A 57,671-nucleotide genomic window follows, 5' to 3' on the forward strand; every position below is an offset into this window, starting at 1 on the left:
AAAACGCCAGCATCAAACAAATCCTCGTCCATCATGTCCGAAACATCTTCCATAAATAATTCGTCAATAATTTCAATTACTTCTGCTTTTACATCCATTTTAGTTTCCTCGTTTACATTTTATTTTTTAAACCAAAGGTCATTCAAAAATCCTGAAAAGATCAAGAATGAGAACATGACAACATGGAAGGTGATAACAACCCCCAGCGCTTGGGTCCACTTGTTGTCAGGCAGGGCCGGTAGTCCCTTACTTTTACGCTCTTTATTGATGGTCTTTTTCTTACGGAGCCAAGCATCATTGACCACCAAGCCCAGACCGTGGAAGAGACCATAGGCGATATAGTACCAGGTCACACCATGCCAGAAGCCCATGACCAACATATTGATTATATAGGCCACACTGGAAGTCGTATTGCGGTTTTTAAAGACCTTGTTGCGCATGAGCACCATGACCAAGCGCATAAAGACAAAGTCACGGAACCAGAAAGACAGGCTCATGTGCCAGCGATTCCAGAATTCTTTCAAATCGCGTGAAACAAAAGGCTTGTCAAAGTTGATAGGACTCTTGATGCCCATAAGATTGGAAATGGCCACCGCAAACATCGAATAACCGGCAAAGTCAAAGAAGAGATCCAGACCAAAGACATACATGACGCCTAGCGTTCCCAGATTGAAGAAACCGCCAGTATAGAGGGCATAGGTCTTGACGTGCCCTAAAATCATGTGGCCAAAGATATGGGCCAGGACAAACTTATAGAGAAAGCCCAGCATGATATACTTGACCGACTGCTCCAGCATATCCAGAAGCTCATCGCGCTCTGGTATTTGGAGATAATTTTCATTGAAACGCTTGAAACGGTCAATAGGACCACTAGAAAAAGTAGGCATAAAGAGCATAAAGCGGAGGAATTCCCAGAGACTGAAATCAGTCAGCACACCATCCCTCAGCTCAATAATCATACCAACTGAGCGGAAGGTCAAATAGGAAATTCCCAGAAAGCCAAAGAGTGATTGATGGCCACTGATAGCTGGTTCGACCTTAACCCAGAATAGGGGCAGGATCACCAATGCTGTATGCAAATAAAATATCCACTTGCTATCCCGCTTTTTGCGGTAGAATTTATAAGAATAAACCCAAATCGTCTGCCAGACGACATAAAAGAGCAGGGCATAAAGCTGCGCCAGACTAGGACCCGTCAGCATCAAGACAATAAAGGCCAAGCTGACTAAGGCTTCGTAGACCGGGAAGCGTTTTTTAAAGAAAAGGCCGATAAAGATGGGCAAAACAGCCAAGATAAGATAAAGGAAATACTGTGGGTCTCCGTAAGGCTCCAGATGAGGAAGCTGTTTCAAGAAATCCATCATGACTTGTTGACCTCACTAATCAGCCCCTTGATATCAATCTTGCCGTTTGGTGTTAGGGGCAGAGATTCCCGATAGAGGAACTTAGACGGCATCATATAGGACATCATGATATCCTGTAAATCCTCTTTGATAGCCTTGGTAATATCGATTTCGCGGTCAAATTGCTCTGCAACACCGTCCTTCAAAATAACGTAGGCCAATAAGTTTTGAACCTTGTGGTCCTTATTGTAGCGTGGTACTGCTACTGCCGCCTCGATATACTTGGATTTGTTGAGGTTTTGAGATACGTCCTCTAGCTCGATGCGATAGCCATTAAACTTAATCTGGAAGTCCATACGACCGCCGTAGAGTAGGAGACCTTCATCAGTCATCTTACCCACATCACCTGTATGATAGGCCGGTAGCCCTTCAAATTCAAAGAAGGCTTCAGCTGTCTTTTCAGGATTGTTGAGGTAGCCCTTGGATACGGCTGGTCCGCAGACAATGATTTCACCCTGCTGACCATTCGGCAACTTTTGCCCATTTTCATCAATGACAAAGGTTGGTGAATCTTCCTTGGTATAGCCGATTGGCAAGCGCTTGAGGGTAGCTAACATCTCATCTGTGATAGCAACTGCAGACAGAGCTACCGTTGCCTCAGTCGGACCATAGGCATTGATAATACGAGCCTCAGGGAAACGCTCCCGCAATTTCTGAGCTGTCTTGACCGTCAACTCCTCCCCATCAAAGTAAAAATGCGTAATGCCTGGCATCTTTTGGCTATTAAAATCTTCCGAAAGCATGGCCATATCCGCAAAGGACGGTGTAGAAGTCCAGATTGCTACAGGCAGGCTGAGAATCGCTTCAAATAGCTGCTTAAAGTCCTGAGTCAGACTAGAAGGCAAGGCATAGAGAGTGCCTCCCAGCGCCAAAGTCGGTGCCCAGTACATAACTGACAAGTCGAAAGAATAAGGTGGTTGCGCCAGCATTTGCGGACGGCTCGGTGTCGCAAATTCTTTGTCTGTAATCATCCAGTTGGTAAAGCTGAGCAGGTTATCATGAGAGATTTGCACACCTTTAGGTTTGCCAGTCGTACCAGAAGTAAAGATAATGTAGTAATTGTCATCACCCTTGACTGGATGACTCATCTCATAAGCAGTCTTCTCTGCGTAAGCCGCTCGAACCTCTGCTAGACTGAGAATGCTTACATCTGTATCAGCCAGCGGAAAATCCGCAATGGCAATAATCAAGCTTGGTTCAGCTACTTCCAAAATAGCAGTCACACGCTCCAAAGCTGAATGACTATCAATAGGAATATAAGCATGACCAGCCTTGGTCAAGGCCACAAAAGTAGCCAGCATTTCATACTCCTGACCACCGTAAACAACCACTGGTGACTTGGGAGCCAGCCCCAAGCTATCAATCTTAGCTGCCAGTGCATCGGAATCGGCCTTTAGATCCCCGTAAGTATGAACTTGTCCGAGGACATTGTAGACAGGGAAATCTGGCTGCGTCTGAGCAAAGTGCTCAATCGCTTCAATCATATCTGTAATTGCTGTATTTGACATGTGTATAGTACTCTCTTACATTAAAATTCATTGTAGATAAAGCCACCTTGACCTTGACCAAGATAACTAAAGAAATAGAGCAGGGCTACGAAAATCACAAAGTATAGCAATGTCTGCCCTACAAACTTATAAATCGTCTTATATTTCGTCATTTCATTCACTCTTATCTTTTTTAGATAGACATAGATTATTTTACCATTTTATAGAGAAAGATTTCAATATAAAAGCTATCAATTGTGTAAAGTTCTTGTAAGGAAATAAAGAGAAAAAGAGTTACTTCCCTTATTTTTCAAGGATGAAATCCTTTTCAAATTCTATCAGTAAAATTCCTATATATTACTTGACTTTTTGTTCGAAAGGGATTATCCTATATGTAGAAAGTTTATATATAATATTTTTATATATAGGAGGTAGTCTATGTATTTCCCCACATCTTCTACCCTGATAGAATTTCTGATTTTAGCGATTTTAGATAAAGAAGATTCCTATGGCTACGAGATTAGCCAGACCATCAAGCTCATTGCCGATATCAAGGAGTCCACGCTTTATCCTATCCTGAAAAAATTGGAAAAGAGTCAGTATTTAGAGACTTACTGTCAGGAATATCAAGGTCGAAAACGAAAATATTATTCTCTGACCCCAACAGGTCAGAAACAACTGGTCAGCCTCAAAAATGAATGGGAGCTTTATACCAGCATGATTAAGGGCATTATCGAAGGGAGTGTTCGCCATGACAAGAACTGAATATCTAGCCCAGCTAGAAAAATATTTAAAAAAGTTGCCAGCAAAAGACTATCAAGAAGCCATGGACTACTTCACCGAGTACTTTGACGAGGTCGGTCCAGAGGGAGAGGCAGCAGCTATAGCTGAACTGGGCAATCCTAAGGAAGCGGCTCACGAGATTATCATCAATCTTCTGGACAAGAAAATAGAAGAAGATAGCCAAGAAGCTAGCTCCGTCAAAAATAGTAAGCAGATCGTCCAGATTGCTATTCTGTCCATCTTGGCGGCTCCACTAGCAATTCCTCTATTAATTTTGGCTTTGACTTTGATTTTCACTTTCTTCCTCCTCGTCAGTGTCCTTGCTTTTGTCATGGCCGTCTTTACCTTTGCTATGCTTCTCCTAGGGGCTAGTCTGATTTGGGACAGCCTGACTCTCGGCATGGCTACTTCGATTCCTGCTTTTGCTCTCAGTTTGGGGATGAGCTTCTTAGCCTTGGGGATGGCTGGACTCTTTTATCTCAGCATTGGTCCTATCCTTCGCTTTATCAAACTGAGTTTTGTCAAACTCGCCCAAACCTTGGCTCGGAAAGGAGACCGTCATGTCTAAAGTAAGAAAAACCGTGTTCAGCATTGCGATTGTTGCCTGTCTGCTGGGACTAGGCCTCATACTGGCAGGACTAGCAAGTGGTGGTCTGCAGGATCTGGTGAGGAGCTCAGCCACTAGCACCAAAATGGCCAAGCAAGAAGAAACCTATGACAATATCCATTCCCTAGATCTAGAGCTCAACAATCGCTCGGTCATAATTGGAGAATCGCCCGATGATAAGGTTCACTTGACCTATTATCAAGGAGACGGCAAGACATCCGAAAAAATCAGTAGCAAGGCTGAAAACGGTAGTTTATACATTAAGGAATCCAGCTTTTTTATCAACATTAACAGCGGTCTGCGCTCTTTACTGGGTTTGATAAATGGAGATTTGGAAAGGACTCAACAAATCACTCTAAGCCTACCTAAGGGAAGGAACTTGGAGCAGGTCAAGGCCAGTTTAGCTAATGGCAGCCTATCAATCAATGACCTGACAATCAAAAAATTAAAAGCCGATCTCAGCAATGGCTCTATCGAACTCAGTCAGAGCCAAATTAAGAGCGGCAGCATTGAAAGTGCTAACGGCAGCATCGAGCTAGTTCAAACCAGCCTGACCGATACTCAAATCAGTCTCTTCAACGGTAGTATTACTGGTGATAAACTAACCCTCAAGGGCAATATCAACATGTCCAACAGCAATGGCTCCATCGATCTCCATCTCACCGAAGAGACCTACAAAGCCATCTCACTGGACCTGCAAACAGATCTAGGTGACATTGAAGTGCCCAAGGACATGCAGACCAGCCACGACCAAGATAACTTTATAGGTGATCGGGTCATTCATACCAATGAACAAGCTCAAGCCAAGCTGACCGCCCGCACCAGCACCGGCAGCATTGCGATTCGCCATTGAAATAGAACGGAGCCTGATTGGTTCCGTTTTTTATGGTCAAAATGGTAAAATTAGATAGAGAGGGGTTTCGAATGACAAATTATAAATGGATATTTTTTGATATTGGTTCTACTTTAATCAATGAAGAGAAAGCTTATCAAGATAGGATTGAACAAGCAATTGCAGGAACAAATATCACTCATGATGCATTTTATCAGCGGATGCTACTCTCATTTAAAGAGGGGAAAAAGGGAGATTTAATAGCATTACAAGAGTTTGGCCTAGAACGTCCGAAATGGAACTCTGAACTAGAAACACTTTACCCAGATACAAAAACGGTCTTAGAAATACTACATAATCGCTATAAAATAGGTATTATTGCTAATCAACTATCCGGCTTAGAGGAGCGATTAGAAAAGTTTGCTATCAGACAATGGATTGATCTGATTATCTCATCAGCTGACTGTGGATTTTCCAAACCTAGTTCTAAAATTTTTCAACTAGCCCTTCAACAAGCTTCATGTTCTGCTTCATCTGCTATTATGCTTGGTGACAGACTTGATAATGATATTGCGCCAGCTAAGACATTAGGCATGAAAACTATTTGGATCAAACAAGGATTTAGTGCATATAGTCCAATCCAAGCACCGTCAGAAGAACCTGATTTTACTGTAAATTCCTTATCGGACTTGCTAAAAATTCTCTAACCCCACCTTTACTTCCTATAGCCTTTATGTTATGATACTCTATAAAATTTATCACAAGGAGGTTTCTATGAAAAAACTCACACCTGGCATGCACATTCGGGTCGTCAGTCCCTCGTCGTCCATCGAACACATCGGTGGCTTTGAGGCCAATCTAGCCGCCAAGGAGCGCTTGGAAAAGTTAGGATTTACCGTGTCTTTTTCGGAGCATTATCTGGAAAATGATATGCTAGACTCTGCCTCCATCGAAAGCCGGGTGGCAGACATTCATGCTGCCTTTTCGGATGACTCCGTTGATGCCATTCTGGCCACCATCGGAGGTTTCAACTGCAATGAGCTCCTGCCCTATCTGGACTTTGAGTTGATTGCTAGAAACCCTAAGATTTTCTGCGGCTACTCGGATACTACTGCCTTGCTCAACGCTATTTATAGCAAGACCGGCATGAAAACTTATATGGGACCGTCTTACTCTAGCTTTAAGATGGATGCTCTGCAGGACTACCAGACCGAGAGCTGGCTCAAGGCCGTCAGCCAGACTTCTTATGAATTGACTCCTAGTGAAAAATGGGGCGACAATGCTTGGTATCTACCCGATGCCCCACTGACCTTCCATAAGACAGAGTGGAAAGTCCACAACCATGGGCAAGCCCAAGCCACTGCTATCGGCGGTAATCTCTCCACCTTCTCACTTCTGCGTGGAACACCTTATGCGCCAACAGATGAAAACTATGTCCTCTTTGTTGAAGAGGCCGAGGAAGATGATTATGTGGAGTTTGACCGCAATCTAGCTGCCCTCCTTCAGGCCTATCCTAACCCGCAGGCCCTTCTCATCGGCCGCTTTCCAAAAGAATGTCAGATGACAGAGGAACTGCTCCTTTATATCTTGGATAAACATCCTATTCTAAAGACAATTCCTGTCCTCTATGACTTGGACTTTGCTCATACTCAGCCACTCTTTACCATTACCATCGGTGCTCAAGTGACGGTGGATACAGAGAAGATGTCTATCAGAATTGATGAATAAACATGAAACGACCTCCAAACAAAAGGTCGTTTTTGATATCTAAAAGTCATGAATCATCTCTAAACAGCGCTCCAAATCCACATCCCGCTCCAGATGCTCAACTGTCCAAGGAATAAGGATGTCTGGTTCAATCCCCTTGTCTGTCATACCCTGTCCCTTATCAAGTGCTAGAGCGCGTGAAGTTGGAAAGTTCAAACTATAGTCACCATAATCTACCTGACAGCAGTTAGAATAATCTAGTATTCCAAGAGTCGGGCGCCCCAGAACCGTCACCTTAGGAAAACATTTCATCATCTGGACAAAATTGTCTCCCGACGAAGCACAGTAGACATCTGCCAAGACAAAAATCTTCTCAGGATGGCTTCCTCCTTTCACATTAGGAAACATTTCCCTGTCCTCGCCTCCAAATTTAACATAGCCTTTGCCCCGATTGGCCTGCAGGTCTTGCATGATTATCTCCAACAAATCCTTCGTCTCCTGATTAATCCCTTCCTGCTGCACGTAGGCTTCAAAATCTTTCAAACGCAGGTCAACATTCCGCTCTGTGTAGAGAATTTCCATCCCTTCATCAGTCCAGCCCAAGTCAGAATAGACTTGCCCCTCAGAAAGAGCATAGTGGAGCAGGGGAAAATACAGCGAGTCCATCCCGCCAGTATTTTGACGGACATCAATCACCAGACAAGCAGCCCTCTTGATAGTATCTTGTGCTTCCTGATAGAGTTTGTTGATGGCTTTCTCGTTCCTAAAGTCATCCAAACGGAGATAAATAACGCCCTTTTCTAACTCTTTCCATTCAAATCGACTCTCTATGGGATTCTGGCTAGGCTCAACTGAAAGGATTTGCTCTGCTCCTGCTCGCAAAACAGTTACTTGCCTAGCTTTTGAAATCAACTCGCTCCACTCACGGTAGTTTCGCTCGGGCGTTGAACTGGTAAAATACGCTCGGTGCATCCTATAAAACTCTTCTATATGCTGTCCATCCAGTTTCACAATTTGATCGCCCGCCTGCAAATTCGTGTCTGCATTAGCCTGCTCAACATAAAGTCCTTGGATTGTTGAACGTAGAACAAATCCTTTTGGTTTAGCATATTTCTCCCGAAAAGCTACGTGGCCGATAACTCCGAAGCTAGCTAGATAAATCTGAACCTGATAAAGAAAATCCTTTTCACTCATATCGTCTGAAATACATTCGCGAAAACCAGTCGGATCCGCACCGGCAATATCCTTTTTAGTTGCCGAATCTTGGGTCATAATCGAAACAACATCTTCAAAAATAGCCGTTTTTCTCATCGTATTGCTCCTCGTCATTATTGAGACTAGTATATCATTTTTGTACATTTTATGCCGATTTAAACAAAAAAATCTAAGCACAATCTCTGCTTAGATTTTTTCTAATCAATGTCCACCAAAACCACCTTGTCCGCCTGGGGCACCGCCGCCACCAGCGCCAGGGCCATCTGCTGTGATTTCGGTTCGGGTTTGCCCATTAACCGTGATGGTCCCGCCCGTATAAGTAGCCTTACCATCAAAGTCAAAGGCAGATACAGTGGACGTGATAGCTAGGTTTCCGCCTGTCATGATGATATCGCCGTTGGAGTCAAGGGCGTCTGTATCGCCTTGGCCGACCTCAACCTTGATGTCACCACCAGTAATCTTGATGAAAATCTCAGCCCCAGTCGCTGTACTAGCCGCATTGATTCCATCATCCGTCGCATAAAGGTCAAGTGTACCGCCGTTAATCGTGACATTTGTTCCCTCTAAAGCTTCGACACTGGACTTGACTGTGATAGTACCACCGTCGATCACCGCTGCATTGCTGGCATGAAGACCGTCATCACCAGCATTAATCATAATGGTCCCAGACTGGATATATAGATTTCCGAGCGAAGTGTCCTCGTCATTATCTGCGTGGATGGCATCCTCCGTCGCGGTAATATCCAGACTAGCCTCCTTGATGTTGATGGCATCATTGGCTGACAAACCATTCTTGTAACCTTTAATCGTATAAGTCCCGCCTGTGATGCGCAGGTCATCATTAGACTCGACTGCGTTACCATATTTTCCTTCGATGGTCAGACTGCCTGAGCCGTTAAAGGTCAAGTCGTCCTTACTGTAAATGGCCGCATCGTAGTCAGTATTGGTGTGATTGGCTGAGTCAGAAATGCTATTCTTGCTGCCCTCAGCTAGGGTAATGAAGGTTTTATCCGCATTTTCTACCACAATCGCTGCATCCGTCCCTGTCATGGTCACACCATTTAAGACAATCTGCACCTTGTCTTGATCGCCAGCCTTGACAACAATCTGCACATTTTCACTGCTGCCAGAGAGGACATAGGTTCCAGCTGCCGTAATGGTCACTGTGGAGCCAGAAACGCTCGCTCCGTCACCAGATGTCTTGGCTGTAGATCCGCTCAAGCTAATCTTGGTCGCTGTCGACTCATCATAAGAAGCATCCTGATCACGATCCGTGAAATAGCTAGATGTGTCTGTCTTTGTCGTACTGGTAGCCGTTTGAGTGGTCGTGGCACTAGCACTCGCACTAGTGCTGGACTGGCTGGTCAAACTACAAGCCCCCAAGGTGACACTCATTAGCGCTAGGGGCACCATTAGTTTTATTTTCTGAAATATTTTTTTCTTGCCTGTTTTCATGATTGACCTCTTTCCTAGTTATAATTCATTTTCTTTCGTGATATAGCGGCTGATGGCAATCTCTAGATTTCCATTGCGCGTGCGCAGGGCATCGATGAGTTCTTTTTCGGTCATTCGACCATTCAGCTGAATGATGTATTTAATCTTGAACAAACTTCCCATATCAGAGGTTTTAACATTGGCCAGTTCAACATGATTGGCAGCTTTGTTGAAAATATCATCAAAAATGCTTTCATAATCCAGACTTTCTGGTATGACGATAGTCAGCTGGCGCATGGAATGCTTCATCTGCCCGAAATTGACCACCTCAAGCAGCAGCATAGCGAGCGACATGATAAGGGTAAAGACGGTCGCAAAGACCAGATAGCCCATTCCGATGGCAATCCCGATTGTCATGACTAGGAAAATGAACACCAGCTCCTTGGCCCCTCCTGGCGCGGAACGGAAACGAATCAAGCTGAAGGCCCCCATGACGGCAACCCCTGCTCCCAGGCTTCCATTGACCAAGAAGATTACAATTGCAATCAAGGTCGGCAAAAGCGCCAAACTCATCACAAAGGATTTGCTGTAAACTGTCTTAAACTGGTAAACCTTGGCAATGACTAAGCCCAAAAGCAAAGACACTCCGATAGCCAGCATCATCATGGCTGGATCTACGGCCGTATCGGTAAAAATATCATAAAATAAGTGACTAAGCATGATTTACAACTCCTTTATAGTCTGTCGTTTTCTTGTAAGCAACCCCGTATTTGGAAAAAGAGCTTGGGAAAACTTGATGGCGATCCAAAATCTCACTCAGCCAGAGCGGATAGGCTCCTGGCACCTTGACTTCCATAATCACATGATGATCCGGCAGAAGATTTTCCCCGTAATGACCATGCAAAAGGCTTAAATCATAGTTGCGGTAGGTCAAATCGTGGTCAATGGTAATCCGAACATTGGGATCCTCCATCCCCTTCATAGAATAACGATTGTAGTAGATATACATCATGGGCTGCAAGCCACCGTAGCGCTGACCCAGCCAGTCGATTTCCTCACGAATCTGACAATCCTCAATCTTACTGTGATCGCCCTCCAAGTAAGCCTCTGCAGCGACTAGATCTGTCGAAATGCGGCGTTTGTAGACAATCTTGCGCACTTTCTTCTTGATTTCCAAAAAGACTTGACTGTCTTCTTTCGGATGTTCATCGTAAGTCCGCACGCGCAATTTTTCTTTAAAATAAGGCTTTTCCAAGGACTCACGAATCATTTGATAGGTCGGGGTGTCGTAGTAAAGATTATGGATGGTCGAGTAAGCATGCTCATCCTCCACCAGATGACTTTCAAACTCGGTCAATAAATCGGCCAAGGTTTCTTTGGAAATAATGTATTTGGTTTCAAATCGTTGAAATTTATCTTTAAATGTTTTTTTAGCCATGGATTCTCCCCCTGTCTTTCTTGTAACTAGAGCCATTTTACGGATGAAAACTTAAAGCAAGGCTAAAGAAAACTTAAAGAAAACAAAATATTCACATTTTCATAGCGAATAACATAGACTTGTGGAGAAAATCTACACAGCAAAATTCTCTACTGTTTCACGTGAAACAAACAACTTGGTTCTGTTCACAAAACCAAGTTGTTCCTTTCGAAGAGAAAATAGTCTGCGCTCTTCTCTATCTTAAATAATTTCTTTCTTATCAGGACGATAGGCCATTGTGCCTAATACCATGAAAAGCAGTAAAGTTGCGGACAGGAAGGCTAGTTGGCCACCAATTTGACCATTCATCGAGATTGTTTCCCGCAGTCCTGACACCGCATAGCTCATCGGCAAAATTGGATTGAGCACTTGGAAGATTTCCGCCGTTAGGGGCAGCGGATAAGTACCAGCGCTAGAAGCCAGTTGCAGGAGCAAGAGGATCAAGGATACAAAGGCCCCGACCTTACCATCCCAAGTGACCAGAGTCGTCACAACCGCCATAAAGGCCATGCTGGCTAAAACAGTCAAGGCAAGCGTCATCCATTCGTAGTTGGCCTCAAGACCAATCAAATGAACCGCTCCATAAACCAAGATACCTGCCAAAACAGAAATCAAGCCATTGACTTCCAGACGAGCCCTGAGCCAAGCTTTGCGAGAAGCTGGAACTTGACCAGAAGGAAGCGTGCCAAAAATAACATTGGTCGAAATAGCCGCCACAAAAAGAGCAACAGAAATCATGTAGGGAGCCATACCAACACCATTTTTACCAACCTGATCTTTATCTGTCTTTTTTAGCTCGACAGGGCCAGCCAAGGCAGCTGCATTGTCCTCTGTCACTGAAAGATCAGACAATTGACCCTTGGCATCTGTCAAGCCTGTATTTAGAGTCTGGGCACCGACTGACAAGTCTCCCAGCCCACTGTTCAAGGTCAGACCACCAGCCGCTAACTGCTGAGAACCATCTGCCATTTTAGTGGCACCTGTAGATAATGTTTGCATACCTGCGACCAAAGTAGATGATTTATCATTTAATTGAGAGAGGCCTGAGCTGATTTGACCGATTCCTGAAGTCACTTGGTCATTATGGCTCGCTAGATTAGCTGCTCCTTGAGAAAGCTGATTGACCCCTGTAGTATAAGCCGCTACTCCCTGAGCTACTTGAGAAAGGCCACCTGTATAAGCCGTAATGCCCTGAGAAAGGGTCGCTGAACCAGTACTGGCAGAGGATAAAGCTTCATTTACCTGACCTAGGCCACCGTAGAGACCACTAATCATAGCTGAAGCACCTGGCAGGACTTGGTTGGCCGCTGCCGACAGCTGACTTGCCTGACCACTGGCCGTTTGCAGTCCTTGCAGATTCGTTTGGATAGCTTGGACTTCCTGTACAATAGTTGCCGCTGCACTACTGTTAGAATCAGTACCACCTGCTAGAGCTGATTTTAGTTCTTCTTGCTCATCGGCAGAAAGTTTTTGGTAAGCAGCTGTTCCTTCCAAAGCTGCCATGGCTGCTGCCCGATCACTTTGCGCACTACTTGCCAAAGACTGCGCGTTGGTCGCAATCGTTGTGAGAGAAGCCGCAATTGTTTCCGTTGGCAAGCTCGTTCCTGATGTGGCATTCTGAATAGCTGTATTGAGCTGATCTAGACCTGCCGTCAACTGAGCAACCTTTTCTTGGTTAGTCGTAACACTGCTATTAACGGATGATTGCAGTTCTGCCAAACCGCTGTTTAGTCGCTCCACACCAGCGACTAATTTCTGTGAATTGCCCGTTAGTTGGTTGGTTCCATTCAATAATGTTTGTGACTGAGCGGTTAATTGACTGGCACCAGCTGAAAGCTGCCCAACTCCATCTGTATATTCCGTCATCTTGCTAGTAAAAGTTGGCAAGCCGGCATTGATCTGAGCCACTCCATTTGTATATGCTACCAGACCAGTTGACAGCGCTGTAGCTCCATCTGAGAAAGTGAGGCTGGACTGAGCTAGACTTTCCAAGTTAGTAGAGAGCTTTTGGCTGCCGTTTGCTAATTCCTGACTGCCTTCGGCCAATTTAGCTGTCCCATCTGCAGCTGTTCCAAGTCCACCTTTTAGCTTATCCATACTCGCAAAAAGGCTTGTCACATAGCTGTTCGTGATATTTTGACTGACCGATTGCTTCATCGAAGTCATGGCAGAATCGCTCATTTTGCTGGCGATAAAACTATGACCACTGGATGTTTGGTAGTGGATCGTAACTTGCTTGGGCTGATTGCTCAAGATACTAGCCGCATTGGCTGATAGATCCTTAGGAAGAGTCACCACCATGTAATAGTCGCCCTTTTCCAGTCCCTTCTCTGCCTGACTCTCATCCACAAAATGAAAATCCAGCGCTTCATTTTTCTTCATATCTTGAACCATATCTGAACCAATGGACAAGTCTTTTCCATACAAGCTCGCCTTCTGGTCCTGATTGACCACCGCTACTGGCAAATCAGAAAGTTTGCCATACGGATCCCACATAGAGCTCAAAAAAATCACATTATACAAGGCTGGAATCAAGGCAACTCCCAGCATGACTACAATAATCTTCGGTTTTTTGAAGATGGCTTTCCATTCTTTGAACATCTCTTCTCCTTTTTTATACACATTGTCTAAAAATTTGATATAATAGATTATACACAATAAAAAAATTAAGGCAAGCAGAAAATTCTATTTTTGAACACCTTGTCTAATTTTGTATAATTCAATAACAAAGGAAAGATTGAAATGACGGAAAGTAATAAACGTAAAAAAACCAAGGCCATCATTGAAAAGGCTATGGTTGACTTATTACATCAAGAATCTTTTGACCACATTACGACAGTCGAATTGGCCCGAGCTGCTGGTATCAGTCGCAGTAGCTTTTATACCCACTACAAGGATAAATATGATATGATTGAGCGCTATCAACAAGGCCTCTTTCATCAACTAGAATACATCTTTGAACACAATCGTGAGGATGTAGCAGTCGCTATCACAGAGGTCTTTCAGTTTTTGACCCAAGAGCCTCTTCTGGCTGCCCTCTTGACGGAAAATGGCACCAGGGAAATCCAAAATTTCCTACGCCATAAGCTCCAATCCTTACTTTCCCAAATCCTACAGGAACGGTTTCGCAATAAAGCTTTCAATCAAATCGAAAAGGAATACGGCATCGTTTACCTCGTCAATGCCTTCTTTGGCGTCTACCAGATGTGGATCGCCCGAGGTAGTAAGGAAAGCCCAGAACAAATGGCTAATCTTCTTTTAAAGATGCTATAAAACTCAACAACTAATAAAGGCTGGGACAAGATATCCCAGCCTCTTTTTGTTAGTCGAATAAAAAAGAAGCCGAAATCGGCTTCTGAATAAATTTCCAATAGAAATTAAAGCATTTTGTTGTAGAATTCAACGACAAGTGCTTCGTTGATTTCTGGGTTGATTTCATCGCGTTCTGGCAAGCGAGTCAATGAACCTTCCAATTTTTCAGCGTCGAATGATACGAATGCTGGACGTCCAAGAGTTGCTTCAACAGCTTCAAGGATTGCAGGAACTTTCAATGATTTTTCGCGAACTGAGATCACTTGACCTGGAGTTACGCGGTATGATGGGATATCAACGCGTTTGCCGTCAACAAGGATGTGACCGTGGTTTACGAATTGACGAGCTTGACGACGAGTAGTCGCAAGACCAAGACGGTAAACAACGTTATCCAAACGGCGTTCCAAAAGAAGCATGAAGTTGAAACCAAGGATTCCGCCTTTGATTTTTGTAGCTTGTACGAACAAGTTACGGAATTGTTTTTCACCTACACCGTAAGTGAAACGAAGTTTTTGTTTTTCAGCCAATTGCAAACCGTATTCTGACAATTTAGAACGGTTGTTTGGTCCGTGTTGTCCTGGTACGTAGTTACGACGTGCCAATTCTTTACCTGTACCTGTAAGTGAAAGGCCAAGGCGACGAGCTTGTTTCCAAGATGGTCCTGTATAACGTGACATATGTATGTCCTCCTGATATAAATAATATTTCGGTGGAAATAGTCACTTAGAAAGCCCTGATTCGTGCAGATGCCCTTCGCCTAAACAGCCAAGGTTACTTGTCATAAGACACCTGTTGACGAGCTTCATGCTTTCCTGCTGCTATTTCACACAAAGGCTATTGTACCATGAATAAAGTCAAAAGTAAAGACTGTTCTACAAAAAATCAAGCCTAGAGGCTTGATTAAAGTCATTTTTAGAAAACAAGGCAGCTTACAGCCCCAAAAGCTTCAAAATCTCCTGCTTGTATCGTAGCTTCTGTAGTTCTTTATCCTCACTGTCTGACCAAGTCAGTTGGAGATCTGCTATGATTTGTCCAGGCCGATTTTTCAGAATATAGATACGGTCGCTGAGAGCCAGAGCTTCCTCAATGCTATGAGTAATGAGAAGAGTCGTCAGACCCAGCCTGAGATGAATATCCAGATACCAAGCATGCAGCTCCATCTTGGTCAGCTCATCCAAGGCACTAAAGGCCTCGTCCAGAAGAAATAGCTTGTGACCGAACATATAGGTCCGCAGCAGAGCCACGCGCTGCCGCATCCCCCCGCTCAGCTCATGTGGATACTTGTCTACCACATCAAAGAGGCTGAACTCCTTCAAAATCTGACTTGCCTGCTCCGTCGCTTCCTTTTTGGATACCTTTCGGATTAAGAGGGGCAAGATGACATTGCCCAGCACCGTCTTGTGCTCCAGCAGCAAGTCCTTCTGCAGCATATAACTCACCCGGCCCTTGGGATTTTCCTGCCCATCTAGGACAATCCTGCCCGACTGGACTTCCAAAATCCCAGCAATCAGATTAAAGAGGGTCGATTTCCCGACTCCACTAGGGCCCAAGATTGCCACTACTTGTCCAGCTTCTACCTCTAGGCTGATATCTTTCAAAATCTGCTGCTCATCATAAGCATAGCTTACATTTTCAAGTTTAATTTCTGTCATTATTTTATATAATCGTTGCTAAATCCCTTGTCACTCAAGTCATTGTTCACGATGCCATTGTCCTTGGTCCATTTGTAAAAGGCATTCCAGCGGCTAGCCTCAAACTGACCCCACTTGTCCTTATCTGATGCATATTGCTCGGACAAATATTTTTGGGAAGCCAAGACAAAATCACGCTTGCTTTTCAGCTCCGGAGCATGCTTGATTAAAATATCTGCCGCTTCTTCAGGGTGCTCCATGGCATATTGATAGCCCTTCTTGATGGCTTGAAGAACCTTTTTCGCATCTTCTGGATTCTTCTTCAGATAGTCATTATTGGCAATGATGACTGGAGAATAATAGTCAAACTCCTTGACATAGTCCTTCATATAAAAGAAATTTGTATCCATGCCCTGAGTCTGAGCCATGATGCCATCCCAGCCATGATAAATCCAGGCCGCATCAAACAAGCCATTTTCAATCGGCGTAATAGAGTTAGAATCGTTGTTAGGAACCTTTTCTACCTCATCAAACTGGCCGCCTTGACTTTCTACCAAGGTTTTGAGCATGCCCAGCTCCACCGGATCATTCCAGGTGCCGTATTTCTTGCCAGCCAGATCCTTAGGCCCTGTAATCCCTGCAGACTTCTTTGAAATAATGCCCGAAGTATTATGCTCTACAATAGCCGCGACAGCTGTGATTTCTGCGCCCTTATCCAGTTTTTTAGCCATGGAGTCCTGGAAATAGATACCAAAAGGTGCCTTGCCGTTGATAATCAAATCTGAACTGCTATCTTCAGGCGGTAACTTGATATCCACATCCACGCCCGCTTCCTTGAAATAGCCCTTTTCTTGAGCCACATAGAGGCCGGTATGGTTGGTGTTAGGTGACCAGTCTAGGATAAAATCAATCTTTTTATCCTTACTAGCAGACTCTGAGCCTGACTTGCTGCAAGCCGCTAAGCCGAAGATAGACACGGCAGCCAAACCTGCCAACAACATTTTATAAGTTTTTTTCATTATAATCCTCTTTTCTTTTTTGGAAAATAGCTGAGCTTAGCTCTTATTTCCATTTAATGACATATTTTTCACTGACAGCCACCAGCTTCATCCCCAGAAGGCTGATAACCGAAACCAATATGATAATAGCAAACATAGTATCGTACTGGAAAAGTTTCTTGGACTGAATCATATAAACACCCAAGCCTTCGAAACCACCCAGCCATTCAGAAACTACGGTCGTGATAAAGGCGTAGGAAACACTGACGCGCAAGCCCGCATAGAAATAAGGCAAACTAGCTGGAATCTTAAAATGCCAGAGAATCTGCCAGCGATTGGCCTGCATAAGCTCAAAGAGCGTCAGAGTATCCCTATCACAATGCCGAAAACCATCCAGAATACTGACGATAATCGGAAAAGTAGTCGTCAAAATAATCAGCACAATTTTAGGCAAAATCCCATAACCCAGCCAGAGAACCAAGATTGGCGCCAAAGCAATGGTCGGAATCGTCTGCACCACGACCATCATGGGGTAGATCAGATCATTGAGCCAGCTCATGCTGTCCATGAGTACAGCTAGTATACAGGCCAAGATGACACCCAAGGCTAACCCCAGCAAGGCTACTTTTAAGGTGGCCCAGCTATGACTTGCTAGAAATCCGGCATCTCTGATAAAGGCCTGACCGATTTCCAGAGGTGTCGGCAGGATAAACTTGGGCAAGAGCTTGAGACAGCCCATGACCTGCCAGATGACAAGGATTCCCAGCATACCCAAAAGGCTAATCTGCTGCCGCAGGATATTTTTCAAGTTTTTCATCAATACTTAAAATCTTTCCATAGTTTATTTTCACATTAGCAAAAACATTGTCTGCCTGAGTGCCTGCAAGCTCAATCGCCTGCTGCAGAATAGGAAATAAAGTCTCCCATTCCCCTTCTAGAACGGTCTCAAAAGGCGTCACGACCATCTTCACTGGCTGTTTTTGCAAAAACTCAATTACTTCATCTATGACTGCCAAACGATTCACATCATGTGACAAAGGAAGAATTTGTAAAGCAATACTGGCTCTCATCTCTTCACCTCCTTACTTTCATGCTTCATCTGAGAATAATGTATACAGATAGGATTAAAATTCACAAGAAAATAACTTGGTTTTTAAACAAAAAGACAGCGAGCTCCCTTTATAAACACCTTGCTTTCCATACAAAAACACCTTTTCCAATATGGAAAAGGTGTTGCATGCATCAGTAAACTAAAGATTGGTGAATAATTCACCATTTTAGCAAAACCACAAGGTCTTTACAAATACAATTCCCTACGCTGGCATTACCCAGATCAGGTGCGGTCGAAGCTTACACTTCCTCTCAGACTGTACACAGACTCCCATATATAGGATTATGATAACGCAATCATCAGCAAATGTCAAGATTGGAGCTTGGACTCACTACTTTTCAACTACAAGTGAATCAAACGATCATCAATCAGGCAAACTCTCCTTTCGCAGCCAACAAAGACTCCATAGCCCTGATATTCTCTGACTCACTTGTGGATAAGATGGTTTCAAAACCCAGTTCAGCTGCCGTATCCAAGTTAGCTTGAATGTCATCAATAAAGACTGACTCTGTCGGATCAAGACTATACTTTTTTAGTAGCTTTTGATAAATCTCTAGCTCTGGCTTGACAACCCCGACTTCTGAGGAGAGGATATAGCCTGACAACAGTGGAAAGATGGGCAGCAAACCAGCTTTTTCAATACGGTAAAAAATCTCGCAAGTAGTTGACAGGATGTAAATGCGATAACCTTGATTAGCCCATAGTCGAATCTTTTCCTGTAAACCACTGTAAACCTCTACAACCTCATACCAATTGTAGAAGATATTCTGAACAGCAGGATGGTAGGAGTCATCCAGCTGAGCTAGCACTTCGTCACAGGCTTCTTTCAAGCTCAACTCTCCCTTGTCTGTTTGATGCCAGACACCCGAATCAAAAATAGCCTGTCTAAGAATCTGTCGACGCTCTTTCTCAGGTTCGAAAGTGGTCAAAATTTTCTCAGAATTCCATTCAATCAAGACATTTCCTAAGTCAAAAACTAAATTTCTTATCATTTCTTTCACCAGCCCTTTCTCTATATGTAGGAGCTTTCGTAAGTTCTAGCTCATGCTATTGCAAATCCGCTATTTCGGATGGTCTTTACCATCCTTGGTATAGCATATTTAGGTTAAGAAAAATCCCAGAAATGAACTGTTCCTCAAAGTCTGGGTTTACCCAACTCTAGGAAGCAATACAAAGTTCTGGAATCACCTATTATTCTTAGTCAAAATAGCGAATTAAATTTTTCTCTGTCAAAATATCTGAGTAAGTATAGGACTCCACATAGGTGTTGGCAATTTCACCCGGCTGTCCCCCTTCATTTTCATACTCAACGATAAAGAGAGAAGGATAAACTTCAATCAAACGACCTTGTTTACTTTTTTGGCGCTTACGGCCATTTTCCAAGGTCATCTCCACCATCTGCCCCTCGTGAGCCTTGATGTCCTCCTTGATTTTCTTCATTTTTGCTACATCTGTAAATGCATCACTCATACTATACATCCTCTCTTTTAGAAATACTTGAAAATTTATTATATTCTTTTTGGAAAATTAGCTCAACCGTACCACGCGCTCCGCTCCGGTTTTTCTCAATAATGACTTCGACCTTGTTATTAGGAATGCCTTCCTCTTCCTCACCGGCCCGTTCATAATAGTCATCCCGGTAAAGAAAGGCTACGATATCCGCATCCTGCTCGATAGACCCAGACTCCCGAATATCTGATAGTACTGGACGTTTGTCCTGCCGTTGCTCCACGCCACGCGAGAGCTGACTCAGCGCAATGACAGGCACCTTGAGCTCCTTCGCTAAAATCTTAAGCTGGCGGGAAATTTCTGAAACTTCCTGTTGACGGTTTTCGCGACCCGTTCCTGTAATCAATTGCAGGTAGTCAATCAAAATCAGGCCAAGATTGCCCGTCTCTTGAGATAGCTTACGAGCTCGCGAACGAATCTCCGTAATCCGAATCCCTGGTGTGTCATCAATATAGATACTAGCATTGGCCAGATTCGCTGTCGCAATGGTATATTTCTGCCACTCTTCATCTGTCAGTTGCCCCGTACGGATAGAGTGAGAATTAATCACTCCCTCTGAGGCCAGCATCCGATCCACAAGACTCTCTGCCCCCATTTCTAGGGAGAAGATAGCCACTGTCTTATCCAGCTTGGTCCCGATATTCTGGGCGATATTGAGGGCAAAGGCCGTCTTTCCGACCGCAGGACGAGCAGCTAGGATGATTAACTCTTCTTCGTGCAAACCAGTCGTCATCTTATCCAGCTCACGGTAACCCGTCGCAATCCCTGTAATATCAGTGGTTTGCTGAGAACGGGCTTCTAGATTAGCAAAGTTAAGATTTAGAATATCTTGAATATTTTTAAACCCACTGCGGCTGGCCGTTTCACTGACATCAATCAGAGCCTTTTCTGCTCCTGCAATGATTTCCTCTGATGGTCTCTCACCGTCATAGGCTTGGTTGATGGATTCTGTCAAGCGTGAAATCAGGCGGCGTAAGATTGCTTTTTCAGAAACGATCTTGGCATAGTACTCTGCATTGGCAGAAGTCGGCACAGAATTAACGACCTCCACCAGATAGCTCAAACCACCAATATTCTGCAAGTCTCCTTGGCTATCCAAAATATTGCGAACGGTGGTCGCATCGATAGCATCCCCACGATCCGCCAAGTCAATCATGGCCTTAAAAATCAGCCGATGGGCATATTTAAAGAAATCCCCAGGCTCAATATATTCACGGACAAAGACCAGTTTGCTCTCATCGATGAAAATGGCCCCTAGTACAGACTGTTCTGCTAAAATATCTTGAGGCTGAGCTCGCAACTCATCAATCTCTGCCATAGGTGAATCCTTCCTTTAATTCTTTTTACCCTTCCGTAACCCGCAGGCGAATCACACTTGTCACATCTTGGTAAATCTTTACAGGAACATCAATCAAACCAATCGAACGAATGGGAGAATCAACCTTGATATTCCGTTTGTCAATTTTTAAACCAAATTGCTTTTGTAGTTCATCAGCAATTTTTTTATTAGTAATCGAACCGAAAGTCCGTCCGTCTGGGCCGACCTTCTCTGTAAAAGCAACAACCGTTGCTTCTTCTTCCAACTTAGCTTTAATGGCTTGTGCTTCTGCCACCATCTCTGCATGAGCCTTTTCCTGAGATTTTTGCTTTCCTCTCAGCTCACCGATAGCTTGTGCATTGGCTTCCTTAGCCAGATTTTTCTTAATCAGGAAATTTTGAGCATAGCCAGTAGGTACTTCCTTGATTTCCCCTTTTTCCCTTTTCCTTTTACATCCTCTAAAAAAATAACTTTCATTTTATTTCTCCTTTTCTATTGATTCCTCATTATCCATCACTTGATCCATAATCACTTGATTTAGACGTTGAGTGACTTCAGCAACCGTTTGATCGCTAACTTGCGCTGCTGCTAGATTAAAGTGGCCGCCACCACCCATTTTCTCCATAATCCGCTGAACATTGATCTTACTGCGACTACGAGCTGAAATGGATACGTAACCCTCAGTATTCCTGCTGACCACAAATGTTGCTTCAATGCCCGACATGGCAAGCATGGTGTCAGCTGCCTTACTAATGACGACTGTATCGTAGCTGGCATTTTCAACACCCGCTGCTACAATCACATTTGGCAAAAGCTTCTTACCTGTCAAAATCAGCTCATTGACTGCTCGATACTCTTCAAAATTCGTCGAAGAAATATCCTGAATGACTACACTATCACTACCCCGAGCCCGCAAATAACTGGCTACATCAAAGGTTCGACTCGTTACTCTGGAGGTAAAATTCTTGGTGTCTAGCATAATCCCAGCCATGAGTAAACTGGCTTGAATTTTATTCAGGCGATTCTTCTTGGAATTTTGAAACTGAATCAACTCCGTTACCAATTCGCTGGCACTGCTAGCTCCACTTTCGATATAGGCAATGACTGCATTTTCAGGAAAATCCTCATCACGACGGTGATGATCCACCACAATCGTCTGACTAAATCGATCAAATAATTCTCTTGAAAGCGTTAAGGCCAACTTCGAGTGGTCCACCATTATCAAGAGCGAACGACTGGTCACTCGGTTTACAGCTTCCGATATCGGCAAAAGATAATCAGCGCCTTCTGACGTCAATTTTTGAATAGAGCGATAGATATCTGAACCCATCTGTTGGTCATCATACACAACATAGGATTTCTCAATGATATTGCTAGCAAAAAGCTGCATACCCACTGCGGAGCCTAAGGCGTCCAAATCAAGATTGCGATGACCAACCACGAAAACCTGATCTACACTCTTGATTTTATCTGAAATAGCTGCCATCATAGCCCTCGTACGCGTGCGTGTACGTTTGACAGATGCAGCCGTTCCACCACCAAAGTAAACTGGATTCTTGTTCTCGTCATTCTCTTTGACAACCGCTTGGTCACCACCTCGGACCTCAGCTAGGTTAAGATTAAGGAGGGCAATCTTACCAATTTCATCATGCTTACCATCCCCATAAGAAAAGCCCATACTAAGCGTCAGAGGAAGTTTTCGATTCTTGGCTTCTGTCCGAAATTGATCAATGATCGAAAATTTACTATCCATCAGTTGTTCCAAAACCGTATAATCCGTGAAAAGATAATAACGATCCATTCCCACCCGACGGTAGAACATATGAAATTGCTCAGAAAACTCTGCTACAAAGTTAGCTACAAAACTATTGATATGACTGATATCTGAATCTGATACAGCATCTTCCAAATCATCATAATTATCAACTGAGACAACACCGATAACTGGTCGCGTCGTAACGAGCCCAACTGTTGCTTCATACTCACTTGATGCATCAAAAAAGTACAGGACACTGGAAGCTGAATCAAAATAAACAGAATATTGATTGTCTCCTACTGTTGCGTAGCTACCCGATTTCGAAGCAGCAAGCTGGATAATTTCCTGAAGGAGATCACTATTTAGCTCCCCATCATCCGTTGTAAAAATCAATTCAGCATAAGGATTGAACCAGTCCACATCTCCACTATTTTCATTGATTTTAATCACACCAACTGGCATCTTATCCAGCAAAGAAGCTAAACTTCCCTCTGCTTGATGATTGACATAGCGAATCTGCTCAAGCTCGTCCAATTCGGTCACTCTTTGCTGCTGTATAAATAGCCAAACCAAGAGCACCAGCACTATGAAAAGAGACACCAGCATAGGCAAACTATCACCAAAAAGGCGTAGACAAATAGCTAATATGATAAAGGAAGTAAACCCCACTATCGCAAAGTGGCTCGGGGAAAAACGAATTCTTTTCATTAAAAAACCTCTTATTGCGCCATTTTACCATATTTTCTTAAAAAAAGCGAGTTTTCACTGTCCTTGGATACTTGTAAAGCAAGAAAGACTCAAATCCTAGATCTATTCTTAAACAAATATTCACAATCAATTTACAAGATGTGTAAATCTTGTAAATTTTATTAAACAAAAAATTGACAGTATTTGTAAATATTTCTCTATATAAAAGAGATTTTTTGTAAACAGATATTTACAATTCTGTAAATTATATAAAAACGTACTATCAGTAAGATAGTACGTTAATATGCTATGATTTTGCTTTGTTTTTAGAAATGCTTCTAGACTTGCCTTCTAAGTAAACCATCAAAATAGAAATATCTGCTGGATTGACACCCGAAATACGACTTGCCTGACCAATCGTTTCTGGATTGATTTTCTTAAACTTCTGCCGCGCTTCTGTCGCAATGGAGTCAATATCATCCCAGTCAATATTAGCTGGAATCCGCTTTTCTTCCATACGTTTCATCTTCTCAACCTGATCAAGGGCTTTAGAAATATATCCTTCGTACTTAATCTCTGTCTCAATTAGCTCGATAATCTTTTCATCCAATTCTTCTGCCGCTGGACCAATGAATTGAACCACATCTTGATAAGACACTTCCGGTCTCCGCATAAATTCTTTGGCTGTCACTGCATCTGTCAGAGCTTTAAAGCCAAGCGCTTCTATCTTAGCATTGGTTTCCTTGACAGGTTTCAACTTGATAGACTCCAAGCGCTTCATCTCATTGTCAAATTGATTCTTTTTAATCTCGAAACGAGCCCAGCGCTCATCATCTACAAGACCAATTTCTCGGCCAATCTCTGTCAAACGCATATCAGCATTGTCATGTCGGAGAATCAAACGGTACTCCGCTCGGCTAGTCAAGAGGCGATAAGGTTCTACAGTCCCCTTGGTCACCAAATCATCAATCATGACTCCAATGTAACCATCACTACGCTTCAAGATCAACTCTGGCTTTCCTTGGATCTTCAAGGCCGCATTAATCCCAGCAATAATCCCCTGACCTGCAGCTTCTTCATAGCCAGAAGTTCCATTGGTTTGACCTGCTGTAAAGAGCCCTGAAATCTTTTTGGTTTCCAAGGTTGCCCGCAACTGGTGAGGCATAATCATATCGTACTCAATGGCATAGCCTGTCCGCATCATCTCAGCATTTTCTAAACCTTTGATAGAGTGAACCAAGTCCTTTTGTACATCTTCTGGCAGACTGGTTGACAGCCCCTGCACATAAACTTCTTCTGTATCACGACCCTCAGGCTCTAAGAAAAGCTGGTGGCGTTCCTTATCCGCAAAACGGACGATCTTATCCTCAATAGACGGGCAATAGCGAGGTCCCACACCCTTAACGATACCTGAAAACATAGGAGCACGGTGCAGGTTATTTTGGATAATTTCATGACTTTCTGCATTGGTATAAGTCAACCAGCAAGGCACTTGATCTTTCACATAGTCTTCATCACGAGATGTGTATGAAAAATGATTGGCCTTTTCATCACCTGGCTGAATCTCGGTCACATCATAATTGATAGATGACGCCTTAACACGTGGAGGTGTTCCTGTCTTAAAACGACCAATTTCAAAGCCTAGATCCCGCAGGTTATCAGCCAAAGGAATGGCTGCCAGACTGTGATTAGGACCTGACGAATACTTGAGATCACCAATGATAATTTCTCCCCGCAAGGCTGTTCCAGTTGTAACAATGACGGCTTTAGCTGCATATTCCTGTTGCGTCGCTGTTTTAACACCAATTACTTTACCATCTTCAACCAAGATTTCATTAATCATGGTTTGTCGCAAAGTCAAATTTTCTTGATTTTCAACAGTCTTGCGCATTTCTTTAGAATAGAGCTCTTTATCTGCCTGCGCTCGAAGAGCCCGAACAGCGGGTCCTTTACCAGTATTGAGCATTTTCATCTGGATATAGCTCTTGTCAATATTCTTGGCCATCTCTCCGCCCAAAGCATCTACTTCACGAACGACAATGCCTTTTGCAGACCCTCCGATAGAGGGATTACAAGGCATAAAAGCCAGCATCTCAATATTGATGGTTGCCAAAAGAACTTTACAACCCATTCGACTAGCAGCAAGCGATGCCTCAACTCCAGCATGCCCTGCTCCAATCACGATAACATCATAACTTTCAGTAAAATTGTGTGTCATTTCTTTTTCCTTCATTTTTTCACCAAAAAAGGCCAAGTCTCTAGAAGTGCAGGACAAAAAAGCCTGCAACATCCATGAGCTTTGACCATCATAGGTATTGCTTATCTTATTGTAGCAAATTGAGCGAAATTGTCAATCTAAAGCAACTAAGATTGGCGAATCGCTTCAAAAGCTTCTTTATCAATCTCGACAGATTCAGAGAATGCGTCTAGAACAATCCCTCTTAATGGAAATCTCCCTCTGCCTTCAACTGCAAACAAACAATCTGTGACAGGCAGTTGCAACCAAGAAAAGCGATCATAGTATTCTTTTGGAATCTCTTGCTCGTTTGAGAAACAGGGATAGAAATAATCATCTCCCTTTTGCAGAATATCGGGTTTTAGGCGAACACCTTCTTGACCTTCAATTTCATCCATTAGATAAGCATTGAAGGGAACCCAAACTTTAGATTGCTTTAATGCCTTAAATAATGCCTCTATAGATTCTGTCGTTTTCTCATGCAAATACTGCTTCTTGTAGTCAGAAAGAGTTTCAAGTCTGTCCTTCTCATCAGTCTTTTTCTTAAAAAATTGAAACATTCTCGTTCCTCTTGTAGTTACTTAAATGTACTGCAAGACTTGACCATTTTTATAAGCTCTGTCAATCAATCCCCCACCTAAACACTCTTCTCCATCATAGAAAACGACTGCTTGGCCTGGAGTAACGGCCCTTTGTGGTTGATCGAAGTTGACAATAGCCTTGTCACCCTTTACAGTAACTGTCACCTTGGAATCTGGCTGCCGGTAACGGAACTTAGCTGTACATTCCATAGTAAATTCTTCCGGCATTTCTTTCGTGAAATGAACCTGACTAGCGTCAAGGCTGGTTGACATTAAATGGTCATGATAGAATCCTTGACCAACATAAAGAATATTTTGGCTAAGGTCTTTTCCGACCACAAACCAAGGTTCGTTGTCACCGCCCTGCTGACCACCAATTCCAAGACCGCCCCGCTGGCCAATGGTATAATACATTAGTCCTGCGTGCTGACCCATATCTCGGCCATCCATTGTCATCATGCGACCAGGCTGGGCTGGTAAATATTGGCTCAGAAATTCTTTAAAATTCTTCTCACCAATGAAGCAAATACCAGTTGAGTCTTTTTTCTTAGCAGTGGCTAAGCCGGCTCTTTCAGCAACCGCTCTAACTTCTGGCTTTTCTAAATGACCCAGAGGAAACATAGTCTTCTGAAGTTGTTCCTGTGATAGCTGGCTTAAGAAGTAGGTCTGATCCTTATTGTTGTCCTTGCCACGCAGCATGTGAACCAAGCCATCTTGGTCTCTCTTAACCTGAGCATAGTGACCCGTTGCAACGTAATCTGCACCCAGTGTCAAGGCATAGTCAAGGAAGGCTTTAAACTTGATTTCCTTGTTACACATGACATCTGGATTTGGAGTCCTACCAGCTCGGTATTCCGCCAAGAAGTATTCAAAAACGCGATCCCAGTACTCTTTCTCAAAGTTGACAGAGTAGTAAGGAATGCCAATCTGGTCTGCAACAGCTGCTACATCCTTGTAGTCTTCTGTGGCTGTGCAGACACCAAATTCATCTGTGTCGTCCCAGTTTTTCATGAAGATGCCAATCACATCGTAACCTTGCTCTTTCAAGAGCAAGGCAGTTACTGATGAATCAACACCTCCGCTCATACCAACAACGACACGAGTCTTAGAGTTATCACTCATTGTGTTCTCCCATCTTTTCGTTATTTCACGATTGAAGGTCGTGCTGTGCTTTCAACGATTGAAGGTCGCTTGAGCAAGGTCTATTATAGCATGATTTAGCAAGGAGAACAACGAATAACCTTTGGCTCAATCTAATGAGCTTTATAAGTTGTCAAGTAGGTTTGCATTGTTGTAAACATCTTGATATAGAAACCATGTGCTCTAACTAAGAATTTACTCGTAATTACAAAAAGGGACTAGAATATGAACTCCAATCCCTGTAAATATAATTTTTCCTAAAGTTTTAATACCAGCCATTTGCTAACCAGAAATTTTTAGCAGCCGACCATGAGCCATAGCGACCTGCTACATAAGCATCCGCTGTCTTCTCTTGATTTTCTGGTGATAAATCTCCATTTAGATAGGCGATAGTCAACTGATAGCGACCATAGTATTGCCCATTTTGCGCTGTATAACTGCCGCTGGATTCTTTTTGAGCAATCCACTCCTTAGCCTCTGCATCCTCAGTACTCAAGCCAGAACTTGGGTTTACAGTAGATTGCTCAGCCTTATCTGATTTTTCAACAGTCACCTGCTCATATACATCATCGTCCAGTTCTAAAACCTGACCAACACTAATCAGATTGATATTGCTAATCTTGTTTTTTTGCGCAATCTTGTCAACAGTCGTCTGATGAGAAGCAGCAATCGCGGACAAGGTATCACCTGACTTGACAGTATAACTTTCTGCATTGGCTACAATCGGAAGCAAAACAGCGGCTCCTGCCATCAAACTGAGCAAGCCTGCTTTCATCATTCTATTTTTAAAATACAAATTCATGTTTAGAATTCTCCTTTTCTGTGATATATCTATCCTAAAGCAAAAGTATTACAGAACTTTATTACTTTGATGAATTATATTACAGACTATTGAAGAACTTGTAAAAACAGACATATATTATAAAGCTTTTTTGATGATGTAAAGCCTATGCTGAACTATCTATATGTTTTTTGCTCCATTTAAATCGAACTCTATCATAGAAGAAAAATAAAACTATTCCTAAAATGAAAGCTGCAGTTCCTTCCTTTAATCCCCTTGGAACAAATGATAAAGTAACTCTACCTGCTCCTCTGTTCACATCAAGTTTCATAAAACCATTCTGCGCACGTTTTAACGGTACCTTCTTGCCATCTACACTAGCTGTCCAGCCCTTATCATAAGGAATGGTGAAAAAGAGAGAACTATCTCTATCCGCGTGATAATCAACCGTTACCGTATTGGATTTTGTCGTCACAGAAACCTCTTGTTCTTTCAATTTACTTATGAGTTGCTGATATTTATTTACATCCACAGAGAAAAACTCTGGCTGGTTAAAAGAGACAGTTCGATTCTCTGGGAAAGAAAATTGGATAGAAACCGTCTGTGCTTCCTTAAAGTAGCCAATATTCAAAAATGGAAAAACATTATGGGTCGGGTAACGATTCGTGATTCCATTTACAGTGATATTGACATCCGTCTGATTATCGTTTGAAAAATCAAGATCTGAAAGGTTGACATAGACTTGACTACCCGCAGGCACCTCAATTGTGTAAGTGACGCTAGCATAGCTTAATTGAGCGTCATTTTCGATGCTTGCAGTTACTTTCCCTTCAGTTTCTTCCTCATTGCCAGCTATAGAAATTCGCTCATAATATTTATGCTTCAACCCTGATAATTGATTTAAAAAGGCTGTCTGATTGTCGAGCGTTAAATTAGTGAAATTGACATCTTTGTAAACATCATTGGTTAAGAAAGCCAAACCCAAAGCATAATTATTTTCATACAATGTCATTGATCGCTCAGTCTTATCTGCAGAAAAACCAAATTTCTGCGGATCTGTTTCAGACAAGTTATACTTTACAGCAAAAAGGCTATCCATCAAAATGCTATTATTTTGATAGCGGAGATTAAGGTTAGTTCCTGCTGATTTAAAACCTAACTTATCTAACGTCGAGCTAGCTTGCGTGTTCCTGACTGATGAGAATTGAGAAATTCCATTATAATTAAATTTCATACTGTCATTCCCAGTCTGGGGATCAAGCCTCTCTGTTCGGAAGAAATCTCTTTTTTCTTTCTCACTATACTTGACAAGACTGTCAATTTCATTCATCTTTTTCGAATAGGATGAACGACTTGCAAAAACCCATTCTTTAGCAATTCCATCAACCTGATAATAAGCGTTTAAAGTAAGCTCAAAAACCACAAAAAACAGTAAGGATATTGTAAACATCCTTTGCCTAACGTGATAACGAATAAAAGCAAAACTGATTAAGAGATAGGCAAAGAAAAACTCTAAAGTAAAAATGTAATTTTCGGGACCAAGAAAATCATAGTGTTTTCTATAATGCAAAGTGGCTAGAAAACCAAAAGAAATGAGTAGAAAGCTAAGGAATACTTGTCGCCATTTTACCTCCTCCAAACGATTGAGCGTTTCTGCAGCCATCAAAATGATAAGAAGAGAAAAGAGCCAAGAATAGCGATGTAAAAACATATTTGGCGCATGCATTCCTTGCCAAAGCAAATCCAAATACTGCAGTCGAAAACTCACTATAAAAATGCCAATCAAAAAAATGTAGGCCAGTTTCACGCGAAGCTTAATACTTTTTATCGTGAAAAATAAGATACTTAAAATAAGAGGAAATAAACCAACATAAATCATAGGAATGGAGCCATACTTAGTTGTATCAAAACTTCCTATAAAATTTTTAGCAAAAATATCTAGATACCAACTTTTCTCAGTAAACAAGCCTTCAACCTTTGTCAAGGTCTCACCATGTGAACTCAGATCTAGATAAGTCGGCAAAATCATAATTAGACTAGTAAGCCCTGCTAATATTGACACGATAGCAAAATCAGGAAAAAACCGAATTCTGGCCTTAAAGTCCCAAGAAAGCTGAACGAGATACCAAAGAACTAAAAACAGAGCCATCATGTAACCAAAATAATAATTTTGGATAAAGAGAATTGACAAGCTTGTAAAGTATAAAACTCTCCCTTGTCCATTCATCAACTTTTGTAAACCAAATATGATAAGGGGTACTAGTATAAATACATCTAACCAAGTTTTAATTTCTAGTTGACTGACTGAGAAACTCATCAAGGCAAAGGAAGTTGACAGAATCAAGATTAGTGTTTCTGGAATTTTTTTAAATATCCCTTTAATACTAATACAAGTTGTCAAGCCAATCAAACCAAACTTGATAAGAGTAAACAAGTAGACCGCATCCGGCATTGATTTTAAATCGAAAAAGTAGACGAAGGGGGAAAGGAAACTTCCTAGATAATAGCTGGAGAGAGCATAAAAATTTTGCCCTAATCCACTTGAAAATGTGTAAAAAAGACTATCCGTTCCATGAAGGATATTCCTCAATGTCGTATCAAATACGACATACTGATGGAAGCCGTCTCCAAGTAACGGCGAAGTATCGCTTCCCCAGTAAATACCTTGACTCAGATAAACGAAACACATAATGAGAAAAGGTAAGGTGAAGGAAGCTAAATAAAGCCAATTTTTCTTAAAAAAATATCTGATTTTTTCCATGTTTCTTATAGAGAAAGAGGCCGAAACGTTGTTTCATGCCTCTGTAAACTTCTGTCAACTTATGTTGACAACTTATTAATCTTTCCAAAGTTCTTTGACTTTTGCCTGAACTTCTTGATTTTCCAAAAATTCATCATAAGTTTCGTCAATGCGGTCAATCACACCATTTTTTGAGAGAACGATGATATGGTTGGCCAAGGTTTGAATAAACTCATGGTCATGGCTGGCAAAAATGATTGACTCTTTAAAGTTCTTCAAACCATCATTAAGACTAGAAATAGATTCCAAATCCAAGTGATTGGTTGGATCGTCCAAGACCAAAACATTTGACTTGAGAAGCATCAGTTTAGACAGCATAACCCGAACTTTTTCTCCACCTGACAAGACGTTGACAGACTTGTTAACTTCATCGCCAGAGAAGAGCATCCGACCCAAGAAACCGCGAAGGAAGGTATTATCATCCTCTTCCTTGCTAGCAAATTGACGGAGCCAATCAAGAATAGATTCACCACCCGCAAAGTCGCGAGAATTATCTTTTGGCAAATAAGAACGACTGGTTGTAACGCCCCACTTGACAGTTCCTTCATAGTCAATATCTCCCATCAAGGCACGAATCAAGGCAGTTGTCTGGATATCATTTTGTCCAATCAAAGCTGTCTTATCGCCAGGACGCAGGATAAAGCTGATATTGTCAAGAATAGTCTCGCCGTCAATCTTGACAGAAAGATTTTCTACTGTCAAGAGATCGTTCCCGATTTCACGCTCAGCTTTAAAGCTGATAAATGGATATTTCCGGCTTGACGGAACAATTTCTTCCAATTCAATCTTATCCAGCATCTTTTTGCGAGATGTTGCCTGTTTGGACTTGGAAGCATTGGCAGAGAAGCGAGCCACAAACTCTTGCAATTGCTTGATTTTTTCTTCTGCCTTAGCATTTCGGTCAGCGAGTAACTTAGCTGCCAATTCACTTGATTCTTTCCAGAAATCATAATTTCCGACATAAAGTTTGATTTTACCAAAATCAAGGTCAGCCATATGCGTACAAACTTTATTTAAGAAGTGACGGTCGTGGGATACGACAATAACTGTATTGTCAAAATCAATCAAGAAATCTTCCAACCAAGTGATAGACTGGATATCCAAACCATTGGTCGGCTCGTCTAGAAGCAAGACATCAGGTTTACCAAAAAGAGCCTTGGCAAGAAGAACCTTAACCTTGTCGCCGTTCGTCAATTCACTCATATTTTGGTAATGCAAGTCTTCTGGAATGTTTAGGTTTTGTAGCAATTGAGAAGCTTCGCTTTCAGCTTCCCAGCCACCCAACTCAGCAAATTCACCTTCCAGCTCAGCCGCTCGAACCCCATCCTCGTCAGAAAAGTCAGGCTTCATATAGATGGCATCTTTTTCCTTCATGATATTGTAAAGGTGCTCATTCCCCATGATAACAACATCAATGGCTCGCTCATCCTCATAGTCAAAGTGATTTTGACGCAAAACAGACAGTCGCTCATCTGGACCTAAAGAAATATGGCCTGTCGTCGGCTCAATATCTCCAGCTAAAATTTTCAAGAAGGTGGACTTACCCGCACCATTAGCTCCAATCAAACCATAGGTATTTCCTTCTGTAAATTTAATATTTACTTCATCAAATAATTTTCGATCACTGAAACGCAGTGACACATCAGATACTGTAAGCAATGATTTTCTCCTATATATGTAATCTCCTCCATTTTACTAGAAAATTCTTCTTTTTTCAAATTATTATAGGACAAAAAACTATTTTAAGAGATAAATATGCCGTAAATCTTGTAAATATGCTGTAAACATATTGTCAAGTAATTGCTTTTTAAACTGCTATTCTTCTTTTTTCTTCTAGCTTCTTCCGCATTTTCTTTGAAAATGATATAATAAGAGCAATACTAATTGAGGAGCAAGCAATGACAAAACCCATTATTTTAACCGGAGACCGTCCGACTGGAAAATTACATATTGGTCATTATGTCGGAAGTCTACGTAACCGTGTCCTTTTACAAAATCAAGACAAGTATGAGATGTTTGTTTTTCTGGCGGATCAACAAGCTCTAACAGACCATGCGAAAGATCCACAAACAATTGTAGAATCAATTGGCAATGTAGCCTTAGACTATCTGGCAGCTGGACTGGATCCCCAAAAAGCAACTATTTTCATCCAGAGTCAAATTCCAGAGTTGGCAGAACTGTCAATGTATTACATGAATTTGGTGTCTTTAGCTCGTTTAGAGCGCAATCCGACTGTCAAGACAGAAATTGCTCAGAAAGGTTTTGGAGAAAGTATCCCAACTGGATTTTTGGTTTATCCTATCTCTCAAGCTGCTGACATTACAGCCTTTAAGGCAAATTATGTACCTGTCGGAAATGATCAAAAACCAATGATTGAGCAGACACGTGAAATTGTTCGTTCTTTCAATCATGCCTATAGCTGTGAAGTTTTGGTGGAGCCAGAAGGCATCTATCCAGAAAATGAAGCTGCTGGTCGTCTGCCAGGGCTTGATGGCAATGCTAAAATGTCCAAATCATTGAACAATGGGATTTATCTAGCGGATGACATGGATACTCTCAAGAAAAAGATTATGAGTATGTACACCGATCCCGACCACATCAAGGTTGAAGATCCAGGAAAAATCGAAGGTAATATGGTGTTCCATTATCTGGATGTTTTTGGCCGGCAAGAAGATGCTGCTGAAATTGCGGCTATGAAAGAACACTACCAACGTGGTGGTCTGGGTGATGTCAAAACTAAACGCTATCTCTTAGAGATTTTGGAGCGGGAATTAGGACCAATCAGAGAGCGTCGCCTAGAGTTTGCAAAAGACATGGGCCAAGTCTATGACATGCTGAAAGAAGGCAGTGAACGTGCTCGACAAGTTGCTGGACAAACCCTGTCAGAAGTCAAAAATGCAATGGGAATTAATTACTTTAAATAACGAACAATAATAGCAGATTACATCAAAAACCATCGTCTTTTGCCTGAAAAAGAGATGGTTTTTAATTTTTGCATAATAATCATTGACAAATGCCTATAGAATGGTATGATATTAACAATAAAAATACGAGCCCCGCTCAATATATAAGAAAAGAGGAAACTGTGGATGTCTAACTGGGACACTAAATTTTTGAAAAAAGGTTTTACCTTTGATGACGTATTGCTTATTCCAGCTGAAAGTCACGTGTTGCCAAATGATGCTGATTTAAGTACAAAACTTGCTGAGAATTTAAAATTAAATATCCCAATTATTACTGCGGCTATGGATACAGTTACCGAAAGTCAAATGGCGATTGCTATTGCCCGAGCCGGCGGTTTAGGTGTCATCCACAAAAATATGTCTATTGCACAGCAGGCTGATGAGGTTCGTAAGGTAAAACGTTCTGAAAATGGTGTCATTATTGATCCATTCTTCCTGACTCCTAATCATACGATTGCTGAAGCAGATGAATTGATGGGTCGATACCGCATCAGTGGTGTGCCAGTGGTTGAAACGATGGAAAATCGTAAATTAGTCGGTATCTTGACTAACCGTGATTTACGCTTTATTTCAGATTATAATCAACCAATTTCCAACCACATGACCAGTGAAAATCTTGTTACAGCTCCAGTCGGAACTGATCTGGCAACAGCTGAAAGAATTCTGCAAGAACACCGGATTGAAAAACTACCTTTAGTAGATGAAAACGGTCGCCTTTCTGGCCTCATCACCATTAAAGATATTGAAAAAGTGATTGAATTTCCAAATGCAGCAAAAGATGAATTTGGTCGTCTGCTAGTTGCTGGTGCGGTAGGTGTCACTTCAGATACATTTGAACGTGCAGAGGCCCTCTTTGAAGCAGGAGCAGATGCCATTGTTATTGATACAGCCCATGGTCATTCAGCTGGCGTTCTACGTAAAATTGCTGAAATTCGTGCTCACTTCCCAGATCGCACTTTGATTGCCGGAAATATTGCAACTGCTGAAGGTGCACGCGCCCTCTTTGATGCCGGTGTTGATGTAGTAAAAGTCGGAATTGGACCAGGATCTATCTGTACAACTCGTGTCATTGCTGGTGTTGGTGTCCCACAAGTCACAGCAATCTACGATGCAGCTGCAGTTGCGCGTGAGTATGGAAAAACCATCATTGCTGATGGAGGAATCAAGTATTCAGGTGATATCGTCAAGGCTCTTGCTGCAGGTGGAAATGCAGTTATGCTTGGCTCCATGTTTGCTGGAACAGACGAAGCACCAGGTGAAACTGAAATCTTCCAAGGACGTAAATTTAAAACTTATCGTGGAATGGGCTCTATCGCAGCTATGAAGAAAGGCTCCAGCGATCGCTACTTCCAAGGTTCTGTCAATGAAGCTAATAAGCTAGTTCCAGAAGGAATTGAAGGGCGTGTAGCTTATAAAGGAGCGGCTGCAGATATCGTCTTCCAAATGTTGGGCGGGATCCGTTCTGGTATGGGATATGTCGGTGCAGCTAACCTGCAAGAACTTCATGAAAATGCTCAATTTATTGAGATGAGTGGTGCTGGTTTGAAAGAAAGTCACCCTCACGATGTACAAATCACCAATGAAGCTCCAAACTACTCTGTCCAATAAAATTATAAAGAAAAACAGCCTTGTCAAGGAGTTGACAAGGCTGTTTTTTAGTTTACAAAGTTGTAAATAAAATTTACAACTATTTTACTTATTTGTAAAGTTAAGGTTCTCTTCTTTCTTTATTACACCCTGACTTATCTGAAAAATATTGATATCATCTGGTAGATTTTGTAAGTGATCTAAGCTGGTTGTCGTAATGAATGTCTGGATATTTTGAGAGATAGTTTCTAGTAATTTTAATTGACGCATGTTGTCAAGTTCGCTCATTACATCGTCAAGCAATAATATTGGAGTATCTTTCGTAAGACTTTCAATTAGTTTGATTTCAGCTAACTTGAGAGATAGGACAAGGCTACGATGTTGGCCCTGGCTACCAAATCCGGCATCCATATCATTGATAAAAAAGTTGATATCGTCTCGATGAGGTCCGACACCTGTATTCTTTTTGAAAAGATCGCGTCTACGACTTTCTGATAAGGCTGATCGAAAAGAAGCTTCCAAATTTTCGAGACATGAAAACGGAACAGATGATACATACTTGATTGTCAACTTCTCTTTCCCTTGAGAAATATCGCTATGGCTTTCCTGAGCAAAATCTTCTAGCTTTTCAATAAAGTCTAAGCGATGTTGCATGACACGACAACCAAAATCAATCAGTTGCTCATCTAAAACAGAGAGAAAGGTTTCATCTATCTTATCATTGGCCTTAAGATAAGCATTTCTTTGCTTGAGCACATGATTATAACTAGATAAGTCAGCAAGGTAGATGGGCTTGATTTGCCCAAGCTCAATATCAATAAATTTTCGGCGCAAAGCAGGGGCGCCTTTAATGAGCTGTAAATCTTCTGGAGCAAACAAGACAACGTTGACAATCCCTATATAATCTGATAATTTCCCTTGTTTTAAATGATTTATCTTGGTGATTCTCCCCTTTGGTGTCAACTCGATGTCAAGTGGGATTTTACCCGTTGTTTTTTCAATGATTCCTGAAATTTGAAGATTTTTCTCTTGAAAATGAATCAAATCCTTATCGGTTCGGGTTCGGTGACTGCGAGTAAGGGCTAAAAAATAGATGGCTTCTAGAATATTGGTTTTCCCCTGTGCATTTTGCCCCAGAAAGATATTAAGGCCAGGATCAAAATCAACCTCTGCAGCTTGGTAATTACGAAAATGTTTAATTTTCAGCGTTTTTAACCACATGGCTTAGGTTCCTGGAAAGCGAACAGGTGCTTTTTTGCTTCTCTGCTCGGGCTTTCTTTTCTTCTGTTCTTTTTTTGCTGGTTGAGATTTTTTCAAGTCCTTATTCATGGCTTTAACCAAGTCTGCCACTCTTTTTTTCTCTGCTTGCTCCACTTGATGTTCAAGGATTTCCTCCTGACTTGGGGCAAGGAGGATGATCTCCAGTTGCTGATTTGGGAGAGAGACGACATCTCCAATTCTAAGTTTTTTCCCTCGTCTATTTTCTAGTTCGCCGTTAAAAAAGACCTGATTATCTGCTAAAAAGGACTTGATTGCTCCGCCACTTTGAATGATACCGACTTCTTTTAAGAGAGCCTGTAGAGTAATGTATTCGTCAAATAATTTATATTCCATATTTCACCTCAATCCTTGTCATTATATCATAATTTAAGCAGAAACTGTTCCGTGGTAGTCTCATTCAAGGACAAGTTTTACTAGAAAAATAGAAAACGCTTTAATCACTAAAATTGCCGATCCTTACAAAGCATTAAACAGCATTTCGTGTTATAATAGAAGTCTATATTATTCGGTATGAGGAGCGCAATGGAAATCATAAAAGGAGTACATCTTCACTTCATTCAATCAGAAAAATTTAAAACTAATAAAATTAAAGTGCGATTTTCAGCTCCTATGTCTGAAAAAACAATAGCCGGGCGGGTTCTTACGGCCAGTATGCTAGAGACTTCAAATGCTCTTTATCCAACATCGCAAGCCTTTCGAGAAAAATTAGCAAATTTATACGGTGCTAATTACTCGACAAGCCTTTCACGACGGGGATTAGTGCATTATCTAGATATCAATCTTTCTTTCGTGCGGGATCAATTCTTGAGCCGTAAGAATATGTTGGCAGATGAAATGCTAGATTTTTTGAAGGCTAGTCTCTTTTTTCCTCTGTCAAATGGAAAGGCTTTTGATACTAAAACCTTTGAAATTGAAAAGAGAAATGTTTTAACAGACTTGGAAGCTGAAATTGAGAATCATTTCTACCATGCTCACAGAGAGTTAAATAATTTATTTTACGATTTACCAGAAATGCGGATTCCACGCGTGGCAACAATCGAGCTAGTAGAAAAAGAAACAGCTGAAACTAGTTTTACTGCTTTTCAGCAAATGCTAAATCAGGATCAAATTGATTTTTTCTTCATCGGTGATTTTAATGAGATTGCTGTCCGTGAGAAAATCCAAGAATTCCAGTTTTCTGAACGAGAGCAGTCTTTACAGCTTAGCTATCAGCAAAACTATTCAAATATAACTAGAGAAAAGCTGGAACAGCGAGATGTAAATCAGTCGATTGTTGAACTGGCCTACCATTTTTCTAGTCAATATGGGGATCGCAGCCACTTACCACTGATTGTTTTGAATGGCTTATTAGGAGGATTTGCCCACTCCAAACTCTTTGTCAATGTTCGGGAAAAAGAGAGTTTGGCCTACACCATTTCTAGCAATTTTGATATTTTTTCTGGTTTGATGCGAATCTATGCTGGAATTGACCGAGCAAATCGGACAAAGACCATCGCTTTAATCAACCGCCAAATTCTAGATTTGAAGCGGGGGCATTTCACAGATGAAGAACTTGAACAAACCAAGAATATGCTGAAAAATTCAATACTTCTGGCTCAGGATCGACAAAACACCTTGATTGAGCGTGCTTACATGTCCTCTGTTCTAGGGAAAAAATTTCTGTCACTAGAGGCTTGGCTGAAAGCATTAGAAAATGTCAGCAAAGCTGATCTTATAGAGGCAGCCCAGCAGTTGAAATTACAGGCGATTTACTTTATGGAAGGGAAATAATGCAGAATCCAGGTCTAGAAAAAATCAATTATATAGCCGTGGGAGAAAGCATCTATCGGGCGGTGCTAGCAAATGGATTGCAGGTTTACCTACTCCCTAAAAATGATTTTAATGAAACCTACGGCATCATCTCAACCCATTTTGGCTCTGTTGATACTAAGGTTGTTTCATGTGAAACAAAGCAAGTTTCTCATTATCCAGCAGGGATTGCGCATTTTTTGGAGCACAAATTATTCGAACGTGAAAACGGTGAGGATTTGCTGCTGGAATTTACTAAATTTGGCGCAGAAAGTAATGCCTTTACAAGCTTTACACGTACCAGCTATCTGTTTTCTACGACAAACTGTGTAGCAGAAAATCTGAAGCTGTTGCAGGAACTCGTTTCCCAAGCTAATTTTTCAGAAGCATCTGTTCAGCGTGAGCAAGGAATTATCCAGCAAGAAATCGAAATGTACCAAGACGATCCAGATTATCGGCTCTTCTTTGGTGCTTTGAGCAATCTCTATCCTCAAACTCCACTAGCAGAAGATATAGCCGGAACGACAGAGTCAATCATGGATATTACTGTGGAAGATCTGACAGAAAACTTTGAGCTTTTCTACCGTCCGTCCAATATGACTTTATTTGTCATTGGTAATTTCGACTTGGAGTCCACTTTTGAAGATATTGTCCAAACACAAGAGACCTTATCTCCTAAATTATTAACTTCAGTAATTGAAAAAAAACCTCTCATCTTACAGCCAGTAATTCCAACCGCTACTAGTCGGATGGAAGTTGCCAGTCCTAAGTTGGCGATCGGTATTCGTGGCAAAGATGCGATACAGGATACAGAGCTTTATCGCTATAAAATTGCCCTGAAACTACTTTTTGCCATGATGTTTGGTTGGACTTCCAAGCGTTTCCAGACCCTATATGAAAATGGCAAGATTGACAATTCGCTCACTCTTGAAGTAGAGGTGGAAAAGGAATTCCACTTTGTCATCCTAACTATGGACACGCAGGAACCCGTAGGAATTTCTCATCAATTCCGCTCAGCCATTCGGAAGTTTGCTCAAGATCCAGATGTCACAGAAACACATCTAGACACGATTAAAAGTGAAATGTTTGGAGATCTTCTGCATGGTCTGAATTCTCTTGAATACATGGCAACCCAGTATGAACCGCATTTAAAAGGTGAAAATCTTTTTGATTTACCTAAGATTTTACAGGATATCACTCTAAATGACGTCTTAAAAGTCGGACGTCGCTTTATCGACCAGTGTGATATGACAGATTTTACTATTTTCCCAAAATAGTTCCAAGTTTATTTCAAAATTTTGTTAGAATAATGTCTAAGAGAAAAGGACTATCCCTATGAGAAAAAAACGATAGGAGAGGTACTCAGACTTGCTCGAGTAAATCAAAAACTTACTTTAGCAGATGCAGCCAAAAAAACAGATATAAAAACTGACTACCTAAAGGCTCTTGAAAACAATCAATACGAAAAATTTCCAAATGCCTTTTACGTCCGTAGCCTGCTACGAAAATATGCTTGGGCTCTGGATTTAGACGAGACAATTCTTTTAGAGGCCTACGACACAGATAATACTGTCGTTTATGACGAAATTGAATTAGCTGAAAACGAAGAATTTCGAAGCAGAAAATATAAAAATCGTTCTTTCTCGCTTCCGCTCTTTTATTTCCTAGTAGTTGCCCTGTCTATCATTATTTTTGTTACCTATTACGTTTGGCAATATGCAAATACAACTACTCCGCAGTTCAGCAGCTCCGATAGTTACAGCCTCGTCTCGAGCTCAAGTATCGAAGATCGTTCAACTCCACCCGAGACCTCCACTACAGACTCTAGCTCAACAAAAGAAAAACTAGAAGTCACTGGAGAAGGAAACTATTTAACTGCAAAATATCGTGGCGAGTCGCAAACTACTCAGTTAACAATCTCAGCAAGCAATACCTCAAGCTGGATTAGTGTAACAAATACAGATTTGGCAGCAGGGGCAACCCTTACTCCAACCCAATCAAGCCAAACAGTGACACTCTCTCCCAATACCACTTATACAATTACTCTAGGAGTTGTGAAAGGTGTCACTGTCACTGTGGGCAGTCAGAAAATAGACCTATCTACCTTGACCAGTGACAGTGCTATAATTACCCTTACAATTGAATCATAAAGGAAGAATGATGAAAAAAGAAAATATCCCCAACGCTTTAACCCTTGCCAGAATTGCCTTAATTCCAATCTTTATTTTGATTTTGACTTTTGGGCATTCGCCAGCCATGCATATCCTAGCTGGAATCATTTTCGCCCTTGCCAGCATCACAGACTACCTGGATGGCTATCTGGCGCGCAAGTGGCAGGTCGTGACCAATTTTGGGAAATTTGCCGATCCCATGGCCGATAAACTGCTGGTTATGTCCGCTTTTATCATGCTGATTGAAATGAAAATGGCTCCTGCTTGGGTGGTAGCTATTATCATTTGCCGAGAGCTGGCTGTCACTGGTTTGAGACTTCTTTTAGTGGAAACTGGCGGAACAGTTCTAGCGGCCGCTATGCCAGGCAAGATCAAGACTTTCACGCAGATGTTTGCCATCCTCTTTCTTCTGCTCCATTGGACTTTACTCGGTCAGATTCTCCTTTACATAGCCCTGATTTTCACTATTTATTCTGGCTATGATTATTTCAAGGGCAGTGCCTATCTCTTTAAAGATACATTTAAATAATATGGAAAATATCATTGAAGTAAAAAATCTTAGTTATCGTTATGACCATAAGTCTAAAGATTATATTTTAAAAGACGTCTCGTTTCACGTGAAACAAGGAGAATGGCTATCTATTGTCGGTCACAATGGCAGCGGAAAATCGACTACGGTTCGTTTGATTGACGGTCTTTTGGAGGCCGAGAGTGGCGATATTATCATTTCTGGAGATAAATTGACGGCTGATAATGTTTGGGAAAAACGTCGCCAAATCGGCATGGTCTTTCAAAATCCTGATAACCAGTTTGTTGGAGCAACTGTTGAGGACGACGTTGCTTTTGGTCTGGAAAATCAAGGCATGGATTATCCCATGATGGTAAAACGCGTCCATGAAGCTCTGGAGCTAGTCGGCATGCAGAATTTTAAAGAGAGAGAACCTGCTCGACTTTCTGGCGGACAGAAGCAAAGAGTTGCTATTGCTGGCGTAGTCGCGCTCCAGCCAGATATTATCATCTTGGATGAAGCAACCAGTATGTTGGACCCAGAAGGACGACTGGAATTGATTCGGACTGTCAAGGAAATTAAAGATAAGAATCATTTAACAGTCATCTCTATTACCCACGATTTGGACGAGATTTCGCTGAGTGACCGTGTCCTCGTTATGAAAAATGGTCAAGTTGAGTCAACCGCTACACCAAGAGAACTCTTTTCCAGACCTGATTTGGAAGACTTGGGCTTGGATCAACCCTTTGTCAACCAGGTCAAAGCTGCCATGATTCAAACTGGGCTAACTCTGCCAGAAACCTATTTAACTGAAAAAGAATTGCAGGAACAATTATGGGAATTACTCTAAATAAAGTCAGTTATACCTATCAGGCTGGAACTCCATTTGAGGGTCCAGCGCTTTTTGAAGTTGATTTGGAAATCAAAGATGGTAGCTATACGGCTTTGATTGGGCACACTGGTAGCGGAAAATCAACCATTTTACAGCTCTTGAATGGCTTGCTGACTCCTAGTGAGGGCAGCGTGCAAGTCAACAATGTTACCATCACTTCAAATTCTGTCAACAAGGACATCAAACAAGTTCGTAAACAGGTTGGTTTGGTCTTTCAGTTTGCTGAAAGTCAAGTTTTTGATGAGACTGTTTTGAAAGATGTGGCCTTTGGCCCACAAAATTTTGGTATCTCTAAGGAAGAAGCCGAGGCTTTAGCGCGTGAAAAATTAAGCCTTGTCGGCATTTCTGAAGAACTATTTGACCGCAGTCCTTTTGAACTTTCTGGCGGGCAGATGAGAAGGGTTGCCATTGCCGGAATCCTAGCAATGGAACCTGACATCTTGGTTTTGGATGAGCCAACGGCCGGACTTGATCCAGCAGGACGCAAGGAATTGATGGGACTCTTTAAAAAACTACATCAAGCTGGAATGACCATTGTCCTTGTAACCCATTTAATGGATGATGTAGCAAATTTTGCCGATACAGTCTATGTGTTGGAAAAGGGGCGCGTCGTCAAAAGCGGTCAGCCTGCTCAGGTTTTTCAAGATATCGATTTTATGGAAAAGATTCAGCTAGGAGTGCCTAAAATCACGAAATTTGCCCAAGAATTAGCTGAAAAAGGAATGAAATTTTCTCATTATCCAATTACAATTGAGGAATTTAAGGAGATGCTACATGGATAAATTGATTTTAGGACGGTATATCCCAGGAAATTCGGTCATCCATCGATTGGATCCGCGTAGTAAATTAGTGGCCATGTTCTTCTTTATCTTATTAATTTTCTGGGCCAACAATCTCATCACTAATTTGCTGTTATTTGTTTTCGTTTTTACTCTGATTTTTCTCTCAAAAGTTCCTTTGACCTTCTTTCTAAAGGGCATTCAATCAATGGTTTTCATTATTGCCTTTACTACCCTCTTCCAGCTCTTTCTGACGGGGGGAGGCAAGGTACTTTTCCAATTTGGTTTCATTAAAATTACAGAATTTGGTCTTTCTCAAGCGGGGATTATCTTTAGCCGTTTTGTTTTGATTATTTTCTTTTCAACCCTTCTGACTTTAACCACAACGCCACTCAGCCTTTCAGATGCAGTGGAAGCTCTACTAAAACCACTTAAAGTCTTTAAAGTTCCTACACATGAAATTGGCCTCATGCTGTCTATGAGCCTGCGTTTCGTACCGACTTTAATGGATGACACTACGAGAATTATGAATGCTCAGAGAGCTCGAGGAGTTGATTTTGGCGAAGGAACGATTGTTCAAAAGGTTAAATCAATCATTCCAATCTTAATTCCCTTATTTGCTTCTAGTTTCAAGCGGGCAGACGCCTTAGCTATCGCAATGGAAGCGCGTGGCTATAGTGGTGGTGAAGGAAGAAGCCGCTATCGACAACTTTCTTGGAAAATGATTGACAATCTTGCTCTTCTCTCTATTTTCCTGATTGGTATCTTGCTCTTTATCTTAAAAAAATAGAGAATAGTATAAGTTTGATAGCAATATTTTTGTTAAAGATCTAATGAAATACACTAAAAATCCTTTTAAAATAATATTTTTATGTGTAAATCTCAATATTTTTGTAATATTCGTGCTTAAAATGTAATCTTTTAGTAATATTTAATGTGTATGATAGTATTATAACTAAAGGAGAAAACTTTTAAAATGAGTATGAAAGTGAAAAAATTGACTCTAGCAGGAACGATTGCTACAGCAACACTATTTGCATCAACTATTGTTGCTAGTGCTGAATCTTATACAGTAAAAGCTGGAGATACCTTATCAGAAATCGCTGAAAGTAAAAAAACAACTGTTGAACGTTTGGTAGAATTAAACAAAATTTCAAATCCAGATTTTATCATGACTGGACAAGTTTTGGAATTGGGTGATTTGAAAGATGTTGCAAAACAAACAACATCAGCACCTGCTGTCTCACCAGCGACACCAGCAGTCCCAGCTCCAGTAACTCCAGCTGCCCCAGTAGCTACGGAAACTCCAGTAACGACAGAAACTCCTGCAGTTACTGCAACTTCAGACTACTCTGCCTATTCATCAGACGTCGTACTCGCAAATGGTAATACTCCAGGTGCTGTAGGTTCTTACGCAGCTGCTCGCATGGCTGAAATGACAGGAGTGTCTGCATCTACATGGGAAAACATCATTGCCCGCGAATCTAACGGCCAAGTGGATGCCTACAACCCATCAGGAGCAAGTGGTCTTTTCCAAACAATGCCAGGTTGGGGATCTACCGCAACTGTTGAAGATCAAATTCAAGCAGCTTACCGTGCTTACAGTGCACAAGGACTATCTGCTTGGGCTTACTAAAATAAGAAAAAATGACTAGAATATCTAGTCATTTTTTCTTGCTCAAAGATACTATTTATTCTCCAAAAATTTCTTTTGAAAGTCTACGGCCGGTAGGAGTTGTAGCTAGCCCTCCTTCAGCCGTTTCCCTGAAAGCAGTAGGCAGGCTAGAGCCTACTTGGTACATGGCATCAATGACTTCGTCAACAGGTATTTTGGACTCGATTCCGGCCAAAGCCATATCCGCTGCGATAAAGGCGTAGCTAGCTCCCATAGCATTTCTTTTGACACAAGGAACTTCTACCAGACCAGCTACTGGGTCACAAATCAAGCCCAACATATTTTTGATGACAAAACAGATAGCTTGACTCGCCTGAAAAGCAGAGCCACCAGCAGCCAAAACCAGGGCAGCTGCGCTCATAGCAGAAGCGGAGCCCACCTCAGCTTGACAGCCTCCTTCTGCACCGGAAATAGAAGCGTTATTGGCAATAACCAAGCCAAAAGCACCAGCAGCCAGCAAAAAGTCTAATTGCTGTTCCTCTGTCAAATCTAGTTTTTCAATCGCTGATGTAAGGACTGCTGGCAGACAGCCAGCACTGCCTGCCGTAGGAGTTGCACAAACCAGCCCCATTTTAGCGTTGTGTTCATTGACAGCAATGGCATTTTTTGCAGCAGTCAGCACAGTATAATCTGACAAGGCCTTCCCCGACTGGATATAATAGTGTAGCTTGGCTGCGTCTCCACCGGTCAATCCGCTGCGAGACTTACTCTCGTCAAGCCCAAGAAGGACTGAGGCTTTCATCACCTCAAGATTTCGACTCATCAGACGTAAAACTTCGTCTCTTTCCCGACCCGTCAATTCATATTCGGTCGCAATCATTAATTCAGCAACATTGCCATTAAAATCTAAATCAGCCTGCTCAACTAATTCTTTTATTGAATAAAACATCTCTTCTCCTATTTAAAGAAATTGACGTTGTGAAGATGGGGAATTTTCCGAATCTCTTCGATAGCCTCTTCGCAACTACGACTATCCACCTCAATGATCATAATCGCTTTCTCGCCCGCTTTTTCTCTAGTCACCGTCATTTGAGCAATATTGATATTGTAGCGGGACAGAGCCTCCGTTACATGGGCAATCATACCTGGAACATCTTGGTGGACGATGATAATGGTTGGCGTATTCATGCTGAGAGAGACTGAGAAGCCATTTAACTCAGTCACCTGAATATTTCCACCACCGATGGACACACCCGTTACACTGATGCTTTTATGGGCGTTTTTAACCGTGATTTTTGTCGTATTTGGATGAGGAGCATTGCTATCTTTCTGAATAGTCCAAACAATCTTGATACCACGTTTATAGGCAATTTCAAGGCTATTAGGAATTTCAGGATCATCCGTATCCATTCCTAAAATACCTGCTACCAGAGCCAAATCTGTTCCATGCCCGCGATAAGTCTTTGCAAAGGAATTAAAAAGCTGGAATTCAACCTCGGTTGGTGTATCATCAAAAATAGAGGATACGATCTTACCGATACGCACAGCCCCTGCAGTATGACTGCTGGAAGGGCCAATCATGACAGGCCCGATAATGTCAAAAACAGATTGAAATTTTAATGATTTCATAAGAAACCTCTTGAACATATTTTCTAAAATTATTATATCAAACTTATCAAATTTCTGCCTGATATCATACAAAAAAAGAGGACAATTGTCCTCTCTTCATTATTGGTAATTCGCATACCTGAAACTCTTTTACTCCGCCAGTAGGACTCGAACCTACGACATCATGATTAACAGTCATGCGCTACTACCAACTGAGCTATGGCGGATAGTATAGTCCGTACGGGATTCGAACCCGTGTTACCGCCGTGAAAAGGCGGTGTCTTAACCCCTTGACCAACGGACCATCTATGTTCTTTTCAGAACATATTCTATTATATCAGGTTTTGAATCTTTGTCAACAGTTTTTTATTTATTTTTTAAAATTTCTTTTAAATGTTTTGTTCTTAGCCTAGAAACAGGGCAACGACGGCCTTCATAAAATATAATTTCCTTTGTTTTCTTATCATAATCACAGATATTATCGATATTGACTAAGAAAGATTTATGGGAAGCAAAGAAACGTTGGGTTTTCTCATCCTGTTCTTGAACACTGGCAATCGTTCCATAAAATTCTTTTATAAAGTTTTTTCCGACCATCCGTAACTTATGAGAGGAGCTTGAGGTTTCGATATACAAAATATCATTAAATGGCACGCGCACATCATTGCCTCGATAGCTGTATTCAAAATAATCAACCATGTTGGTGTTTGTAATTAAGGTATTTTTCGTATAAATGATACACTCTTTTATACGTTTTTTAAACGAATCATCGTTAATATCCTTGTCAATAAAATCAAGAGCTGATACCTTGTATTTGAAAGTCATGGTCGCAAACTCTGATTTTGAAGTTACAAAGACAATAATAGCATATGGATTATGATGACGAATAAAACGAGCGACCTCCAGTCCTTTGGTCTCTTCCCCTTTAATATCTATATCCAGAAAATAAATCTGATTGACATCTTCATTTTCGACGTAGTCCTTAAATTCCTGAATTTTTCCTGTGATTTTTACCTGGATATCGAGCCCCATTTCTTCAGCAATCTCTGCTAAAGTTTTTTCCATACGGAGTTGGTGGGCTAAGGTATCTTCTAATGCTAAGATTCTCATAAACTATTCCTTCTTTTAATTGTTAATACTTGGGTGAAATCATACTTACTTATTTCTGTATCTAGCATGATATATTCATAATTCTCTAAAATTTCTTTCAGATTATTTAAACCTAGTCCTCTTCGATAACCTTTCGTTGAGAACTCTGGTTCATAAATTTCTTCTAAATCTAATTTCCTTTGCTTGCGGGAATTTTTTACAACAAAAATGATTTCCGTATCGAGTTGAACTAAAGTCACATGAATCATTTTTTCATAGCTTTCGATTGCGCCTTCAACAGCATTGTTTAGCAATATACTAGCCATTCTTACCACATCTAATAACTTAATCGGTAATTTCTCAACAGGATCTTTGACTTCGAATGTCAAATCAATCTGGTGTTCACGCGCCTTGAATAAAGTCTCCGTCATAACGCTTCGGAGAGCTGAGTCGCCAACATTGTTCAAATCAAAATAAGTGTATTTATCCGAGCGTAATTTTAAATTTGCATCAACTAAAACTTCTTGATATATTTTTTCAATTTCCTTGATATCTTGCGTATTGATGGCCATTTGAAAGCTAGTCAGCATGCCGGCATAATCATGACGAAAACCACGAATTTCATTATAGAGAGAAACAATTTCATCTGTATACTGCTGCAGCTGCAACTGTTCCAATTCTCTTTGTCGAATCTCCTCTTCTTTTTCATACTTTTCCCGAATTGCCTTCAAATAGAAAAGAGTTGTCATAAAGATCAAGAAACAAATAGTCGCTAGCATACTGCTAAAACTATTAAAATGATCGTCTTCACTTAACCAATGAGAAACATTTAAAATGAAAATATCTATAACATAAAAAATATTAATTCTCTTAATTGTCTTTTTAAAGACCTCCTCTTTAAAATCACATGCGTAAAATGGTAAGTAGTCGATAAACTTAAGCATAAATAGAACAGAGATACTGTTTATCATGATATAAAAGACAACCCAATTATCTTTTACAAATGAATCCCCTGTAATTGAGGAAATAATGACGGAAAAAAAGGTAGTAGAAGACTGAACTGTTAAATAAAGGAGAAGAGATAGAAATATAGAGAAAAGAGTTGATAACTTCTCTTTTTTATAAAAATATCTGTAGAAAAAAAGAGGATAAATCAGTAGTAAAATAAAATACAGAACATGCCTTGACAAAGAAAATATAGATTCTAAATTTAATATGAGTAATGGTAATAAAATTAAGACTATAGCACACAGAAAAGTAAAGTAAAAACTAGATTTTACTTTATTTATCTTTTCATATATAACAATAGTGAAATATACTTCAATGGCGGCTTGCAATATCCAAAAAAATAATTCAAACATAATTCCATTTCCTCAGTTATCAATGTTATTTTTTCTTAAATTTAATTTTTAAGAAGATATTTCTTAAATCTCCTCCAAGAACTTCTTTAAGTTCTTTTTCATTCAAGACTGGGAATTGAGCGATTGTTTTAAAGTTTTTCTGAGTATTTTTCATATTAGATTCTCCTAAACATTTTTTCGTAAGTGTTACCTTACAAGATCTATTATAAATAAAATTTCAAATAATCTGTCATCTTTCCCTGAAATGTCATTTTTTATTCCTGAAATGTCGTTTTCTCAAAAAATATAATAAAAAAACACGAAATTTTTCGTGTCTGAATAGTGTATATTATGATCCCAGCAGGATTCGAACCTGCGACCGTTCGCTTAGAAGGCGAATGCTCTATCCAGCTGAGCTATGAGACCGATACCTTTTCATTCTATCAGAAAAATCTAGTATCGTCAAGATTTACTTATGGTAGGGACTCCCTTGTTGAATCATGAAAGCCCGGTAAATCTGCTCTACCAAAACAAGACGCATCAATTGATGAGGCAGGGTCAATTTTCCAAAACTCATCAGTAGATTAGCTCTTTTTTTGACAGCAGGAGACAGACCCAAGCTGCCACCAATCACAAATGTAATATCAGAAAAGCCACGAACTGTGATGTCGCTCAAGATAGAACTAAACTCTTCTGAAGGAAATTGCTTTCCTTCAATAGCTAGAGCAACCACGAATTCTCGTTCAGAGACTTTTGCTAAAATCCGACTTCCTTCTTTTTCGAGGATTTGCTGATTTTCTAGCTCACTGGCCTTATCTGGTGTTTTTTCGTCTGCTAATTCTACAATTTCTAACTTAGAAAATCGACTCAGACGTTTAGCATATTCAGCAATCCCATCCTTGAGATACTTTTCTTTTAATTTTCCAACAGTTACAAGCTTTATTTTCATATTTCCATTCTATCATATCCACATGGATTTCACACTTTATTCACATCAGTTTTTTATGGAAAACTTGTTGAATCTATGTATTTTCTAACCTCCATCAACATTTTTTATAAGTTTTCCACAAGTTGTGGAAAACTTGTGAATTTTAAGTTATAATTAAGAATAGATTTCTATAATTTCATCAATTGTAATCAAGGAGGAAAATATGAAAAACGCTTCAAATTTCTTTAAAAAATCTTTGTTGCTTTTTATCGTTTTAGTTGTAGGATTTATTGGCGGAAGCCTAGGAAATTTAACCACTGCATTTCTTAATAATAAAATGGCTAATATTGGTCCTTCTAGCTCAAAGACCACTGTATCAACGTCTTATAAAAACACAACCGATACCACAAAGGCTGTAAAAAAGGTTCAAAACGCAGTTGTATCAGTGATTACTTATACAGGTTCTAATCAAGAAGGAGTGATCAATAATGAATCAACCAGTGATCCTCAAGTAGCTAGTGAGGGATCTGGTGTTATTTATAAGAAGGAAGGAAAATATGCCTACCTTGTTACCAATACTCACGTTCTAAATGGAGCAAAAAATCCCGATATTCTACTAGCAGATGGTAATAAGGTTCCTGGTGAAGTGGTAGGATCAGATGTTTATTCTGATATTTCTGTAGTAAGAATTAGCTCTGAAAAGGTGAAAGATGTAGCTGAATTTGGAGATTCCAACTCCCTGACAGTAGGAGAAACTGCTATTGCCATCGGAAGCCCTCTCGGAACAGAATACGCTAACTCTGTTACACAAGGAATCATCTCTAGTTTAGGCAGAAATGTAACTCTCCAATCTGAAGACGGCCAAAATATTTCCACGACTGCCTTGCAAACAGATGCTGCTATCAACCCTGGTAACTCTGGTGGCCCACTCATCAATATCCAAGGGCAAGTTATCGGTATTACGTCCAGCAAAATCTCTCACAATGGTCAAACTGCTGTAGAAGGCATGGGCTTTGCAATCCCATCAAACGATGTTGTCAACATTATCAAGCAATTAGAAAAAACTGGAACAGTAACTCGTCCTGCTCTGGGTATCCAAATGCTCGATTTATCTAATATCGCCACTTCTGACTTAGCAAAATTACGTCTGCCTTCATCTGTAAAATCAGGTATCCTTGTCCGCTCTGTGCAAGAAGGAATGCCTGCTGAAAATAAACTTCAGAAATACGATGTCATCACAAAAGTTGACGATAAGGATGTTGAGTCAACCAGTGATTTACAATCTGCTCTCTACAGACATTCTCTGGGAGATGACTTGAAAGTGACTTACTTTAGGGATGGTAAAGAGGCTACTACAACAATTAAATTGACCAAATCAACCCAGGACTTAAGTGACAACTAATCCTTTACATAATTGTCAACACACCTTTACACGATCGTAAAGGTGTGTTATGCTATATACAAATGGAAAATTATCAATACATACCACTAAAAGACATTCGAACCAATCCTTATCAGCCTAGAAAAAGCTTTTCTCAAGAAAAAATAAATGAATTGGCAGCTTCTATTAAAGAAAATGGAATTATCCAGCCCATTATTTTGAGAAAATCTTCCTTATTTGGTTACGAAATTTTAGCAGGTGAAAGACGATTCCGAGCTGCTAAGATTGCTGGCTTAGAAAACATTCCTGCCCTCATTAAAGACCTATCTGACGATGACATGATGAAGCAAGCCATCATCGAGAATTTGCAAAGAGAAGATCTCAATCCGATTGAAGAAGCGGAATCCTATCAGCATCTGATTGAGAAAGGATTGACCCATGAAGAAATTGCAAAAATCATGGGAAAATCTCGGCCTTACATCAGTAATCTTGTCCGCTTGTTACAGCTGCCAGCTTTTATGATGGACGCTGTCAAAGAGGAAATGATTTCGCAAGGGCATGCTCGTCTCCTCATTCCACTCAAAAAGGAAGAACAAGTCTTTTGGCTGGACAAAATCATTCAAGATAATTTATCCGTTCGTGCTCTTGAACTTTCATTACAAAAGACTAAAAAGGCAAAAACTAAGAAGAACAAAGAAATTTTTGCCCATTCAGAAGAAGAAAAACTGAAAAAAATCCTTGGCCTCAATGTCACTATTCACTTAAAAAATCCTTCAAAAGGAAAGATCATTATTCCTTTTGAAAATGAGGAAGAGTACCAAAGAATTATAAACAGCCTGAAATAGGGCTGTTATTTTCTTTTTTCAAACTAACAAACTTTTCCACCTTTAAAAGCAGCCTAAATGGTTGAAAAATAAGGATTTTACATGTAATCCACAATCTGTGGATAAGTCTTATGAACATTGTTAATTTTTCTCCACAAGTTGTGGAAAACTTGGGCGATTTATGTTAAAATGAGAGTCGACATAGAGAATAATTTTTTGAAAAGGAGGAGGCAATGACCAAAGAGCAAGAATTTTGGCGAAGAATTTTAGAACTTTCAGCTGCTCAACTAAAACAGACAACCTATGATTTTTTTGTTGCAGAAGCAAAATTGATAGCCATTGAAAATAATCAGGCCACTATCTTTCTTGATAGCCCAGTCAAACAGCTGTTTTGGGAGCAAAACTTAGTGGGCGTTATCCTTACAGCTGGCTTTGAAATTTTTAACGATCAAATTACGGCTAAATACGTCTTTGAAGAAGCAGGACATGACCTTGTTTCCAAATATCAGCTGGAGGAACAGGCTGAAAAAACTCCATTTCGACCAAGTTTACCGCCCATTGATACTGGATTAAAAGCTAAATATACATTTGATAATTTTGTACAAGGGGACGGGAATATCTGGGCTAAAGCAGCAGCCTTGGCTGTGTCTGAAAACCTAGCGACTACTTATAATCCCCTATTTATCTATGGTGGTCCAGGTCTAGGAAAAACCCACTTACTAAATGCTATCGGCAATCAAATTTTGGAAAATATTCCTGATGCGCGTGTAAAATATATTCCGGCAGAAACCTTTATCAATGACTTTCTGGAGCATCTGAGACTCGGTGACATGGATAATTTCAAAAAAATCTATCGGAGCTTGGATTTGCTCTTGATTGATGATATCCAGTCTCTTGGCGGAAAAAAAGTCTCTACCCAAGAAGAATTTTTCAATACTTTTAACGCCCTTCATGGCGATAACAAGCAGATTGTGCTGACCAGCGACCGCAGTCCTGATCATCTTGATAATTTGGAAGAGCGCTTAGTCACGCGCTTCAAATGGGGGCTCACTCAAAATATTACACCACCTGATTTTGAAACGCGGATTGCCATCCTCCGAAACAAAATCGAAAATCTGGACTATATTTTCCCTAATGATACTTTGGAGTACCTCGCCGGACAATTTGACTCGAATGTCCGTGACCTAGAAGGGGCGCTCAATGATATTACGCTCATTGCAAGAGTCCGCAATCTCAAGGAAATTACGATTGACATCGCTGCTGAAGCCATTCGAGCTCGCAAGCAGGACTCTAGTCAGGTAACAGTCATTCCGATTGAAAAAATCCAGTCTGAGGTCGGCAATTTCTATGGCGTCAGTGTCAAGGAAATGAAGGGAAGTCGTCGAGTCCAAAATATCGTTTTGGCTAGACAGGTAGCCATGTATCTAGCCCGTGAACTAACAGACAATAGCCTACCAAAAATCGGACGAGAATTTGGCGGCAAAGACCATACAACAGTCATTCACGCGCATGGAAAAATCAAAAACCGACTCGAAACTGACGATAGCCTGCGACTTGAAATCGAAAATATCAAAAACAAGATAAAATAAGGGTGTGGAAAAGATTTAGCTAATCTGAAGTTTTTTCCACAGGTTGTGAACAAGTCTTAAAACTTGATTTTAGATGCTTTGCTCCATTTTTCCACAGCTTCCACAAGAACTACTATTACTATTAACTTAATAATCATAAATAATAAAAGGAGTCCCTATGATTCACTTCTCTATTAATAAAAATTTATTCCTACAAGCTTTGAATACAACTAAGAGAGCTATCAGTACAAAAAACGCTATTCCAATTTTATCAACTGTTAAAATTGATGTAACGAAAGAAGGCATTACCTTGATTGGTTCAAATGGTCAAATTTCCATTGAAAACTTCATTTCAGTTCAAAATGAGAATGCTGGGCTCTTGGTTACTTCACCAGGTTCGATCCTCCTCGAAGCAAATTTCTTTATTAATGTCATTTCTAGCCTGCCAGATATCGTGCTTGATTTTAAAGAAATTGAGCAAAAACAAATCGTCCTCACTAGCGGCAAGTCAGAAATTACGCTAAAAGGAAAAGATGCTGATCAATATCCACGTATCCAAGAAGTCTCTACCAGCAATCCTTTGGTTTTAGAAACAAAAGTCCTCAAAAACATCATTAATGAAACAGCTTTTGCTGCCAGCACGCAAGAAAGTCGTCCTATTTTGACGGGGGTTCATTTTGTCTTGACAGATAACCAATCCCTCAAAACAGTTGCGACAGACTCTCACCGGATGAGCCAAAAGAAAATTACTTTGGACAAGAAGGGTGACGACTTTGATGTGGTGATTCCTAGCCGTTCTCTGCGTGAATTTACAGCTGTTTTCACAGACGAAATTGAAACAGTAGAGGTTTTCTTTGCTAATAATCAACTTCTCTTTAGAAGTGAAAATATCAGCTTCTATACACGCCTGTTGGAAGGAAACTATCCTGACACAGACCGCTTGATTCCGACAGAATTTTCAAGCGTTGTGACCTTTAATACCAATAATTTACGCCATGCCATGGAACGGTCTCGTCTTCTGTCCAATGCGACTCAGAACGGAACAGTGAAATTGGAAATTGTGAAGGGCATTGTCAGCGCTCATGTACATTCACCAGAAGTTGGGCGCGTAAATGAAGAAATTGATACAGAAAGTGTGTCAGGAGAAGATTTGACCATCAGCTTCAATCCTACCTATCTAATCGAAGCGCTAAAGGCAGTCGACAGCGAGAAGGTGACCATCAGCTTTATTTCAGCTGTTCGGCCTTTCACCTTGGTTCCAAGTGAAGATGCTGAAAACTTTATCCAGCTGATCACGCCAGTCCGTACCAATTAGAAGATAAGATTTAAGACAAGGTTGACTCGATCCGCCTTGTCTTATTTTGATAATTTACAAGCCAGCTGATTCTAAACTTGTGGTATAATACAGCTAGGGTTGAGAAAAGCGTCAATCTGTATTTTTAATTTAAGAGAATAAAAAATAGATTGTCAAAAGGAGAGAAGATGTACGAACTTGGAACTTTTGTAGAAATGAAAAAGCCCCATGCCTGTACAATTAAGTCAACGGGCAAGAAGGCCAATCGTTGGGAAGTCGTCCGCATGGGAGCAGATATCAAGATTCGCTGTAGCAATTGCGAACACGTTGTCATGATGAGCAGATATGATTTTGAAAGAAAAATGAAGAAGGTCATTGAATAGTTCATATTTTAGACTTAGCTTGATTTTGAATGAGCTACCTCATCAACAAAGAACGAGGCTGGGACAAAAGTCCTAGCCTCTCAATTGTCTTTGGATTGTCGATCAAGACGCAGTGGTTGAGTGGGCTCTACTAGGCTGATTTCATCAGCTTTTACAGCCCTACTCAACTGTGCGGAGGTGGGACGACGAAATCGAATTCTAACGACTTACCGACTTCTGTCCCACTCTCGTTTTCTGCTTTTATTTAAGTTCTTCAAATTTGCCATCTTTGACTTCTTTATAACCAGAAGCTTCAAGAGATTTTACCGTTTCTTTATAACTGATATAATTAGCTTTTTGGTCTCCATCAGTTTGAATAAGCTGCTTGTTTTTCAGTTCTGAGATATCTGCCTTACTAAAATCCATCGTCATCTTTTGCGTCAAATGATCGTCTTTATATTCGATTTTATTAGTAAGTCCTTTAGTGTTTTCCAGCGTTTTCATGTAGCCTCCAATTTGTTCTTTGGCGGTATCTTTTGTCAATCCGATAGGCTCATAATAGAAAACATTGCTGGTTTCATTTTTCAGCAAATCATCGCCCTTATACTCAAGAGTGATCCGGCTGTCTTGCTTGGTCTTTTGGTCAATCAACTGAAAATAGGATTTTTTAGGACTGCTACTGCAGGCAGCTAAAACAAGTAAAGTAAACATCGTCAAGAAAGAAAGAACAAAGGTTTTAATTGTCATTTTTTTCATGGCTAACTCCTTTTATCAAAATATTAACTATATTATATCATTTTTTGTAGAAAATATTTTTTATTTCTATTCAGAAAGCAGGAAATTTTTCATTCAAATCCGCTGTTTAGGATAAGGATTTATGGTATAATGGTTTGGATTGAAAAGATGAATGGAGAAGATACGAATGGCTTTAACAGCAGGGATTGTTGGACTGCCTAATGTGGGCAAGTCAACTTTATTTAATGCAATTACAAAAGCAGGGGCGGAAGCTGCCAACTACCCTTTTGCGACCATTGATCCAAATGTCGGTCGGGTAGAGGTGCCAGATGCTCGTTTGGACAAATTAACAGAATTGATTAAACCTCAAAAGAAGGTTCCAACTACATTTGAGTTTACAGACATTGCAGGTATTGTAAAGGGAGCTTCAAAAGGAGAAGGACTGGGGAATAAATTCTTGGCCAATATCCGCGAAGTGGATGCTATCGTCCATGTAGTCCGTGCCTTTGATGATGAAAATGTCATGCGGGAACAGGGCCGTGAGTCTGATTTTGTCGATCCCATGGCTGATATTGAGACCATCAATCTGGAGCTTATTTTAGCCGATCTAGAAAGTATCAACAAACGCTATGCGCGTGTTGAGAAGATGGCTCGTACCCAGAAGGACAAGGACTCAGTTGCAGAATTTAATGTTTTACAAAAAATCAAGCCAGTTCTGGAAGACGGTCTATCAGCTCGGACAGTTGAGTTTACAGAAGAAGAGCAAAAAATCGTCAAAGGTCTCTTCCTTTTAACGACTAAGCCTGTACTTTACGTGGCCAATGTCAGTGAAGATGAGGTGGCTGATCCAGACAATATTGACTATGTGAAGCAGATTCGCGAATTTGCTGCTACAGAAAATGCTGAGGTTGTTGTCATTTCAGCGCGTGCCGAGGAAGAAATTTCTGAACTGGATGATGAAGACAAGGCAGAATTTTTGGAAGCTATAGGCTTAACAGAATCAGGTGTAGACAAATTGACACGTGCAGCCTATCATCTATTGGGACTTGGAACCTATTTTACAGCTGGTGAAAAGGAGGTCCGGGCTTGGACCTTCAAGCGTGGCATGAAAGCTCCTCAGGCAGCTGGTATCATTCACTCAGACTTTGAGAAAGGTTTCATCCGAGCAGTGACGATGTCTTATGACGATTTAGTGAAATATGGCTCTGAAAAGGCGGTAAAAGAAGCTGGACGCTTGCGTGAAGAAGGAAAAGAATATATCGTTCAAGATGGCGATATTATGGAATTCCGCTTTAATGTGTAAATCAAGTGTAAATTTAAAATATCTAGGTTGGAAAGAAATTTCCAGCCCTTTTGGCTTTTATAAAGGAGTAAAATGACAAAATTAATTGTTGGATTGGGGAATCCAGGAGATAAATATTTCGAAACAAAACATAATGTTGGTTTTATGTTAGTTGACAAGATGTGTAAAGAGTTAAATCTAAAGTTTACAGCAGATAAGATTTTTCAAGCGGAAATTGCTTCAACCTTCTTAAATGGAGAAAAAGTCTACTTTGTAAAACCGACTACTTTTATGAATGAAAGTGGGAAAGCAGTCCATGCCCTGCTCACTTACTATGGCTTGGATATAGATGATCTACTCGTTATTTATGATGATCTGGATATGGAAGTTGGAAAAATTCGTCTTCGTGCCAAGGGTTCGGCTGGCGGGCACAATGGTATAAAATCCATCATTAAACATATTGGAACACAGGAATTCAAGCGAGTAAAAATTGGCATAGGAAGACCTAAAAATAATATGTCAGTTATTCATCATGTTTTAGGGAAATTTGATCAGGAAGACTATATCAGTATTTTAAATACATTAGACAGAGTTGACAGTGCTGTAAATCATTATTTACAAACTGAGAATTTTGAGCAGACCATGCAACAATATAATGGATAAGACAATGACACTACTTGATCTATTTGGTCGAAACCAACAAATTGCAGACTGGAAAAAACAATTACAAAAGAATACTCGGCAGTTAGTGATGGGACTTTCAGCTTCAACAAAAGCTTTGGCGATTGCCAGTAGCTTAGAAGAGCAGGAGAAAATCCTAGTCATCACTTCGAGTCAAAACGAAGCAGAGCGTCTGGCTAGTGATTTGATT

At 40.8% G+C, this 57,671-nt stretch carries 57 protein-coding genes, 3 tRNA genes and 1 pseudogene (2 of these 61 running past the window's edge); 24 read left to right on the top strand and 37 right to left on the bottom strand.

Features of this window, described 5'->3' with window-relative positions; genetic code table 11:
• The 4 genes in view from dltC to HMPREF9960_RS03115 are tightly spaced (at most 21 nt apart) and all read right to left on the bottom strand, a layout consistent with a single transcriptional unit that may run on beyond the window.
• A protein-coding gene (gene dltC / locus HMPREF9960_RS03100; protein WP_005591431.1) for a D-alanine--poly(phosphoribitol) ligase subunit DltC crosses the window boundary here: on the bottom strand, positions 1-98 show its beginning. 142 nt of this gene lie to the left of the window's left edge; the window shows 98 of its 240 coding nt (coding positions 1-98); its start codon is at positions 96-98; its stop codon lies off the left edge, out of view.
• A 21-nt stretch (positions 99-119) separates the two neighbouring features.
• Positions 120-1,364, bottom strand: coding sequence for a D-alanyl-lipoteichoic acid biosynthesis protein DltB (gene dltB, locus HMPREF9960_RS03105; RefSeq protein WP_005591430.1), 1,245 nt, complete (start codon positions 1,362-1,364; stop codon positions 120-122).
• Positions 1,361-2,911, bottom strand: coding sequence for a D-alanine--poly(phosphoribitol) ligase subunit DltA (gene dltA, locus HMPREF9960_RS03110; protein WP_005591429.1), 1,551 nt, complete (start codon positions 2,909-2,911; stop codon positions 1,361-1,363). The genes dltB and dltA overlap by 4 nt, the downstream gene beginning before the upstream one ends.
• A 20-nt stretch (positions 2,912-2,931) precedes the next feature.
• The gene (locus tag HMPREF9960_RS03115; protein WP_005591428.1) at positions 2,932-3,063 is read right to left on the bottom strand and encodes a teichoic acid D-Ala incorporation-associated protein DltX; all 132 of its coding nucleotides are present in this window, start codon (positions 3,061-3,063) and stop codon (positions 2,932-2,934) included.
• 265 nt (positions 3,064-3,328) lie between these two features.
• Between HMPREF9960_RS03115 and HMPREF9960_RS03120 the strand changes: the two genes are divergently transcribed.
• From HMPREF9960_RS03120 to HMPREF9960_RS03140, 5 genes are all read left to right on the top strand, one after another.
• A complete protein-coding gene (locus tag HMPREF9960_RS03120) occupies positions 3,329-3,655 on the top strand; it encodes a PadR family transcriptional regulator (protein WP_005592104.1) in 327 nt (108 codons plus the stop codon).
• On the top strand, positions 3,642-4,241 hold the full coding sequence (locus HMPREF9960_RS03125) for a DUF1700 domain-containing protein (RefSeq protein ID WP_005591426.1): 600 nt from the start codon (positions 3,642-3,644) through the stop codon (positions 4,239-4,241). The genes HMPREF9960_RS03120 and HMPREF9960_RS03125 overlap by 14 nt, the downstream gene beginning before the upstream one ends.
• Positions 4,234-5,133: a DUF4097 family beta strand repeat-containing protein gene (locus HMPREF9960_RS03130; protein ID WP_005591425.1), complete on the top strand. Its 900-nt coding sequence runs from the start codon at positions 4,234-4,236 to the stop codon at positions 5,131-5,133. The genes HMPREF9960_RS03125 and HMPREF9960_RS03130 overlap by 8 nt, the downstream gene beginning before the upstream one ends.
• 71 nt (positions 5,134-5,204) lie before the next feature.
• Complete coding sequence (locus tag HMPREF9960_RS03135; protein WP_005592109.1) at positions 5,205-5,819, top strand: HAD family hydrolase; 615 nt, start codon at positions 5,205-5,207, stop codon at positions 5,817-5,819.
• A 67-nt stretch (positions 5,820-5,886) separates the two neighbouring features.
• Positions 5,887-6,840, top strand: coding sequence for a S66 family peptidase (locus HMPREF9960_RS03140; RefSeq protein WP_005592107.1), 954 nt, complete (start codon positions 5,887-5,889; stop codon positions 6,838-6,840).
• 39 nt (positions 6,841-6,879) lie between these two features.
• Here HMPREF9960_RS03140 and HMPREF9960_RS03145 read toward each other — a convergent pair whose 3' ends face one another.
• The 5 genes from HMPREF9960_RS03145 to HMPREF9960_RS03165 form a co-directional block, all read right to left on the bottom strand.
• A complete protein-coding gene (locus HMPREF9960_RS03145) occupies positions 6,880-8,130 on the bottom strand; it encodes a S41 family peptidase (protein WP_005592094.1) in 1,251 nt (416 codons plus the stop codon).
• A 105-nt stretch (positions 8,131-8,235) separates the two neighbouring features.
• Positions 8,236-9,489: a carbohydrate-binding domain-containing protein gene (locus tag HMPREF9960_RS03150; RefSeq protein WP_005591421.1), complete on the bottom strand. Its 1,254-nt coding sequence runs from the start codon at positions 9,487-9,489 to the stop codon at positions 8,236-8,238.
• An 18-nt stretch (positions 9,490-9,507) separates the two neighbouring features.
• Positions 9,508-10,188, bottom strand: a complete 681-nt coding sequence (locus HMPREF9960_RS03155; RefSeq protein WP_005591420.1) for a DUF4956 domain-containing protein — start codon at positions 10,186-10,188, stop codon at positions 9,508-9,510.
• Positions 10,181-10,906, bottom strand: coding sequence for a polyphosphate polymerase domain-containing protein (locus HMPREF9960_RS03160; protein ID WP_005592101.1), 726 nt, complete (start codon positions 10,904-10,906; stop codon positions 10,181-10,183). Before HMPREF9960_RS03160 ends, HMPREF9960_RS03155 begins: the two co-directional genes overlap by 8 nt.
• A 240-nt stretch (positions 10,907-11,146) precedes the next feature.
• A complete protein-coding gene (locus HMPREF9960_RS03165; RefSeq protein WP_005592090.1) occupies positions 11,147-13,546 on the bottom strand; it encodes a YhgE/Pip domain-containing protein in 2,400 nt (799 codons plus the stop codon).
• 141 nt (positions 13,547-13,687) lie between these two features.
• On the opposite strand from HMPREF9960_RS03165, the gene HMPREF9960_RS03170 reads away from it, so the two are divergent.
• Positions 13,688-14,218, top strand: a complete 531-nt coding sequence (locus tag HMPREF9960_RS03170; RefSeq protein WP_005591417.1) for a TetR/AcrR family transcriptional regulator — start codon at positions 13,688-13,690, stop codon at positions 14,216-14,218.
• Between the two features lie 104 nt (positions 14,219-14,322).
• Here the strand turns inward: HMPREF9960_RS03170 and rpsD are convergent, their stop codons facing one another.
• The 16 genes and pseudogenes from rpsD to HMPREF9960_RS03255 all read right to left on the bottom strand — a co-directional run bounded on the left by rpsD (position 14,323) and on the right by HMPREF9960_RS03255 (position 32,464).
• Positions 14,323-14,934: a 30S ribosomal protein S4 gene (gene rpsD / locus HMPREF9960_RS03175; RefSeq protein ID WP_000092756.1), complete on the bottom strand. Its 612-nt coding sequence runs from the start codon at positions 14,932-14,934 to the stop codon at positions 14,323-14,325.
• Between the two features lie 252 nt (positions 14,935-15,186).
• A complete protein-coding gene (locus HMPREF9960_RS03180) occupies positions 15,187-15,909 on the bottom strand; it encodes an ABC transporter ATP-binding protein (protein WP_005591416.1) in 723 nt (240 codons plus the stop codon).
• The gene (locus tag HMPREF9960_RS03185) at positions 15,909-16,907 is read right to left on the bottom strand and encodes an ABC transporter substrate-binding protein (protein ID WP_005591415.1); all 999 of its coding nucleotides are present in this window, start codon (positions 16,905-16,907) and stop codon (positions 15,909-15,911) included. Before HMPREF9960_RS03185 ends, HMPREF9960_RS03180 begins: the two co-directional genes overlap by 1 nt.
• 43 nt (positions 16,908-16,950) lie before the next feature.
• The gene (locus tag HMPREF9960_RS03190) at positions 16,951-17,703 is read right to left on the bottom strand and encodes an ABC transporter permease (protein ID WP_005591414.1); all 753 of its coding nucleotides are present in this window, start codon (positions 17,701-17,703) and stop codon (positions 16,951-16,953) included.
• Positions 17,666-17,956 (bottom strand): thiamine-binding protein, encoded by a 291-nt coding sequence (locus tag HMPREF9960_RS03195; RefSeq protein WP_005591413.1) that lies wholly within the window; start codon positions 17,954-17,956, stop codon positions 17,666-17,668. Before HMPREF9960_RS03195 ends, HMPREF9960_RS03190 begins: the two co-directional genes overlap by 38 nt.
• Before the next feature lie 409 nt (positions 17,957-18,365).
• Positions 18,366-18,989 carry an HAD family hydrolase gene (locus tag HMPREF9960_RS03200; RefSeq protein ID WP_037586099.1) on the bottom strand — a complete coding sequence of 208 codons (624 nt, stop codon included), beginning with the start codon at positions 18,987-18,989 and terminating at the stop codon, positions 18,366-18,368.
• A gap of 205 nt (positions 18,990-19,194) precedes the next feature.
• Positions 19,195-19,467, bottom strand: a complete 273-nt coding sequence (locus tag HMPREF9960_RS03205) for a Veg family protein (protein ID WP_005592064.1) — start codon at positions 19,465-19,467, stop codon at positions 19,195-19,197.
• Between the two features lies 1 nt (position 19,468).
• Positions 19,469-20,824, bottom strand: coding sequence for a replicative DNA helicase (dnaB, locus tag HMPREF9960_RS03210; RefSeq protein WP_005592121.1), 1,356 nt, complete (start codon positions 20,822-20,824; stop codon positions 19,469-19,471).
• Between the two features lie 25 nt (positions 20,825-20,849).
• A pseudogene (rplI, locus tag HMPREF9960_RS03215) lies at positions 20,850-21,301 on the bottom strand (50S ribosomal protein L9).
• 1 nt (position 21,302) lies between these two features.
• The gene (locus HMPREF9960_RS03220; RefSeq protein WP_174263562.1) at positions 21,303-23,288 is read right to left on the bottom strand and encodes a DHH family phosphoesterase; all 1,986 of its coding nucleotides are present in this window, start codon (positions 23,286-23,288) and stop codon (positions 21,303-21,305) included.
• Positions 23,289-23,574: 286 nt separating this feature from the next.
• Positions 23,575-25,485 (bottom strand): tRNA uridine-5-carboxymethylaminomethyl(34) synthesis enzyme MnmG, encoded by a 1,911-nt coding sequence (gene mnmG / locus HMPREF9960_RS03230; protein WP_037586116.1) that lies wholly within the window; start codon positions 25,483-25,485, stop codon positions 23,575-23,577.
• Between the two features lie 146 nt (positions 25,486-25,631).
• Positions 25,632-26,063: an SseB family protein gene (locus tag HMPREF9960_RS03235; RefSeq protein WP_005591403.1), complete on the bottom strand. Its 432-nt coding sequence runs from the start codon at positions 26,061-26,063 to the stop codon at positions 25,632-25,634.
• 21 nt (positions 26,064-26,084) lie between these two features.
• Entirely contained in the window at positions 26,085-27,230 is a 1,146-nt protein-coding gene (gene mnmA / locus HMPREF9960_RS03240; protein WP_255209853.1) for a tRNA 2-thiouridine(34) synthase MnmA, read from the bottom strand.
• Positions 27,231-27,489: 259 nt separating this feature from the next.
• The gene (apf, locus tag HMPREF9960_RS03245) at positions 27,490-28,026 is read right to left on the bottom strand and encodes an aggregation-promoting factor (RefSeq protein WP_005591401.1); all 537 of its coding nucleotides are present in this window, start codon (positions 28,024-28,026) and stop codon (positions 27,490-27,492) included.
• Positions 28,027-28,171: 145 nt separating this feature from the next.
• A complete protein-coding gene (locus HMPREF9960_RS03250; protein WP_005591400.1) occupies positions 28,172-30,766 on the bottom strand; it encodes a YfhO family protein in 2,595 nt (864 codons plus the stop codon).
• Positions 30,767-30,841: 75 nt separating this feature from the next.
• Positions 30,842-32,464 carry an ATP-binding cassette domain-containing protein gene (locus HMPREF9960_RS03255; RefSeq protein ID WP_005591399.1) on the bottom strand — a complete coding sequence of 541 codons (1,623 nt, stop codon included), beginning with the start codon at positions 32,462-32,464 and terminating at the stop codon, positions 30,842-30,844.
• A 239-nt stretch (positions 32,465-32,703) separates the two neighbouring features.
• Here HMPREF9960_RS03255 and trpS point away from each other — a divergent pair, with 239 nt between their 5' ends.
• Together trpS and guaB are read left to right on the top strand one after the other, a co-directional pair.
• Positions 32,704-33,729, top strand: coding sequence for a tryptophan--tRNA ligase (gene trpS, locus HMPREF9960_RS03260; protein ID WP_005591398.1), 1,026 nt, complete (start codon positions 32,704-32,706; stop codon positions 33,727-33,729).
• 165 nt (positions 33,730-33,894) lie between these two features.
• Positions 33,895-35,376 carry an IMP dehydrogenase gene (gene guaB / locus HMPREF9960_RS03265; RefSeq protein WP_005591397.1) on the top strand — a complete coding sequence of 494 codons (1,482 nt, stop codon included), beginning with the start codon at positions 33,895-33,897 and terminating at the stop codon, positions 35,374-35,376.
• An 84-nt stretch (positions 35,377-35,460) separates the two neighbouring features.
• Here guaB and recF read toward each other — a convergent pair whose 3' ends face one another.
• Complete coding sequence (gene recF / locus HMPREF9960_RS03270; protein ID WP_005591396.1) at positions 35,461-36,576, bottom strand: DNA replication/repair protein RecF; 1,116 nt, start codon at positions 36,574-36,576, stop codon at positions 35,461-35,463.
• Positions 36,577-36,579: 3 nt separating this feature from the next.
• Positions 36,580-36,969, bottom strand: a complete 390-nt coding sequence (yaaA, locus tag HMPREF9960_RS03275; protein ID WP_005591395.1) for a S4 domain-containing protein YaaA — start codon at positions 36,967-36,969, stop codon at positions 36,580-36,582.
• 189 nt (positions 36,970-37,158) lie between these two features.
• Here yaaA and yfmF point away from each other — a divergent pair, with 189 nt between their 5' ends.
• The 8 genes from yfmF to HMPREF9960_RS10755 all read left to right on the top strand — a co-directional run bounded on the left by yfmF (position 37,159) and on the right by HMPREF9960_RS10755 (position 44,410).
• Positions 37,159-38,406, top strand: a complete 1,248-nt coding sequence (gene yfmF / locus HMPREF9960_RS03280) for an EF-P 5-aminopentanol modification-associated protein YfmF (protein WP_005592115.1) — start codon at positions 37,159-37,161, stop codon at positions 38,404-38,406.
• Positions 38,406-39,701 (top strand): EF-P 5-aminopentanol modification-associated protein YfmH, encoded by a 1,296-nt coding sequence (gene yfmH / locus HMPREF9960_RS03285; RefSeq protein ID WP_005591393.1) that lies wholly within the window; start codon positions 38,406-38,408, stop codon positions 39,699-39,701. The genes yfmF and yfmH overlap by 1 nt, the downstream gene beginning before the upstream one ends.
• 72 nt (positions 39,702-39,773) lie before the next feature.
• Entirely contained in the window at positions 39,774-40,574 is an 801-nt protein-coding gene (locus HMPREF9960_RS09970; protein ID WP_080561895.1) for a helix-turn-helix domain-containing protein, read from the top strand.
• Between the two features lie 10 nt (positions 40,575-40,584).
• A complete protein-coding gene (pgsA, locus tag HMPREF9960_RS03290; protein ID WP_005592114.1) occupies positions 40,585-41,124 on the top strand; it encodes a CDP-diacylglycerol--glycerol-3-phosphate 3-phosphatidyltransferase in 540 nt (179 codons plus the stop codon).
• A gap of 1 nt (position 41,125) precedes the next feature.
• On the top strand, positions 41,126-41,953 hold the full coding sequence (locus HMPREF9960_RS03295; protein WP_005591390.1) for an energy-coupling factor ABC transporter ATP-binding protein: 828 nt from the start codon (positions 41,126-41,128) through the stop codon (positions 41,951-41,953).
• Positions 41,938-42,777, top strand: a complete 840-nt coding sequence (locus tag HMPREF9960_RS03300; RefSeq protein ID WP_005591389.1) for an energy-coupling factor ABC transporter ATP-binding protein — start codon at positions 41,938-41,940, stop codon at positions 42,775-42,777. Before HMPREF9960_RS03295 ends, HMPREF9960_RS03300 begins: the two co-directional genes overlap by 16 nt.
• The gene (locus tag HMPREF9960_RS03305; protein ID WP_005591388.1) at positions 42,770-43,564 is read left to right on the top strand and encodes an energy-coupling factor transporter transmembrane component T family protein; all 795 of its coding nucleotides are present in this window, start codon (positions 42,770-42,772) and stop codon (positions 43,562-43,564) included. The genes HMPREF9960_RS03300 and HMPREF9960_RS03305 overlap by 8 nt, the downstream gene beginning before the upstream one ends.
• Positions 43,565-43,750: 186 nt before the next feature.
• A complete protein-coding gene (locus HMPREF9960_RS10755) occupies positions 43,751-44,410 on the top strand; it encodes a LysM peptidoglycan-binding domain-containing protein (protein ID WP_005591387.1) in 660 nt (219 codons plus the stop codon).
• Positions 44,411-44,465: 55 nt separating this feature from the next.
• Here HMPREF9960_RS10755 and sdaAA read toward each other — a convergent pair whose 3' ends face one another.
• The 9 genes from sdaAA to rlmH all read right to left on the bottom strand — a co-directional run bounded on the left by sdaAA (position 44,466) and on the right by rlmH (position 49,375).
• Complete coding sequence (gene sdaAA / locus HMPREF9960_RS03315) at positions 44,466-45,338, bottom strand: L-serine ammonia-lyase, iron-sulfur-dependent, subunit alpha (RefSeq protein WP_005591386.1); 873 nt, start codon at positions 45,336-45,338, stop codon at positions 44,466-44,468.
• A gap of 8 nt (positions 45,339-45,346) precedes the next feature.
• Positions 45,347-46,018, bottom strand: a complete 672-nt coding sequence (gene sdaAB, locus HMPREF9960_RS03320) for an L-serine ammonia-lyase, iron-sulfur-dependent subunit beta (RefSeq protein WP_005592070.1) — start codon at positions 46,016-46,018, stop codon at positions 45,347-45,349.
• 132 nt (positions 46,019-46,150) lie between these two features.
• A tRNA-Asn gene (locus HMPREF9960_RS03325) sits at positions 46,151-46,224 on the bottom strand.
• A 5-nt stretch (positions 46,225-46,229) separates the two neighbouring features.
• Positions 46,230-46,301: transfer RNA gene (locus HMPREF9960_RS03330), tRNA-Glu, on the bottom strand.
• A 62-nt stretch (positions 46,302-46,363) separates the two neighbouring features.
• Positions 46,364-47,107, bottom strand: a complete 744-nt coding sequence (gene comE / locus HMPREF9960_RS03335; protein WP_005591384.1) for a competence system response regulator transcription factor ComE — start codon at positions 47,105-47,107, stop codon at positions 46,364-46,366.
• Entirely contained in the window at positions 47,104-48,450 is a 1,347-nt protein-coding gene (locus tag HMPREF9960_RS03340; RefSeq protein WP_376738740.1) for a sensor histidine kinase, read from the bottom strand. The genes comE and HMPREF9960_RS03340 overlap by 4 nt, the downstream gene beginning before the upstream one ends.
• Positions 48,451-48,472: 22 nt before the next feature.
• A complete protein-coding gene (locus HMPREF9960_RS03345; RefSeq protein WP_005591382.1) occupies positions 48,473-48,601 on the bottom strand; it encodes a bacteriocin in 129 nt (42 codons plus the stop codon).
• A gap of 177 nt (positions 48,602-48,778) precedes the next feature.
• Positions 48,779-48,852 (bottom strand) — tRNA-Arg (locus HMPREF9960_RS03350).
• Between the two features lie 43 nt (positions 48,853-48,895).
• Entirely contained in the window at positions 48,896-49,375 is a 480-nt protein-coding gene (gene rlmH, locus HMPREF9960_RS03355; protein WP_005591381.1) for a 23S rRNA (pseudouridine(1915)-N(3))-methyltransferase RlmH, read from the bottom strand.
• Between the two features lie 202 nt (positions 49,376-49,577).
• Here rlmH and htrA point away from each other — a divergent pair, with 202 nt between their 5' ends.
• From htrA to HMPREF9960_RS03380, 5 genes are all read left to right on the top strand, one after another.
• On the top strand, positions 49,578-50,756 hold the full coding sequence (gene htrA, locus HMPREF9960_RS03360) for a serine protease HtrA (protein WP_005591380.1): 1,179 nt from the start codon (positions 49,578-49,580) through the stop codon (positions 50,754-50,756).
• A 62-nt stretch (positions 50,757-50,818) separates the two neighbouring features.
• The gene (locus HMPREF9960_RS03365) at positions 50,819-51,580 is read left to right on the top strand and encodes a ParB/RepB/Spo0J family partition protein (protein ID WP_005591379.1); all 762 of its coding nucleotides are present in this window, start codon (positions 50,819-50,821) and stop codon (positions 51,578-51,580) included.
• A gap of 212 nt (positions 51,581-51,792) precedes the next feature.
• Positions 51,793-53,148 (top strand): chromosomal replication initiator protein DnaA, encoded by a 1,356-nt coding sequence (dnaA, locus tag HMPREF9960_RS03370; RefSeq protein ID WP_005591378.1) that lies wholly within the window; start codon positions 51,793-51,795, stop codon positions 53,146-53,148.
• A gap of 157 nt (positions 53,149-53,305) precedes the next feature.
• Positions 53,306-54,442, top strand: a complete 1,137-nt coding sequence (dnaN, locus tag HMPREF9960_RS03375; RefSeq protein WP_005591377.1) for a DNA polymerase III subunit beta — start codon at positions 53,306-53,308, stop codon at positions 54,440-54,442.
• 167 nt (positions 54,443-54,609) lie between these two features.
• Complete coding sequence (locus HMPREF9960_RS03380) at positions 54,610-54,804, top strand: DUF951 domain-containing protein (RefSeq protein WP_005591376.1); 195 nt, start codon at positions 54,610-54,612, stop codon at positions 54,802-54,804.
• A 240-nt stretch (positions 54,805-55,044) separates the two neighbouring features.
• Here HMPREF9960_RS03380 and HMPREF9960_RS03385 read toward each other — a convergent pair whose 3' ends face one another.
• Positions 55,045-55,539 (bottom strand): DUF1307 domain-containing protein, encoded by a 495-nt coding sequence (locus HMPREF9960_RS03385; protein WP_005591375.1) that lies wholly within the window; start codon positions 55,537-55,539, stop codon positions 55,045-55,047.
• Positions 55,540-55,705: 166 nt separating this feature from the next.
• On the opposite strand from HMPREF9960_RS03385, the gene ychF reads away from it, so the two are divergent.
• The 3 genes from ychF to mfd form a co-directional block, all read left to right on the top strand.
• Entirely contained in the window at positions 55,706-56,821 is a 1,116-nt protein-coding gene (ychF, locus tag HMPREF9960_RS03390; RefSeq protein ID WP_005592133.1) for a redox-regulated ATPase YchF, read from the top strand.
• A gap of 72 nt (positions 56,822-56,893) precedes the next feature.
• The gene (gene pth / locus HMPREF9960_RS03395) at positions 56,894-57,463 is read left to right on the top strand and encodes an aminoacyl-tRNA hydrolase (protein WP_005591373.1); all 570 of its coding nucleotides are present in this window, start codon (positions 56,894-56,896) and stop codon (positions 57,461-57,463) included.
• Positions 57,456-57,671: the 5' end (the start) of a transcription-repair coupling factor gene (gene mfd / locus HMPREF9960_RS03400; RefSeq protein ID WP_005591372.1), read on the top strand. It continues 3,288 nt past the right edge of the window; 216 of the gene's 3,504 nt are visible here — the first part of the coding sequence; its start codon is at positions 57,456-57,458; its stop codon lies beyond the right edge, outside the window. The genes pth and mfd overlap by 8 nt, the downstream gene beginning before the upstream one ends.

This window comes from Streptococcus cristatus ATCC 51100, assembly GCF_000222765.1.
Lineage (GTDB): Bacteria > Bacillota > Bacilli > Lactobacillales > Streptococcaceae > Streptococcus > Streptococcus cristatus.

Coding starts and splice junctions, on each gene's coding strand:
- dltB (WP_005591430.1), bottom strand. CDS start 1,364: ATGATGGATTTCTTGAAACAGCTTCCTCATCTGGAGCCTTACGGAGAC.
- dltA (WP_005591429.1), bottom strand. CDS start 2,911: ATGTCAAATACAGCAATTACAGATATGATTGAAGCGATTGAGCACTTT.
- HMPREF9960_RS03115 (WP_005591428.1), bottom strand. CDS start 3,063: ATGACGAAATATAAGACGATTTATAAGTTTGTAGGGCAGACATTGCTA.
- HMPREF9960_RS03120 (WP_005592104.1), top strand. CDS start 3,329: ATGTATTTCCCCACATCTTCTACCCTGATAGAATTTCTGATTTTAGCG.
- HMPREF9960_RS03125 (WP_005591426.1), top strand. CDS start 3,642: ATGACAAGAACTGAATATCTAGCCCAGCTAGAAAAATATTTAAAAAAG.
- HMPREF9960_RS03130 (WP_005591425.1), top strand. CDS start 4,234: ATGTCTAAAGTAAGAAAAACCGTGTTCAGCATTGCGATTGTTGCCTGT.
- HMPREF9960_RS03135 (WP_005592109.1), top strand. CDS start 5,205: ATGACAAATTATAAATGGATATTTTTTGATATTGGTTCTACTTTAATC.
- HMPREF9960_RS03140 (WP_005592107.1), top strand. CDS start 5,887: ATGAAAAAACTCACACCTGGCATGCACATTCGGGTCGTCAGTCCCTCG.
- HMPREF9960_RS03145 (WP_005592094.1), bottom strand. CDS start 8,130: ATGAGAAAAACGGCTATTTTTGAAGATGTTGTTTCGATTATGACCCAA.
- HMPREF9960_RS03150 (WP_005591421.1), bottom strand. CDS start 9,489: ATGAAAACAGGCAAGAAAAAAATATTTCAGAAAATAAAACTAATGGTG.
- HMPREF9960_RS03155 (WP_005591420.1), bottom strand. CDS start 10,188: ATGCTTAGTCACTTATTTTATGATATTTTTACCGATACGGCCGTAGAT.
- HMPREF9960_RS03160 (WP_005592101.1), bottom strand. CDS start 10,906: ATGGCTAAAAAAACATTTAAAGATAAATTTCAACGATTTGAAACCAAA.
- HMPREF9960_RS03165 (WP_005592090.1), bottom strand. CDS start 13,546: ATGTTCAAAGAATGGAAAGCCATCTTCAAAAAACCGAAGATTATTGTA.
- HMPREF9960_RS03170 (WP_005591417.1), top strand. CDS start 13,688: ATGACGGAAAGTAATAAACGTAAAAAAACCAAGGCCATCATTGAAAAG.
- rpsD (WP_000092756.1), bottom strand. CDS start 14,934: ATGTCACGTTATACAGGACCATCTTGGAAACAAGCTCGTCGCCTTGGC.
- HMPREF9960_RS03180 (WP_005591416.1), bottom strand. CDS start 15,909: ATGACAGAAATTAAACTTGAAAATGTAAGCTATGCTTATGATGAGCAG.
- HMPREF9960_RS03185 (WP_005591415.1), bottom strand. CDS start 16,907: ATGAAAAAAACTTATAAAATGTTGTTGGCAGGTTTGGCTGCCGTGTCT.
- HMPREF9960_RS03190 (WP_005591414.1), bottom strand. CDS start 17,703: ATGAAAAACTTGAAAAATATCCTGCGGCAGCAGATTAGCCTTTTGGGT.
- HMPREF9960_RS03195 (WP_005591413.1), bottom strand. CDS start 17,956: ATGAGAGCCAGTATTGCTTTACAAATTCTTCCTTTGTCACATGATGTG.
- HMPREF9960_RS03200 (WP_037586099.1), bottom strand. CDS start 18,989: ATGATAAGAAATTTAGTTTTTGACTTAGGAAATGTCTTGATTGAATGG.
- HMPREF9960_RS03205 (WP_005592064.1), bottom strand. CDS start 19,467: ATGAGTGATGCATTTACAGATGTAGCAAAAATGAAGAAAATCAAGGAG.
- dnaB (WP_005592121.1), bottom strand. CDS start 20,824: ATGGCAGAGATTGATGAGTTGCGAGCTCAGCCTCAAGATATTTTAGCA.
- HMPREF9960_RS03220 (WP_174263562.1), bottom strand. CDS start 23,288: ATGAAAAGAATTCGTTTTTCCCCGAGCCACTTTGCGATAGTGGGGTTT.
- mnmG (WP_037586116.1), bottom strand. CDS start 25,485: ATGACACACAATTTTACTGAAAGTTATGATGTTATCGTGATTGGAGCA.
- HMPREF9960_RS03235 (WP_005591403.1), bottom strand. CDS start 26,063: ATGTTTCAATTTTTTAAGAAAAAGACTGATGAGAAGGACAGACTTGAA.
- apf (WP_005591401.1), bottom strand. CDS start 28,026: ATGAATTTGTATTTTAAAAATAGAATGATGAAAGCAGGCTTGCTCAGT.
- HMPREF9960_RS03250 (WP_005591400.1), bottom strand. CDS start 30,766: ATGGAAAAAATCAGATATTTTTTTAAGAAAAATTGGCTTTATTTAGCT.
- trpS (WP_005591398.1), top strand. CDS start 32,704: ATGACAAAACCCATTATTTTAACCGGAGACCGTCCGACTGGAAAATTA.
- guaB (WP_005591397.1), top strand. CDS start 33,895: ATGTCTAACTGGGACACTAAATTTTTGAAAAAAGGTTTTACCTTTGAT.
- recF (WP_005591396.1), bottom strand. CDS start 36,576: ATGTGGTTAAAAACGCTGAAAATTAAACATTTTCGTAATTACCAAGCT.
- yaaA (WP_005591395.1), bottom strand. CDS start 36,969: ATGGAATATAAATTATTTGACGAATACATTACTCTACAGGCTCTCTTA.
- yfmF (WP_005592115.1), top strand. CDS start 37,159: ATGGAAATCATAAAAGGAGTACATCTTCACTTCATTCAATCAGAAAAA.
- yfmH (WP_005591393.1), top strand. CDS start 38,406: ATGCAGAATCCAGGTCTAGAAAAAATCAATTATATAGCCGTGGGAGAA.
- pgsA (WP_005592114.1), top strand. CDS start 40,585: ATGAAAAAAGAAAATATCCCCAACGCTTTAACCCTTGCCAGAATTGCC.
- HMPREF9960_RS03295 (WP_005591390.1), top strand. CDS start 41,126: ATGGAAAATATCATTGAAGTAAAAAATCTTAGTTATCGTTATGACCAT.
- HMPREF9960_RS03300 (WP_005591389.1), top strand. CDS start 41,938: ATGGGAATTACTCTAAATAAAGTCAGTTATACCTATCAGGCTGGAACT.
- HMPREF9960_RS03305 (WP_005591388.1), top strand. CDS start 42,770: ATGGATAAATTGATTTTAGGACGGTATATCCCAGGAAATTCGGTCATC.
- HMPREF9960_RS10755 (WP_005591387.1), top strand. CDS start 43,751: ATGAGTATGAAAGTGAAAAAATTGACTCTAGCAGGAACGATTGCTACA.
- sdaAA (WP_005591386.1), bottom strand. CDS start 45,338: ATGTTTTATTCAATAAAAGAATTAGTTGAGCAGGCTGATTTAGATTTT.
- sdaAB (WP_005592070.1), bottom strand. CDS start 46,018: ATGAAATCATTAAAATTTCAATCTGTTTTTGACATTATCGGGCCTGTC.
- comE (WP_005591384.1), bottom strand. CDS start 47,107: ATGAGAATCTTAGCATTAGAAGATACCTTAGCCCACCAACTCCGTATG.
- HMPREF9960_RS03345 (WP_005591382.1), bottom strand. CDS start 48,601: ATGAAAAATACTCAGAAAAACTTTAAAACAATCGCTCAATTCCCAGTC.
- rlmH (WP_005591381.1), bottom strand. CDS start 49,375: ATGAAAATAAAGCTTGTAACTGTTGGAAAATTAAAAGAAAAGTATCTC.
- htrA (WP_005591380.1), top strand. CDS start 49,578: ATGAAAAACGCTTCAAATTTCTTTAAAAAATCTTTGTTGCTTTTTATC.
- HMPREF9960_RS03365 (WP_005591379.1), top strand. CDS start 50,819: ATGGAAAATTATCAATACATACCACTAAAAGACATTCGAACCAATCCT.
- dnaA (WP_005591378.1), top strand. CDS start 51,793: ATGACCAAAGAGCAAGAATTTTGGCGAAGAATTTTAGAACTTTCAGCT.
- dnaN (WP_005591377.1), top strand. CDS start 53,306: ATGATTCACTTCTCTATTAATAAAAATTTATTCCTACAAGCTTTGAAT.
- HMPREF9960_RS03380 (WP_005591376.1), top strand. CDS start 54,610: ATGTACGAACTTGGAACTTTTGTAGAAATGAAAAAGCCCCATGCCTGT.
- HMPREF9960_RS03385 (WP_005591375.1), bottom strand. CDS start 55,539: ATGAAAAAAATGACAATTAAAACCTTTGTTCTTTCTTTCTTGACGATG.
- ychF (WP_005592133.1), top strand. CDS start 55,706: ATGGCTTTAACAGCAGGGATTGTTGGACTGCCTAATGTGGGCAAGTCA.
- pth (WP_005591373.1), top strand. CDS start 56,894: ATGACAAAATTAATTGTTGGATTGGGGAATCCAGGAGATAAATATTTC.